The 55,016-nt window shown below is 57.9% G+C and carries 39 protein-coding genes; 16 read left to right on the forward strand and 23 right to left on the reverse strand.

Translation table 11 applies throughout. The annotated features are described in order from the left end of the window. The first annotated feature begins 1,462 nt into the window (after positions 1-1,462). Both VN622_05550 and VN622_05555 read left to right on the forward strand, forming a co-directional pair. Positions 1,463-2,020, forward strand: coding sequence for a class IV adenylate cyclase (locus tag VN622_05550; GenBank protein HWR35318.1), 558 nt, complete (start codon positions 1,463-1,465; stop codon positions 2,018-2,020). 40 nt (positions 2,021-2,060) lie between these two features. Continuing rightward, positions 2,061-3,683: a glycosyltransferase family 39 protein gene (locus VN622_05555; protein ID HWR35319.1), complete on the forward strand. Its 1,623-nt coding sequence runs from the start codon at positions 2,061-2,063 to the stop codon at positions 3,681-3,683. Between the two features lie 67 nt (positions 3,684-3,750). Here VN622_05555 and VN622_05560 read toward each other — a convergent pair whose 3' ends face one another. Both VN622_05560 and secA read right to left on the reverse strand, forming a co-directional pair. After that, the gene (locus VN622_05560; protein ID HWR35320.1) at positions 3,751-4,197 is read right to left on the reverse strand and encodes a hypothetical protein; all 447 of its coding nucleotides are present in this window, start codon (positions 4,195-4,197) and stop codon (positions 3,751-3,753) included. Between the two features lie 139 nt (positions 4,198-4,336). Beyond that, entirely contained in the window at positions 4,337-7,336 is a 3,000-nt protein-coding gene (secA, locus tag VN622_05565) for a preprotein translocase subunit SecA (GenBank protein HWR35321.1), read from the reverse strand. Between the two features lie 249 nt (positions 7,337-7,585). Between secA and VN622_05570 the strand changes: the two genes are divergently transcribed. Together VN622_05570 and cydB are read left to right on the forward strand one after the other, a co-directional pair. Next, on the forward strand, positions 7,586-8,956 hold the full coding sequence (locus VN622_05570; protein ID HWR35322.1) for a cytochrome ubiquinol oxidase subunit I: 1,371 nt from the start codon (positions 7,586-7,588) through the stop codon (positions 8,954-8,956). Between the two features lie 31 nt (positions 8,957-8,987). Then, entirely contained in the window at positions 8,988-10,034 is a 1,047-nt protein-coding gene (gene cydB / locus VN622_05575) for a cytochrome d ubiquinol oxidase subunit II (protein HWR35323.1), read from the forward strand. Positions 10,035-10,188: 154 nt separating this feature from the next. On the opposite strand, the gene VN622_05580 is transcribed toward cydB, so the two are convergent. Continuing rightward, positions 10,189-10,821 (reverse strand): DUF892 family protein, encoded by a 633-nt coding sequence (locus tag VN622_05580; GenBank protein HWR35324.1) that lies wholly within the window; start codon positions 10,819-10,821, stop codon positions 10,189-10,191. 216 nt (positions 10,822-11,037) lie between these two features. Between VN622_05580 and VN622_05585 the strand changes: the two genes are divergently transcribed. Then, a complete protein-coding gene (locus VN622_05585) occupies positions 11,038-13,833 on the forward strand; it encodes an AMP-binding protein (GenBank protein ID HWR35325.1) in 2,796 nt (931 codons plus the stop codon). A gap of 90 nt (positions 13,834-13,923) precedes the next feature. Here the strand turns inward: VN622_05585 and VN622_05590 are convergent, their stop codons facing one another. The 5 genes from VN622_05590 to ligD all read right to left on the reverse strand — a co-directional run bounded on the left by VN622_05590 (position 13,924) and on the right by ligD (position 18,559). Then, entirely contained in the window at positions 13,924-14,277 is a 354-nt protein-coding gene (locus VN622_05590; GenBank protein ID HWR35326.1) for a PilZ domain-containing protein, read from the reverse strand. Between the two features lie 87 nt (positions 14,278-14,364). Next, positions 14,365-15,288: a tyrosine recombinase gene (locus tag VN622_05595; protein ID HWR35327.1), complete on the reverse strand. Its 924-nt coding sequence runs from the start codon at positions 15,286-15,288 to the stop codon at positions 14,365-14,367. After that, the gene (locus VN622_05600; protein HWR35328.1) at positions 15,288-16,307 is read right to left on the reverse strand and encodes a tyrosine recombinase; all 1,020 of its coding nucleotides are present in this window, start codon (positions 16,305-16,307) and stop codon (positions 15,288-15,290) included. Before VN622_05600 ends, VN622_05595 begins: the two co-directional genes overlap by 1 nt. A 313-nt stretch (positions 16,308-16,620) precedes the next feature. Next, the gene (locus VN622_05605; protein ID HWR35329.1) at positions 16,621-17,343 is read right to left on the reverse strand and encodes a DUF72 domain-containing protein; all 723 of its coding nucleotides are present in this window, start codon (positions 17,341-17,343) and stop codon (positions 16,621-16,623) included. A 181-nt stretch (positions 17,344-17,524) separates the two neighbouring features. Further along, positions 17,525-18,559: a non-homologous end-joining DNA ligase gene (gene ligD, locus VN622_05610; protein HWR35330.1), complete on the reverse strand. Its 1,035-nt coding sequence runs from the start codon at positions 18,557-18,559 to the stop codon at positions 17,525-17,527. A 192-nt stretch (positions 18,560-18,751) separates the two neighbouring features. Between ligD and VN622_05615 the strand changes: the two genes are divergently transcribed. The 4 genes from VN622_05615 (at position 18,752) to VN622_05630 (ending at position 24,242) form a co-directional block, all read left to right on the forward strand. Next, a complete protein-coding gene (locus tag VN622_05615; GenBank protein HWR35331.1) occupies positions 18,752-19,597 on the forward strand; it encodes a nucleotidyltransferase in 846 nt (281 codons plus the stop codon). 23 nt (positions 19,598-19,620) lie between these two features. Further along, on the forward strand, positions 19,621-20,328 hold the full coding sequence (locus tag VN622_05620) for a metallophosphoesterase (GenBank protein HWR35332.1): 708 nt from the start codon (positions 19,621-19,623) through the stop codon (positions 20,326-20,328). 123 nt (positions 20,329-20,451) lie between these two features. Then, the gene (locus VN622_05625; GenBank protein ID HWR35333.1) at positions 20,452-21,978 is read left to right on the forward strand and encodes a pitrilysin family protein; all 1,527 of its coding nucleotides are present in this window, start codon (positions 20,452-20,454) and stop codon (positions 21,976-21,978) included. Beyond that, positions 21,978-24,242 carry a pitrilysin family protein gene (locus VN622_05630; protein HWR35334.1) on the forward strand — a complete coding sequence of 755 codons (2,265 nt, stop codon included), beginning with the start codon at positions 21,978-21,980 and terminating at the stop codon, positions 24,240-24,242. The genes VN622_05625 and VN622_05630 overlap by 1 nt, the downstream gene beginning before the upstream one ends. A gap of 112 nt (positions 24,243-24,354) precedes the next feature. Here VN622_05630 and VN622_05635 read toward each other — a convergent pair whose 3' ends face one another. Continuing rightward, positions 24,355-24,558 (reverse strand): hypothetical protein, encoded by a 204-nt coding sequence (locus VN622_05635; GenBank protein ID HWR35335.1) that lies wholly within the window; start codon positions 24,556-24,558, stop codon positions 24,355-24,357. A gap of 899 nt (positions 24,559-25,457) precedes the next feature. Here VN622_05635 and VN622_05640 point away from each other — a divergent pair. Continuing rightward, a complete protein-coding gene (locus VN622_05640) occupies positions 25,458-26,693 on the forward strand; it encodes a GGDEF domain-containing protein (protein HWR35336.1) in 1,236 nt (411 codons plus the stop codon). A 105-nt stretch (positions 26,694-26,798) separates the two neighbouring features. On the opposite strand, the gene VN622_05645 is transcribed toward VN622_05640, so the two are convergent. The 14 genes from VN622_05645 to VN622_05710 all read right to left on the reverse strand — a co-directional run bounded on the left by VN622_05645 (position 26,799) and on the right by VN622_05710 (position 47,676). Continuing rightward, entirely contained in the window at positions 26,799-27,410 is a 612-nt protein-coding gene (locus VN622_05645) for a UdgX family uracil-DNA binding protein (protein ID HWR35337.1), read from the reverse strand. Between the two features lie 201 nt (positions 27,411-27,611). After that, entirely contained in the window at positions 27,612-29,906 is a 2,295-nt protein-coding gene (locus VN622_05650) for a nitric-oxide reductase large subunit (GenBank protein HWR35338.1), read from the reverse strand. A gap of 40 nt (positions 29,907-29,946) precedes the next feature. Then, complete coding sequence (locus VN622_05655) at positions 29,947-31,284, reverse strand: NnrS family protein (protein ID HWR35339.1); 1,338 nt, start codon at positions 31,282-31,284, stop codon at positions 29,947-29,949. A gap of 49 nt (positions 31,285-31,333) precedes the next feature. Next, a complete protein-coding gene (gene ric, locus VN622_05660) occupies positions 31,334-32,119 on the reverse strand; it encodes an iron-sulfur cluster repair di-iron protein (protein HWR35340.1) in 786 nt (261 codons plus the stop codon). 302 nt (positions 32,120-32,421) lie between these two features. Further along, on the reverse strand, positions 32,422-33,132 hold the full coding sequence (locus VN622_05665; protein ID HWR35341.1) for a Crp/Fnr family transcriptional regulator: 711 nt from the start codon (positions 33,130-33,132) through the stop codon (positions 32,422-32,424). A 123-nt stretch (positions 33,133-33,255) separates the two neighbouring features. Continuing rightward, positions 33,256-34,488, reverse strand: a complete 1,233-nt coding sequence (locus VN622_05670; protein HWR35342.1) for a radical SAM protein — start codon at positions 34,486-34,488, stop codon at positions 33,256-33,258. A gap of 243 nt (positions 34,489-34,731) precedes the next feature. Then, entirely contained in the window at positions 34,732-36,264 is a 1,533-nt protein-coding gene (locus VN622_05675) for a NapC/NirT family cytochrome c (protein HWR35343.1), read from the reverse strand. Between the two features lie 205 nt (positions 36,265-36,469). Next, complete coding sequence (locus tag VN622_05680; GenBank protein HWR35344.1) at positions 36,470-38,371, reverse strand: cytochrome b/b6 domain-containing protein; 1,902 nt, start codon at positions 38,369-38,371, stop codon at positions 36,470-36,472. A 188-nt stretch (positions 38,372-38,559) separates the two neighbouring features. Further along, entirely contained in the window at positions 38,560-38,850 is a 291-nt protein-coding gene (locus VN622_05685; protein HWR35345.1) for a cytochrome c, read from the reverse strand. A gap of 387 nt (positions 38,851-39,237) precedes the next feature. Then, positions 39,238-41,736: a hypothetical protein gene (locus tag VN622_05690; protein HWR35346.1), complete on the reverse strand. Its 2,499-nt coding sequence runs from the start codon at positions 41,734-41,736 to the stop codon at positions 39,238-39,240. An 82-nt stretch (positions 41,737-41,818) separates the two neighbouring features. Next, positions 41,819-42,763, reverse strand: coding sequence for a DmsE family decaheme c-type cytochrome (locus VN622_05695; protein ID HWR35347.1), 945 nt, complete (start codon positions 42,761-42,763; stop codon positions 41,819-41,821). A 582-nt stretch (positions 42,764-43,345) separates the two neighbouring features. Further along, the gene (locus tag VN622_05700; protein HWR35348.1) at positions 43,346-43,783 is read right to left on the reverse strand and encodes a cyclic nucleotide-binding domain-containing protein; all 438 of its coding nucleotides are present in this window, start codon (positions 43,781-43,783) and stop codon (positions 43,346-43,348) included. Between the two features lie 402 nt (positions 43,784-44,185). Continuing rightward, positions 44,186-44,866 (reverse strand): Crp/Fnr family transcriptional regulator, encoded by a 681-nt coding sequence (locus VN622_05705; protein HWR35349.1) that lies wholly within the window; start codon positions 44,864-44,866, stop codon positions 44,186-44,188. A gap of 371 nt (positions 44,867-45,237) precedes the next feature. Beyond that, positions 45,238-47,676, reverse strand: a complete 2,439-nt coding sequence (locus VN622_05710) for an MASE1 domain-containing protein (GenBank protein ID HWR35350.1) — start codon at positions 47,674-47,676, stop codon at positions 45,238-45,240. Between the two features lie 213 nt (positions 47,677-47,889). Here VN622_05710 and VN622_05715 point away from each other — a divergent pair, with 213 nt between their 5' ends. The 6 genes from VN622_05715 to VN622_05740 all read left to right on the forward strand — a co-directional run. Beyond that, positions 47,890-48,246 carry a hypothetical protein gene (locus VN622_05715; GenBank protein ID HWR35351.1) on the forward strand — a complete coding sequence of 119 codons (357 nt, stop codon included), beginning with the start codon at positions 47,890-47,892 and terminating at the stop codon, positions 48,244-48,246. Positions 48,247-48,458: 212 nt separating this feature from the next. Continuing rightward, positions 48,459-50,693 carry an acyl-CoA dehydrogenase family protein gene (locus VN622_05720; protein HWR35352.1) on the forward strand — a complete coding sequence of 745 codons (2,235 nt, stop codon included), beginning with the start codon at positions 48,459-48,461 and terminating at the stop codon, positions 50,691-50,693. Between the two features lie 62 nt (positions 50,694-50,755). Continuing rightward, positions 50,756-52,618: a 4Fe-4S ferredoxin gene (locus VN622_05725; protein ID HWR35353.1), complete on the forward strand. Its 1,863-nt coding sequence runs from the start codon at positions 50,756-50,758 to the stop codon at positions 52,616-52,618. A gap of 92 nt (positions 52,619-52,710) precedes the next feature. Then, complete coding sequence (locus VN622_05730) at positions 52,711-53,523, forward strand: electron transfer flavoprotein subunit beta (protein ID HWR35354.1); 813 nt, start codon at positions 52,711-52,713, stop codon at positions 53,521-53,523. Between the two features lie 50 nt (positions 53,524-53,573). Beyond that, positions 53,574-54,623: an electron transfer flavoprotein subunit alpha gene (locus VN622_05735; GenBank protein ID HWR35355.1), complete on the forward strand. Its 1,050-nt coding sequence runs from the start codon at positions 53,574-53,576 to the stop codon at positions 54,621-54,623. A 91-nt stretch (positions 54,624-54,714) separates the two neighbouring features. Continuing rightward, on the forward strand, positions 54,715-55,016 hold a 302-nt coding region (locus VN622_05740), incomplete at its 3' end, for a hypothetical protein (GenBank protein ID HWR35356.1).

Below are 55,016 nucleotides of genomic sequence, written 5' to 3' on the forward strand. Positions count from 1 at the left end.
GCCCTGCCAAGCCGAGTATCCGCCTCGTTACAGACTGGCCAACAACTGCAGGTCAAAGCTTCTATTCGCCAGACTACCCTCAACGATTCTAGCTATTCAGTCGCAAGTGTGTCGTCGTTAGTTGAAAGCGGGGTTATCCGCTTGCAGGCGCGCTGAATTATCGTGTCGTGAATCAGGTCGGTGGCCCGACACAAGCCCTCTGTTGGCTTGTGTTGGGGCCGGTGGCCCACATCTCCGGGCTAAACTGCGTCGGTGCCCCACATCTCGGCGGTGTTCCGAGATGTGGGTCTTTTGAACTTTTTCCGGCGTTACGCAATCACTAAGGTCGGCGTCTTCGAAACGAATCACAATGGACGGCTGACAGACGCAGTGGCAGAATTCCTCATTCGCGGGAGATGTGATGAGATCCCAAAAAGACCCACATCTGCGAACACCGCGCAGATGTGGGGCACCGGCAGGAGGAGAGTTGAGATGTGGGCCACCAGCCGGCTCTACTTTTTTTTAGTTGGAGCGGCTGCGATTCGACATCAAGCAACACCTGTTGGGTCGCGATGAACAGCGACCGTGTTGTCACCGCGACATTTGGGCAGCAATAACAATGGAGGATGCTGGGATGGTTCGCATGTTATTTTTCGTACTCTCTTTGTTGGCTACCGTGGGCCAAGACCGCATGCTTGTTGGCCAAGAGCGCGTGTTGGACTTAACAGATGTGCCCAAAGCGACGAGGCGCTTTCCACCATCGGCACAAACAATTTCTGGCATCTATGGAAGACTCATCGGTGGCCCTCCACCTCGTGGCCCGTTGACGTTATCACTCCTGAGTGCCAACTTGGAGCCCAACAACGAAGTGGTATACGAGGTTAGATTTACCAATACAGGCTCGCAGCCTACCTGCATTCCCAACGACCCGCAGGTTTCTCACGTAGAACCTCTGACACCGGAACCATATTCATATGCCGGAGGGACACTCTCCCTTCATGTAAGGGATGCCAAGGGAGATAGAAGAGCGCTGGGGAGCATCAAGCTCGTCGACGACGCAAGCCACTCACATTGCGAGAAATTGGCACCCAACGAATCGTTCGTCGTTCGTGCGAAGACGACTGATACGCGTCCAATGCTCAGGGGGCTGCAGGCAACAGCGGATTGGTCTACGTTTTCTGCTCGTGTGTGGTTTGCAGACGGCAAGACTTACGAGGATAATTCGAGCCAGCAATCAGTTGAGTCCAATGCATTGCCAATCTGCGCCACAGATTGCAATGGCAGTAAACCCTGAGTAGCGAGCGTTGCAGCGGGCGGCGAGTTCCACTCCTGGACACAGCCGCCCTGTTGCTCCCACGACCAGCATCTTATGCCCACGCGAGTCTAGGCTCCAGGGAATTACATTAACGGACACAGCCTGGATGGTTGCACCGGCGCCGATGCCCTATACTCATGCGCTATGAGCGCGCCCCAGGAAGTGGAAGTGAAATTCTTGGTTGTGAACGCCACGTCGCTCGAGCAGCGACTGCGCGAAGCTGGTTTCTCTGAGAAAACGCCGCCCACGCACGAGATGAACACGCTCTACGACTTGCCCGATAAGTCGCTCCGCCATAAAGGTCACGTCCTCCGACTGCGCGAGTATGGCGATCGCTGGACGCTAACTCACAAAGCCAAGTCTCAGAACGCACGGCATAAGACGCGCATCGAGAACGAAACGGCCGTCTCCGATGGCCCGCAGATGGAGGCCATACTTCTTGCGCTGGGCTATGCTCCCAGCTTCCGTTATGAGAAGTTTCGCGCCGAGTGGACTGACGGTCATGGCGAAGTTGTGATCGATCGCACTCCCATCGGCGTCGTCGCCGAAATTGAAGGCGCTCCCGAATGGATCGATCGGACCGCGGCGTCTCTCGGCGTTACCGAAAGCGAATACATCACCAAGTCGTATGCAAACCTGTTTCTTGAGTGGCGCGCTCGCACCGGCAGTCATGCAACCGACATGACATTCGCCGAGTGTGGCGTCTCTCCGGCCAAACTAAGCTGAGTCGCGTTTCAACACCACGAACACAATTTACGAGGTACTCATGACGATGCGGGCCGGCACCTCTGAACTGAAATCCAGCGATCTCCGCAATGCGGCAACGAGCGGCAATGCGCAGACAACGAATGCAGCCACTCGCACCGGTATGGGCGTCGTCCTCGCCCTGGCCGCAGTCAAGTTGCTCGTTAGCCTTGCAGTGGTGAACAACTACGGCTACTTCCGCGACGAGCTTTACTATCTCGCTTGCAGCGAACACCCGTCGTGGGGATACGTTGACCAGCCGCCGCTCGTGGCTGCCATCACCTGGCTCATTCGCCACACGCTCGGAACCTCGCTGTTTGCACTCCGCCTGCTGCCGGCGCTGGCCGGAACCCTCACAGTAATACTAGCCGCGCTTCTCGCGCGAGAAATGCGCGGAGGACGCATCGCGCAGGGCATCGCCGCCCTCGGCACCCTGCTCTCCACCGTCTATCTCGGCATGGACCACTTGCTCACCATGAACAGCTTCGATGTGCCGCTGTGGATGGCCTGCGCATGGGTGGTCCTCCGTATCGCAAACACCGGCAACGAGCGCCTCTGGCTGCTCTTCGGTGCCATCTCCGGAGTCACGCTTCTCAACAAATACGGCATAGGTTTCTTCGGCGTTGGCATAATCGTCGGACTCCTGCTGACGCCGATGCGCCGCTCGCTTGCACGTCCGTGGATCTGGCTCGGAGGCGCCCTCGCCTGCCTGATTATCCTGCCCAACTTTCTCTGGCAAGCAAACCGCGGATTCCCCTTCCTGGAACTCATGGGCAACATCCGCCACTCCGGGCGCGATGTCGCACTCGGGCCGCTGGCGTTCATCGGGCAGCAGCTCCTGATGATGAATCCAATTGCCACGCCTGCGCTCGCCGCCGGTATCGCCTGGTTCTTCACCCGTCGAGGCAAGCCGTATCGTGTCCTCGGGTGGGCGTACATCGTCTTTTTGGCGGAGATGATGGTGCTGAAGGGTAAGAGCTACTATCTCGCGCCGGTTTATCCGGTGCTCTTTGCGGCCGGAGGCATCGCGCTCGAACGATGGTGCTCACCCGCCGAAGGCCAGCTGAGGCCGGCTCGCAGCTGGACCCTTGCCGCGTATCTTTGCGTATGGGTCATCGTTGGTGCCTTGATCGCGCCGATGTTCTTCCCCGTGCTGCCCGCCGAAACCTATATCCGCTATTCAAGGGCGCTCGGGCTAGAGCCGCCGAAATTCGAGAACCAACCCCAGGGGCGCCTGCCGCAACTCTATGCCGATATGTTTGGCTGGCCGGAGATGGTCGAAACCGTCGCGCGCTACTACAACTCTCTGACTCCAGACGAGCGCGCCCGCACCGCCATCTTCGCCGACAACTACGGACAGGCTGGCGCAATCGACTTCTTCGGCCCACGTTACGGCCTCCCAAAATCCATCGGCGGACACCAGAGCTACTGGTTCTGGGGACCACGAGGCTACACCGGCGAAAGCATCATCGTTCTCGGAGAAGACGATCCGCAGAGCCTCGAACGCAATTGCGCGTCTTTCTCCCAGGTCGCGGTCCTTGACCACCCCAACGCTCGTCCGGACGAAAATCTACCCATCTATCACTGTCGCGGCCTCAAGCAGCCCCTGTCAGACTTCTGGCCTTACACGAAACACTTCAGCTAAACAATCCTCTAAAACGAAAAGCGCCGGGCATATGCCTCGACGCTTTCAAATCCCGCTACCATGTCCGTTATGCTGCCTGCCGCTCCTTCATTGCCGACTTGTGTCCCACAATGACGTAGTACACCGCGCGATCGAAGAATTGCTCCAGCGAAATCACAAACTCCAGTTCGCTCAACAGTTCCAGCGCGTCATCTGCGAGGGCCTCGCCCTGCATGAAAGTCCACAAGTGTTCCTTCGAGATAATCATTGCCCAAACCAACTGCTCCAGTGGGACGCCTTGCTGACCGCGCCTTGCTCCCAGGCGCGTGAAGCGCTGGTGAACGTCCGATTCAGTCTTCGTGTCCAGCCAGTCCCCCAGGTGTTGAACCAGTTGGCGAACGTCGTGCTCCAGTTCCGTCGCCGGTATGGCGCGCAATGAATCTGTCCGCTCCGCAGCATGTAACTTATGCACGATCCCAATCGCCAGCGCATCAGAGTATTTCTCAATCAGTCGCGCGTATCTTAATCCGGGCATCGCTTCCTCCCATTTCAATGGATGCGAGATAGGTCTACGCCGCTGCAGTTAATCCCGTACACATCATCCGGACGAGCGCTACAACGAAAACGGCCTCCCGGTTAGGAAGGCCGCCTGTTGAACCACTGCTGTCGTCCGCTTATGCCCCGCAGCACTTCTTGTACTTCTTGCCGCTGCCGCATGGACACGGATCGTTTCTCCCGACCTTGTCTCCGCGAACGACTTGCTGCACCTGCTGCATGTCGCCGGAACCGGCCATGCGCGCCTGGTCCAGTTCACGACGCTTCTTGCGCTGGAACTCCTCTTCGATGTCGTCAATGGAAGTCTGCGCGCGCCTGCGTGCTGCTGCTGCGGCGTCGCCCGTGCCATCGCTGCTCGCCTTAGGAGACGATCCATCGCCGAAATCCATTTCCTGCGGCGCGGCCTGGTACTGGCGCTGTAAGCGAACTTCGTTGCCATCGGCATCCAGAACCTGCATAAGGTACAGGTAGCGCACCGTCTCTTCTTCGAAGCGCGCCATCATCTCCTCGAACATCTGGAACGACTCGCGCTTGTACTCCACCAGGGGATCGTGCTGGCCATAACCGCGCAGCCCGATACCCTCCTTCAGGTGGTCCATGTTGAGCAGGTGCTCTTTCCACAACTGGTCGAGCACACTCAACATGATGACGCGCTCGTGCTGTCGCATCGCCTCAGGGCCGATCAACCGCTCCTTCGCGTCATACCGCTCAACCAGCTTCTCAAAAACGGCATCGCCAAGTTCCTGCCGGTTCAGCTTTTCGGCTTCGACGCCTTCCGCCTGGATGTCCACGCCGAAGCGCGTGAACACTTCGTTCTTTAGCCCCGCGATATCCCAATCTTCCGGATGCCTGTCCTTGCTGGCGTACTTGTCCAGCAACGTGCCAAGAATGTCGCGCACGTAATCCTGCTGAATCAGTTCCTTCTGTTCGAGCCCTTCCAACAACTGGCGTCGCAGCCCGTAGACGGCCTCGCGCTGCTTGTTCATCACGTCGTCGTACTCGAGCAAATGCTTACGAGCTTCGAAGTTCTGCGCTTCGACAGCCTTCTGCGCCGCCTCGATTCTCCGGGTGATGAGCTTCGACTCGATCGGTACGCCCTCTTCCATGCCGAGCCGCTGTAACAGCGTGCTCACCCACTCCTTGGCGAAGATGCGCATCAAGTCGTCTTCCAGCGACAGATAGAAACGCGAAGCGCCAGGATCGCCCTGGCGACCAGCACGTCCACGCAGCTGATTGTCGATGCGCCGCGCTTCGTGCCGTTCCGTTCCAAGGATGAACAGGCCTCCGGCGTCGACGACATTCTTGTGCTCGCTGTCGGTGTCCGCCTTGTATTTATTCAGAATCTCTTGCCACTGCTGGGTAGCGACCTTGAATTCATTTCCCGAGTAGTACCAGTAGGTCGTCGTCGGATCGTCGGGACGCGCCTCGATCTCGCCTACGGCTTCCGCCACCGGCTGCGCCAGTCCAAGCTTCACGCACTCGCGCTTTGCCACGAATTCGGGATTGCCACCGAGCAGAATGTCCGTTCCGCGGCCCGCCATGTTGGTGGCGATCGTCACCTGCCCGAAGCGTCCGGCCTGTGCCACGATCTCCGCTTCACGCTCGTGCTGCTTCGCGTTGAGAACCTCGTGCTTCACGCCCTTCTTCTTCAGCAGATCGCTTAGGCGCTCAGACTTTTCAATCGACGTGGTGCCCACCAGCACAGGCTGGCCGTTCTCATGCAGTTCTGCAATGCTATCGGCCACGGCATTGAACTTCTCCCGCTCGGTCCTGTACACGGTGTCGGGGTTCTCGATGCGCAACAGCGGTTTGTTCGTGGGGATGACCAGCACTTCGAGCTTATAAATCTTGTAGAACTCGGCGGCTTCCGTCTCGGCCGTACCGGTCATGCCGGCCAGTTTCTTGTACATACGGAAATAGTTCTGGAAGGTGATTGTCGCCAGCGTCTGGTTCTCGCGCTCGATCTTGACGCCTTCTTTCGCTTCCACGGCCTGGTGCAGCCCATCGCTCCAGCGGCGACCCGGCATCAGGCGTCCCGTGAACTCATCGACGATCAGTACTTCCCCGTCTTTGACCACGTATTCAACGTCGCGACGATACAGCGCGTGCGCTTTGAGCGCGGTCTCAACGTGGTGCTTAAGATCCCAGTTCTCCGGGTCGGCGATGTTGCCTATGCCCAGCAAACCCTCAACTTTTTCCCAGCCTTTATCCGTCACCGTGATCGTCTTGTGCTTCTCGTCGATCACGAAGTCGTTCGTCAGGACCTTGTCGTCGCCTTGGGTGATCTCTTCGCCGCGTTCCAGCTTCGGGATAATCCGATTCACTCTGTAGTACTTGTCGGTCGACTCCTCGCTTGCTCCGGAGATGATGAGCGGAGTACGCGCTTCGTCAATCAGGATGGAGTCGACCTCGTCCACGATCGCGAAGTTATGCGGGCGCTGCACGCATTCGCGCAGATCGAACTTCATGTTGTCACGCAGGTAGTCGAAGCCGAACTCATTATTGGTTCCGTAGGTCACGTCCGCAGCATAGGCATCCCGGCGCTGGTCGTCGTCCAGTTCGTGGACGATCACACCGACAGTTAGGCCGAGGAACGTGTAGACCTTGCCCATCCACTCCGAGTCGCGTTTGGCCAGGTAGTCATTGACGGTAACGACGTGCACGCCGCGCCCGCTCAGAGCGTTCAGGTAAACGGGCAGCGTCGCCACCAGCGTCTTGCCTTCACCGGTTTTCATTTCGGAGATCTTGCCGGAGTGCAGCACCATGCCGCCGATCAACTGCACGTCGAAGTGCCGCATGTTCAGCACGCGGCGACCCGCCTCGCGGACCACTGCGAACGCTTCCTCCAATATCTCGTCCAGAACTTCGGCCAATATCTTGTTACGCTCCGCAGCTATCTGCTTGGCGCGGTCCGCGTTTCCGTCGGCATCGTCGGCTACCTGGGCCAACCTTTCCTGAATCCGTTTGCGGAACTCGTCAGTTTTTGCCCGTAGCTCGGCATCGCTCAGCTTGCTGATCTCGGGTTCCAGCGCACTGATGCGCGTCACCCGTGGCAACAGCTTCTTAATCTCACGCTCGTTTTGCGTGCCGAAAACCTTTGCCATCAATCCGTTAATCAAAATTGCTTCCTTATCTCGAGCCTCAGGCTTTTACATGGGCTCTCAGCAGCCTTTGGCGAGGCCTTCAATCATTATATTGGATGCCGCGGGAGAGCAGTGGTTCTACCCACACTCCTTAGAGGAAGGATTGAGGACCGCAACACACCCAACTTCGCCCTTCTTCGATTTTTTAAGGCTTCGCCAAAGCGGCGCCAAGGGATTGCATCCAACGCAAATGGAACCAACTGCCTGTTCGCCTTGGGGGTTCAGTTGGACAGCGCGCTCCTCGTACATCGCCTGCACTTCGCCTTCACCATAACTTTTCACTACCTCTTTCCTCAGCTCACCATGGGGCTTGCGCCGCTCATAGTGGTTCTGAAGAGCCTTGCGCTTCGCACCGGCAATGCGCACTACAACGATGCGGCACGTTTCTGGGCCAAAGTGTTCGGCATCAACTTCGTGCTTGGCGTCGTGACCGGCATACCTATGGAATTCCAGTTCGGCACGAACTGGGCGCACTTTTCAAGGCTTACCGGGGGCGTCATCGCGCAGCCAATCGTCATGGAAGGCGTCTTCTCGTTCTTCCTCGAATCTGCATTTCTTGGACTCTTCCTCTTCGGCGAGAAACGACTGAGTCCTCGCGGACACTGGTGGGCGGCCTTTGCCGTCTTCGTTGGCTCATGGCTTTCCGGGTTCTTCATCATCGCCGCCAACGCGTGGATGCAACATCCGGTCGCTTATCAGCGCATGGCTGACGGATCGTTCCAAGTCACCAGCTTCTGGGGCGTGCTCCTCAATCCCTGGGCACTCCTGCAATACGCGCATAACATGAGTGGCGCCGTCATAACAGGAGCTTTCGTTATGAGCGCCGTCGGCGCGTTCTATCTGCTGGAACACCGGCACCAGGAACACGCACGCATTTTCGTCCGCATTGGCGTAATTGCCGGCGTCATCTTCAGCATTCTGCAACTGTTCCCCACCGGCGATCTCCACGGCAAATACCTCGCGCGACACCAACCGGCCGCACTCGCCTCCATGGAAGCTCTCTGGGAAACACAGTCAGGCGCACCCATGGTATTTATTGGACAGCCTGACGTGCAGCGTCGCCGCATCGACAATCCAGTTCAGGTGAACAGGGCATTGAGCTTCCTTATCTATGGCACGTTCGGCGCGGAGGTTAAGGGACTCAACGCTTATCCAGAGGAAGACTGGCCGCAGAATATTCCACTGCTTTATTACAGCTATCACATCATGGCGGGCCTTGGGACGGTCTTCATCGCCGTCATGCTTGTCGCTGCCTTCCTCCTATGGCGACGCAGGCTCTTCGACTCGCGGTGGATGCTCTGGGTCCTGATGCTCTGCCTGCCTTTCCCATACATCGCGAATACCGCTGGATGGATGACATCTGAACTTGGACGCCAACCATGGCTCGTCTACGGACTGCTGCGCACCAGCGTTGGCTACTCGCAGACCGTCTCCGCCGGTAATGCCTGGTTCACTCTGCTCGGCTACATGGGGCTCTATACCGTGCTGGCAATATTTTTCGTTTTCCTAATTGGCCGGGTTATCGCCCAAGGACCGGAAGCCGCTTTACGAAATCGAAAGGGCGCGCCCGTAACCGCGCCGGAAGTGTCTCACTGATACAGGTTGCACTGAACCAAACGGAGCACAAATGGAGACCACGTGGTTTGCTCTCGTCGCGCTCATGCTGACCGCCTACGTCGTGCTTGACGGTTTCGATATAGGCGCCGGCATTCTCCATCTCTACGTTGCCAGGACGGACGCTGAACGACGGCTCGTGCTCCGCACCATCGGCCCGGTGTGGGACGGTAATGAAGTGTGGCTGCTCGCCGCTGGAGGCACCCTCTACTTCGCCTTCCCCCTGCTGTACGCCTCCAGTTTCAGCGGCTTCTATCTTCCGCTCACGATCGTTCTCTGGTTGCTCGTCCTGCGTGCCATCGGTATCGAGTTCCGCATGCACCTGGATATGGCAGTGTGGAGAAGTCTCTTCGACGGGCTGTTTGCATTCTCGAGCATCCTGCTCGCCATCTTCTTCGGCGCTGCGCTCGGAAACGTTGTTCGAGGAGTTCCGCTCGGCGCGAACGGCTATTTCTTTGAGCCACTCTGGACGAATTGGCGGGTCGGTCCTGAGCCCGGCATTCTCGACTGGTACACGGTTCTGACCGGCGTCGTCGCACTCGTCAGCTTGAGCATCCATGGTGCGCACTATGTCGCGCTCAAAACCGAGGGAGCCGTATCGCGGCGTTGCATGCGCGTCGCACGGCTTTTATGGCCCGCGCTCGTCGGCATCACGATCATCAGCCTAATCGCTACCGTCTACATCCACCCCACGGTGCTTTCAAATTACAGACAGCACCCGGCCAGTCTTCTCATTCCCCTGCTGGTCATAGCCGCACTGGCGTGGATGCCGCTTGCGCTTCGGCGAGGAGACCTCAAGGCCGCTTTCCTCGCAACATCCGTTTATCTCGTCGCCATGCTCGTCGGCGCGGCCGTGGCACTCTATCCAACCCTCCTGCCAGCGAGCACAAACCCTGCGCACACGCTCACCATCTACAACACAGCGACGGGCCACTATTCACTTCGACTCGGGCTAATTTGGTGGAGTTTTGGCATGCTGATCGCCATCGGATATTTTGTCTTCGTGTATCGCATGTTTCGCGGCAAGGTGGCAATCGAAGGTGACGATCACGGCTACTGAACGCACCTAATTCAGATGCCGGATTCTTGCACATTATGCGGGTGCAGCAAATTTTCAGTTCTCCGCCGCAAGCTAATGATCCCTAAAGACTTCAACGCCGCTGACAATTAAAGAGGGGGCCGCGGCCCCCTGCTCGCTTGCATTGCATAAAATTCTAAGCGGCTCTCCGGCCTTGAGAACGCGACCGGCCGGCAGTCTTCTGGCTCTTACGGCCACGAGCCGCGCCGGTGTCCGTCATCTCTTCGCCTTCCATCCCCATCTCGTCCATCGTCTCCTCGCTTACGCCCTCTCCCTCTTCTTCTTCCATCCCCAACTTTTCGGGCTTCACCTTGTTCGCGAACGTTTCCATCTTCTTCGCCATCTGTTGTTCTTCTTTCAAACTCTGGCCGAGCAGTCTTACAACTTTCTTGTGGTCCATCATCGTGCCCATTCGAATCAGCGATTCATACGCGCTGATCTCATACCGCTCGCCCTTGATGGATGCGGTTATGTCGAAAACATTTAGGATGTCATCCGACGGATCCTCTTCCTTGAAGTTCTGGTGTTCTTCGACCAGTCCCTTCACGCCGGCACATTCGGCCTCCTCCGGCTCCTCGCTCAATTCTTCGAAACACTGCTCCAGCCGCTCGATCTGCTTCTCGGTCTGCGCACGATGCGTTTCGAATTGCTTCTTCATATCCGGTCGGGATACCTCTTCGGCAAACTCACCGGTGATCTCAAGAAACTTGCGTTCGGCGTCAAGCATATCGCTCAGTTCATGCAAGAAAAGCTCATGAGCTGTCTGCATATCGTTTCCTCCGCAGGCTCAGATGCACTAAAAATGCACAGGTGTGCCAATCCAACTCTCGGTTCGTGCGCCCGTAGCTACCCACTGGTTTCAACGAGCGAACTGCGATCCTCAGTACCCGGTTACCCGCCTCTCCCAGAGTTCCCCAGTAACGAACCTTCCTTTCAATTTCCGATTTTCTGTTGGGCATCAGTGCCTGTATATTCCTTAGCACCTATGTTCTACAGCCGTTTCGTCGAATCTGTCGGGCGCTGGCCTGACGTTATTGCCGTGGAAATCCAACGACAGCAGGGCTCCGAGTCTGTCCAAGGTTCAAGTGTTTTCAGCTCGCAAGGCACGGATGAGGCTTTCACCTACGCACAATTGCGCACCATGGCCGAGTCCATCGCACGCTGGCTACTTGAGAACGGCATCTCCGGTGGCGCACGTTGCGCCATTCTGGCCGGCAATAGTCCTCGCTGGGTAGCCGCTTATCTCGGGATTGTCGCCTCCGGCAACACCGCAGTTCCTTTAGACACGGCTTTTCGGCCCGACCAAGTAGCACGTCTTCTGGAAGACAGCGGCGCAACACTGCTCTTCGCCGACTCGCGCCACCTCGCGCTGGCAAGGGCATCTGTTGCCGCCAGCAAGGTCCGCCTTGCGCTCATAGAGCCCGAGCACCCCGGCACCAGTGGCTTGCCTACGCTCGACCTCATGTTCGCGGAAGGCCCAGGCTCGTTCACGCCTCCTCAGGTCGCGCCGGACGATATCGCGTGCATTCTTTACACGTCGGGTACCACGAGCGACCCCAAGGGTGTCATCCTCACGCACGCCAACCTTGCCGGAGAGATCGAGTCCGTAAGACGTTATCTGCACCTCGGTCCCAGCGACGCCCTCCTTGGCGTGCTCCCGCTTTTCCACGCCCTCGCCCAGATGGCGAACATCATGCTTCCGTTCGCCAATGGCGCGCGGGTCGTTTTCCTCGACTCGCTCAATACGGCCGAGCTCTTGCGTGCGCTTCAGGAACGCGGTATCACCATCTTCTGTTGCGTCCCGCAGTTCTTCTATCTGATCCACGAGCGCATCTTTACTAAGGCTCGCGAGCGCGGACGCTTCGCCTGGAACGCATTTCAAGTGATGCTGAAGCTTTCGCGCATAGCTCGCGCCTTGCACGTTAACTTAGGGAAAACTCTGTTCCGCCCGGTACATGCCCTGCTTGGCCCCAAGATGCGCTACTTCGTCACTGGCGGATCCCGTTTCGATCCTGCCATCGGACGCGACCTCTACAATCTGGGGTTTGAAGTTCTGCAGGCTTATGGTCTGACCGAAACCTCTGGCGGCGCATTCGCAACTCCGCCCGATGACAACGTCATGGGTTCCATTGGACGCCCTCTGCCGGGCAACGAAGCCCGCATCGCCGATCCGAAACCAGCGGAAGAGGCCACCCACGGGTACCTCGTCGGCGAGATCGCCATCCGCGGTCCCATCGTGATGAAGGGCTACTACAACCGTCCCGATGCCACAGCAGAGGTTCTTCGCGACGGCTGGCTCCACACCGGCGATCTCGCCTACGCCGACAAGGACGGCAACTACTTCATCACGGGACGTGCCAAGGAAGTCATCGTCCTCAGCAATGGCAAGAACATCTATCCCGAGGAGATCGAAAACTACTACCTGAAGTCTCCCTGGATCAAAGAAATCTGCGTGGTGGGCATCGAGAGCAGGCCCGGCGAGCCGATGTCCGAGCGCCTTCACGGCGTTGTCGTTCCCAACTTCGACCTCCTACGCCAGAAGAAGATCGTCAACACACGCGAAGTCATTCGCTACGACATAGAAGGCATTTCTTCCCACCTCGCGCCAACGAAGCGCATTCTTAGCTACGAAATCTGGCAGGACGATCTTCCGCGCACTACAACGCGTAAGCTCAAACGTTTCGAGATCGAGCGGCGCGTGAGGGAAAACCAGGCACGCCCCGCCGACACCTCCGAACTTTCGCTCGCCCGCCAGCTCACCGACGAGGAGCGCGAGTGGCTTGCGCTTCCGGACGTGCGGCGTTCCATCGAGATTATCCGCAACTCCAGTAAGAACAAGACTACCGCGCTTCATCCCAGCGACAATCTCGAACTCGATCTCGGACTGGATTCCATGGAAAGAGTCGAACTCCTCGTCTCGTTGGAACATCACCTCGGCGCGAATGTTGACGACTCGCTCGCGAGCGAGGTGTACACGGTCCGGGAACTTGTGGACGCTGTACGCCAGAGCGCCGGCAGCGTCACCGGCCAGGGCGTCGGATGGGAGACGCTGCTCCAGACCGAAGTAACCGATCCCGAAGTTCTCGCCATCAGCAAGCCGCGCCCCATCATCACCGCTTTCTGGTATATTTTCGGGCGTTTCGTATCGCTCTTCGTGCGCGACGTTTTCCGATTGCGCGTTGAGGGTACTGAGAAGATTCCGGCGAATGCGCCGTTCATCATCAGCCCAAATCACCAGAGCTTCCTGGACGCCGCTATCCTGACTGCCGTGCTACCCTGGCACGCTTTCCGCGAAGTTTTCTATGTTGGCACGAGCGAAATCTTCGGTTCCGGCATCTGGCGTCAGTTCGCCCGTTTCCTTCGTCTCATCCCCGTCGATCCCGATGCCAATCTCGTTCCCGCAATGCGCGCCGGAGCCTACGGTCTGCGCAAAGGCAGGGTTCTGATGCTCTTCCCGGAAGGTGAGCGCAGCATTGACGGTCCACCGAAGCCGTTCAAGAAAGGCGCAGCTATCCTCGCGTATCACTTGAATGTTCCAGTGGTTCCCGTTGCACTAGAAGGGTTTTACGAGGCTTGGCCAAGAGGCAAGCAGTTCCAGCGCTTCACCGATTTGAAGATTAGGTTCGGCGATCCCATTTATCCCGATCCGAACGAAGCGCCCGAACTGGCATACGACCGGCTCACGACGGAACTCCATGATCGAGTGGATGGAATGTGGGAGGAACTGCGAAACGAATCAGAGGCGACACACGACCCGGCTGCAACCCCGGCACCTCGCTAAGTTTCGACGGGGCGAATTCGAACGGGTGTGCTGCCTTCATTCTCTGTAATGAGCTTCAGGTGAGACGATTGACCACATCGGCCGGCCGTTTTAGACCATCATGTCTTCGTGAGCCAGCCAGAAGCCTATCTGGAATTTGATTTCGTCCGAGATATTCGTGAACTGTACGCCGGCATGGCCTGCACCATCTGACCAAATTACCCGGCCCTCGCACCGTATTGCATTATCAATGTGCGGCAGCACGAACGTTACCTCAACGATCGCGCCTTGCTCAAGACCTGCTTCGGTGGTAATCGCTGCCCCTGCCTGGCTCAAATCTATCAAAGCAACTTGCTCGTTCAAGCCGCCAACGCTGACGGTGGCATGCGAATGCAGCCGCCCTCGTGGCGACAATCGCCGTTCACCATTTCGCTGGTTGGGTCGAATCGAGAACGCACCCTGCATATTGTGCAAAATGTTACTGTTTTCGCCCCAATTGACGCAAGATACCAGGTTGATTCTCCGGTGACTCCCGCCTGCACTGCTGGACCGCTACTTTGCTCTAGGGTGGGTATTGTCATACACCTGCATCACTTTGACGACCGATACCTGGGTGTAACGCTGCGTCGTCGAAAGCCGCTCGTGGCCAAGCAATTCCTGGATCGAGCGCAGGTCCGCCCCCTCCTCCAGCATGTGCGTTCCAAAAGCATGACGCAATGTATGTGGATGCACATCCGGCGAAAGCCCCTTCGCTACGGCAATTCGTTTCACGATGCGTCCCACGCTTCGCGTCGTCAGCCGCGCTCCGCGCGTATTGATCAGCAGGGCCGGGGTGGTTCGCTTGCGCTTCGCCAGAATCTGCTGTCGCACCGCCATGTAGCTTCGAAGCGCGGCATTGGCCGCCTCGCCGAAAGGAACAAAGCGTTCCTTCTTCCCTTTGCCTCGAACCAGGATCGCCTCGTTGCTCCATGAGATGTGGTCCACGTCGATTCCCACCAACTCGGAGTTCCGAATTCCGCACCCATATAGCAGTTCGAAAATCGCCTTGTCGCGCTCCGGAACCGCCGCCTCTTCCGGCATTCCGCCATTCAGTAAGGCATTCATCTCCTCGATTGTCGGAACCCTCGGCAGCTTTTTAGGCAATCGTGGCGTTGCTACCAGCGCTGCGGGGTTCTGTTCGACGACACCCTCACGCGCCCGCCACTTGTACATGGATCGAAGCGCCGCCAGCGCTCGCGCCGCCGATGTCTTGCTCAACCCGCGATCGTACAGATGCCCCAGGAAGCTCCGTACCAGCACATGATCAACATCGCGCCAATTCGCCTTGGGACCGATGAATTCCGAGAATTGCTCCAGGTCCGTCGCATAAGCCTTCACCGTGTGCGCGGATGCATTTTGCTCCTTGAGCGCCCGCACAAACTGCGCGATGCCCTTCTGCACCTGCCCCATCGGCTTATTCGTTTTCGACGCTGTCATCAATCCTCTTCCTTCTCTGGTCGCGCACCCGTCGCCGGTCGTTGTCGCGCCGACGCCCCGGCGCCATGAGTGCCTTCAGCTTTCGCCGCATCCGGTGTCCGCCCACGTCCGCGCGGATGGAACTTTCTATGCACCTTCTTCAATCCATCCAGCGCGAGATGGGTGTAGATCTGAGTGGTCGAGATATCCGCGTGCCCCAGGATGGTCTGCACCGTTCGAAGGTCTGCGCCGTTCTCCACCATATGCGTAGCCGCACTATGACGAAGCATGTGCGGACTTGCGTGCTGTCCCGCCGCGACCGACGCCCTATCTACCAACTGCCAAACTCTCTGCCGCGATAGTCGCCTGCCGCCACGCGCCACGAAAACCAGCGGGGACATGCGTCCGTTCGCCAGCACCGGGCGGGCACTCCGCAGATACTCAGCAATCGAATCCGTCGCCGAGCGCCCCAGAGGAACGATCCTTTCCTTGTCGCCCTTGCCCCGCACCAGCGCGTGCCCAAGTTCCAGCTTCAAGTCCTCGATCTTCACATCAACAATTTCAGAAACCCGCAGCGCCCCCGCATACAGCATTTCCAGGATGGCGCGATCCCTCAGCGCGCGCGCTTGCGACTCCTTCGAGTCGCGCTCCGCCTTCGGAGCGGTCATCATCTGCTCGATCTGTGGCGGCGCAACCGACTTTGGCAGCACCTTCCACTGCCTCGGAGTATCGATATTCAGGGTGGGATCGAGCACGATCATGCGGTCAAGCAGCAGATATTTGTAAAAGTGACGCAGAGCAGAAAGCTTGCGCGCCACCGTCCGCCCCTCCAGTTGATCGGCGAACAGCGCGTCAAGAAAGTCGCGCACGTCCTGACGCTTCGCTGCCAGCATCGAGCGCTTTCGTCCGGCGAGAAACTCAGCCCAGCGCGCCAGGTCACACGTGTAAGCCTCCAGCGTCAAACGCGCCAAGCCCTTTTCGATCTTTAGATAATCGACGAAGCCCGCAAGCACCCGTCCATTTTCGGCAACAACTCCCATGCCGATTACTATGCGAGTTATCGGACTCTAAAGCAATGCCAACCTGGATTCCACTTCAGTGAAGTTGACGTCCGTCGCCGTCTCCCTGAGCGATGCCGCGAAGTCAGAGGACTCCTACGACCAAAGCTTGGAAGTTCAGTAGGGATCCTTCGACTCGGGCCCAACGCCCTCGCTCCGGAAGACAATCAGGTTCAAGGTGAATCAGAAGGAGCACTAGAGTCTGCGCGGCCCGCCTGCAATGTCGGTATCTGAAGTCCGAAGTCTGACGTCTGAGGTCTGGGGCTGACGTCTGAGATCTGACGTCTGAAGTTGGTCACGCCATCTTCTCTCGCACGCCTTCCAGCAGTTCCACAGCGTACAGAGGGCTTTCCGGCGTTTCTTCGTGCTTGAAGAAAGCGAAGACCTCGGTGCCGTCAGCTGCGAGCCGATGCAGGCGCTCACTCAACACTCGCCGTTCTGCCGTCGAGTATTCTTCCTTGCGGAACCTGTAGTACGCGAAATCCGCGGTCTGCTGTTCCGGGGTGGTGAGCTTCTTCGTTTCCGCCACGCACAATGCCACATTGTACTTCCGCAAGGCGTCAAAGATTTCATCGCTGAACCAGGACTCGTGGCGAAACTCGAAGGCGGCGCGCAGACTGCGCGGCAGCATTGTCAGGAACTCCTGCAGCAACTTGGCATCGCTCTTCAACTGAGGCGGCAACTGGAACAGGACAGGCCCCAATCGCCCTGCCTGCGCCAGCGGAGAAATGGACGAGAGAAACCGCTGCAAAGGCTCTTCTGCACCGCGCAGCTTCTTGAAGTGCGTAATCACCTGGTTTGCCTTCAGCGCAAACCGGAAATGCTTCGGCGTCTGCTTCAACCAGTTCGCAATGGTTTTCTCCGTGAGTAAATGACGGAAGGTGTAATTCACTTCCACGGCCGTGAGGCGGCTCGCGTAGTGTTCCAGAAATTTCGTCTGCGGCAGCTTCTCCGGATAAAACACGGGCTGCCAGATCTTGTACGCCCAACCGGAAGTTCCAACATAGAGATTCGCCACCGAAAACAAAGCTTCCCTCCAATACTGCCGGGCCGCTTCCAATCACAAAGCAGCGCAGCAAGCAGTCAATACTAAGCCACCCGCCGGAAGTCTAGCATCTCACCCTCTGCGATCTGGAGTCTTGCGGCTGAGTCCGAAGTACGAGGTCTTAAAGTCTGACATCCGCCGTCTGAGGTCTGCCTTACGCTCCTTTCCTTTTCTTTGCCATGACCCGCTCGCGCTCTTTTGCCGAGGTCGATCTCTTGACTTCACTTGTCCGCGACCGGGCGACGGTCGCCGGTCTGCCTTCCAATTCGGCCAGCGTCTCCGTCGAAGGCAGCTTCTGCTTCAGCTTCAGAACCGGTTCATACAGGTCGCCGAACTTTTCTGCGCGCACCAGCACCTTGTCATACGTAAACACCAGCAGCTCCGGATCTCCCTTCCTGAAACACTTCTCAACTTCTTCCCACTGCAACGGCGTTGAGACCGTAGGTTTCTCCTTCGCGCGCATCGAGTACACGCAGACCGTCGTCTTGTAATCGTCGTTCTGCGACCAGTCCACGAAAATTTTGCCTACGCGCAGAGCTTTCTTCATGTCGCTCACGACCAGCGCTGGATGTTGCCGCTCCAGCAGTCGGGCCACCTCGTGTGCAAACGGCTTGGTCTGGTTGTAAGTCACTGGCGTATTCAGCGGCACGTACACCTGCAACCCCTTCGACCCCGACGTTTTGGGAAAACTTTCCAGGCCCATCCGTCCGAAAACCTCCCTCACCCACAAACCCACCTCGCAACACTGCACGATGTTTGCCGGAGGGCCTGGGTCCAGATCGAAAACGATGAAGCATGGACGAATGGGATCGCTGGCTAAGGACAGCGACGTATGCATCTCGATATCGGCCAGGTTTGCCGCCCAGACCAGGGTTGGCAAATCCTGCGCCAGGCAGTAGTTCATCCACTTATTGTTTCCGGGACTCCAGATGGGCGCCACCTGTACCCATTCCGGACGATGCTTCGGGCAGTTCTTCTCATAGAAAAACATTCCGTTCACGCCATTTGGATACCTCTTCAGTGTCAGCGCGCGCTCCCGCAGATGTGGCAAGAGTACTGGAGCAATCCGCACGTAGTAGTCGATCAACTGCCCTTTGGTAAAGCCGGCCTCGGGATACATGACCTTGTCCAGGTTTGAAATCGTGACCTGTTTTCCTTGTATGTCGACTGTCGTTTCAGCTCTCGCCACGATTCGCTCCTCAGTAACCCACCAGCAACGATTTGCGCAGCCGTTTCAGTTGCGCCTCGCTGGCAGCCAAAGCTGGCCAAACACCTTCTCGGATGCCGGTATGTGCCAACCTGCTTCTCCAGTCCATCAACATCACAAATCAGCAACACACGTCGGTCGCGCTGGTGTCGTCCTCATCACCGCAACATATTGGTGTCATTCCACATCAAAGCCATGGTGCCAAACAGCGGACAGAAACCTCTGCCGGTCAGTAGCTCAATTGCTCCGGACTTTCCGGAAAAGCAGCGTCGTTTGTTCACGGAGGTACTCATGCTGATGAATGACCAGCGGGTGCCGTACGTCGTTTCCGGTGCATTTGCGCTGCAACAGCACACCGGAATCTGGCGCGACACGAAGGACCTGGACCTATTCCTCGCGGCGGAGGATGTTCCGGCGGCGCTCCGCCATCTGCAGGATGCCGGTTTTGAGACAGAGGTTTGCGATCCAGTGTGGCTTGCCAAGGCGCACCGCAACGATTTCTACGTGGATCTGATTACCGGCATGAGCAACGCAATCATTACCGTCGATCGCTCGTGGATCGAGCGAGGCTCACCAGCCGAGATTGTCGGCATTCCCTCGCGCGTTCTCGCCGCCGAAGAACTCATCGCATCCAAACTCTTTGTCACTTTCCGCGAACGATTTGACGGTGCCGACGTTGTTCACGTGATACATGGCACTGGCGGCAAACTCGATTGGGGTCGGATACTCACGCTTGTCGGCGAACATTGGCAAGTCCTGCTTTGGGCCATGATGCTCTTTCAATACACCTATCCTGCGCACACGCATTTCATTCCGCGACGGATATGGGACGACCTGTTGGCCCGGCTGTACCACGAACTCGACCATCCCGATCCTAGGGCGCAGTTCCGCGGAAGCCTGATTGATGAGAATATGTTTGCCATCGACGTCAACGAGTGGGGCTTCGAGAATTTAATCGAGAAGCGTCGCGACGCTCGCGAATTCAAAATCTGCAAACCGGCTAAAGAATCAGCCGCTTGAAGCTGTGACACGAGACCGCGACTATGAGGATCGCCGCCACCGCCGACCTGCACTTCACACCACAGAGTTACGACCGTATCCGCGAGCAGATGGGACGCATTCGCGACGAAGCTGACCTGCTCGTCTTAGGCGGCGACCTCACCAACTTCGGCCGCCCGCCGGAGATGGAGTCGTTGCTCAACGCTCTCGTGCGCCTGCGTGTCCCCATCGTCGCTGTGCTAGGCAATCACGATTACGAGAGCAACCAGCAAGAGGTACTCATGGAAATGATGACGGCCGAGGGCATCAAAGTCCTCGACGGCACCGCCTATGAGCGCGACGGCGTTGGCTTTGCCGGGACCAAGGGTTTTCTTGGAGGCTTCGGACGAGGCGTACTGACCGCCTTCGGCGAACCGGAAGTGAAGGCGTTCGTTCAGGCAGGCGTTGACGAGGCTCTCAAACTCGAGCGAGCGCTAGCGCAGATACGCGCCGAGAAGCGCGTGATCGTCCTGCATTACTCGCCCATTGCCGAGACCGTTCGTGGCGAGCCCGCAGAAATATTTCCGTATCTTGGCAGCTCGCGGCTGGCAGAGGTGGTCGATCGCCACGGTGCCAACCTCGTAGTACACGGACACGCCCACCACGGCACCAGTGCCGGTAAAACCACGGGCGGAGTCCCCGTCCACAACGTTGCCATCTCCCTGCTCCAGCAGCAGAACCCACCTGTCCCGTACCGCGTCTTCGAAATTTAGCTGCACGGGTTCGAACCGTGCAGTCGACCATGGACATCGCGGGCGTTTGACTTCCCCATCCGCCCCCAAGTAACTTCGTTATGCTCGGCAATACGCCGAATCTGTACGCACTGCGGAGGTTCGATGAAACGCCTTAAAACCAGCTTTTTCCTTCCGCTGCTTCTGCTCGCCGTACTCGCCGCTCCGCTTGTCGCACAGGACTTAGCATCGTTCGAAAAGCGCATCACCGTGCGAGAACTTCCGAACGGCCTCACCGTAATTATTTGCCGACGCCCGGAAGCGCCAGTTTTTTCTTTCAGTACGTTCGTCGATGCCGGGTCTGTTCAGGATCCCCGCGGCAAGACCGGCCTGGCTCACATGATGGAGCACATGGCGTTCAAGGGCACCGACAAGATCGGCACCACCAACTACACGGCAGAGAAGGCCGCCCTCGATCAGGTCGAAGCTGCTTATGCCGCTTACAACCGCGAGCGGCTGAAGCGGGTGGGTCGCGATGACAAGAAGGTCGCCGCGCTTGAGAAAGCATGGAAAGACGCCACGTCACGAGCCGACAAGTACGTCATCAAGAACCAGTTTGGGGAAATCGTCGAGCGTGAAGGCGGCGTCGGACTGAATGCCGGCACTGGATACGACGAGACTGAATACCTCTACTCGATGCCGGTGAACCGCACAGAACTCTGGGCGTACCTGGAATCCGAGCGCTTCCTGCATCCCACGATGCGCGAGTTTTACAAGGAGCGTGACGTCGTCATCGAAGAGCGCCGGATGCGGACAGATAGTCAGCCGATTGGCCGCCTCGTCGAGCAGTTCCTTGGTGCCGCGTTCAGCGCCAGCGCCTATCACAGGCCCACCGTCGGGTATATGAGCGATCTCAACGAGTTCTCTGCGACCGACGCGATTAACTTCTTCAAGACGTACTACGTGCCCAGCAACATGGTGGTTTCGGTCACCGGCGATGTCGATCCCGCCAAGATCATGCCCGTGATCGAACGCTACTTCGGGCGCATCCCCTCCGGCGCCAAGCCGACTGAATATTTCACTAACGAGCCGCCGCAGAATTCCGAGCGCCAGGTGATTCTTCGCGATCCGTCGCAGCCCTTTTACATAGAGGGCTACCATCGCCCCGACTACCGCGATCCTGATGACGCCGTTTACGATGCCATCACCGATCTCATGTCCAGCGGACGCACCTCGCGCCTCTATCGCTCGCTCGTGCGCGACAAGAAGATTGCTGCCTTTGCCGCCGGATTCTCAGGATTTCCCGGAACCAAGTATCCGCACCTGTTCGCTTTCTACGCAGTTCCCACGCCCGGCCACACGCCCAAGGAGATGGCGGACGGCATCCGCGCAGAAATCGAACGCCTCAAAACACAGGACGTCACTGACGACGAACTCAAGATGGTGAAGACACGCGCCAAGGCATCGCTCATTCGTTCGCTGGACAGCAACTCCGGCCTCGCCTCCAACCTCGCCACCATGCAAGCACGATACGGGGATTGGCGCGAACTCTTCCGGCAGGTCGATCGCATCGACCGCGTCACGAAGGAAGACATACGCCGCGTAGCCAAAAAGACCTTCGTAGAGAACAACCGTACAGTCGGCTTGATTGAAACCGCCGCTCCTGCCGCCTCCAATAAAGGAGGAAAGTAATGATGACAACTCAACGAAATCTGCTGACCATCAACGTTGTTTTTGGACTCCTGCTCTCGTCGGTGTCTCTCTTTGCGCAGACCGCAACTGCGCCGAAGGCTCCGCAGAACAACCCGACCGCCGCTCCTTCGCCGACCAGTGTGCCGCCTGCCACCAAGCCAACCATCAACGCGCCTGTCCCCAAGTCTTGGAAACAGATTCGCATTCCAGCACTGCCTGACTGGAAGCCGCGTCAGCCCAATCGCATAGAGCTCTCCAATGGCATGGTCGTATTCCTACAGGAGGACCACGAACTGCCTCTCATCGAAGGCTCGATGCGGATTCGTGGCGGCTCGCGGGTTGAGCCAGCAGCCAAGATCGGGCTTGTAGATACGTTCGGCGAAGTTTGGCGCACCGGCGGCACTGCCAGCAAGACTGGCGATCAGCTCGATGACTTTCTGGAGGCGCGAGCTGCGAAACTGGAAACAAATGGCGGTATTGACAGCACCACCATCGGCTTCTCCTGCCTTAAGCAGGATTTCAACGACGTCTTCGGACTGTTTGTAGAACTCCTTCGCGAACCGGCGTTCCGCGAAGACAAGATCGCTCTTGCCAAGGACCAGCTCAATACCGGGATTTCGCGGCGTAACGACGACAGCGGCTCCATCGCCGTTCGCGAGTCCACGCGCCTCGCGTACGGCAAGGACAATCCTTACGCGCGAATTCCCGAATACTTCACCGTTGCAGCCATTAATCGCCAAGACCTCGTCAATTGGCACAAGCAGTACGTTCACCCCAACAACATCATCATCGGCATCTCTGGCGACTTCGACGCCAAGCAAATGGAATTGCGCCTGCGCCAAGCGTTCGAGTCTTGGCCGAAAGGCCCGGAAGCTCCGAAGGTCAACATCGCCATAGAAGCCGCGAAGCCCGGCCTCTACGTCGTCAACAAAGAGGACGTTAACCAGAGTGAGATCCAAATGGTCGCGCCCGGCATAGTGCGCAGCAATCCCGACTACTTTGCCGTTAGCGTTATGAATGAAATCTTCGGCGGCGGGTTCTCGTCTCGTCTGTTCACTAACCTGCGCACGAAGAAAGGACTCGCGTACTCGGTCGGCGGCGGCGTTGGCTCAGGTTGGGATCATCCTGGCATATTCCGCCTGGCAATGGGTACGAAGAGCGCGAGCACTGTGGAAGCGATCCAGGGCCTCTGGGCTGAGGCAGAAGACATAGTCAAGAATCCGCCTACCGAGGTCGAACTGAAGCGTGGCAAGGACTCCATTCTGAACGGGTTCGTCTTCAACTTCGATTCGCCCGCGAAGGTAATGCTTGAGAAGATGCGCTATGAGTTCTATGGCTATCCTCTCGATTTCCTTGAGCGCTACCGCGCGGAGGTCGAGAAGGTCACTGTTGCGGATGTCGCTCGCGTGGCGAAGAAATATGTGCACCGCGACCAACTGGCAGTTCTCGTCGTAGGCAATGCCGGCGAGTTCGACAAACAACTCGCGGCACTTGGGCCGGTGACTCCCGTGGATATCACAATTCCAACAGGGGAAGCTCCCGCTAGCGGAGCAGGAGCAGCCGAACCCAGGGCGGCTGTCTCGAACCCTGGAGGCAAGCAGCTTATCGCCAAGGTCATTCAGTTCCTCGGCGGGGACGCCAAGTTGCAGTCCGTCAAGACTCTCGGACAGCGCGGCACTTCGCTACGCAAAACTCCGCAAGGCGAGTTGCCACTCGGCATCACCGGAACGGTGATCTATCCAGACCGCACGGCTGTCATCTACAGCATTGGCGGTCAGGAAATCCGCAACGTTGTCACCCCTGCTCTGGCGTTCGCCGCGATGCCGGACGGCGTTCGAGACATGCCGGACTCGATGAAAGAGGACAGCCTCAAGAGCCTCCGCCGCGACATCATCAACGTCGCGCAACACGCAGATGACCCGAAGTACCTCTTCGCCGCCAACGGCACCGAGAACCTTGACGGGAAGCAAGCCGCCATTTTCGACATCAATGCCGACGGTGCCGAAGCGCGCTGGTACATAGACCCCAATACCGGCGAGGTCCTTCGCAGCCTCTCAACAGTCATGGGACAAACCGGACCCGCCGAGCGAGAGGTGGACTACTCCGCATGGAAAGACTTTGGCGGCGTCAAGATGTTCACGGTGCGCACTCTGAAGGAAAACGGCCAGCAAATCGCCAGCGACACCATAGAGGAGTGGACGATTAACCCGCAGGTAGATCCCAAACTTTTCGACAAACCAGCACCGGCCAAACAAGCTCAATAGTCCCCGAGGCTTTATAAGCCCGTGCTGTTCCTGAAAGCAGTTGCCAAGCAATAAGAAACAGGGGCCTAAGCCCCTGTTTACTTGTTCCAAGTATCGCCCCGGCAATCGAGAACTAAGCTTCACTCTCCGGTTCGTCATCGCCGAATATCTCGTCGAACGATGAACGCGTCGCAATCTCAACGGAACTGACGATATCGCCGCTCTTCTTGCCTTCTGCCTTCTGCTTCTTACGTTCCAACTTCTCGCGCTGCTTTTCCTGACGCGAGCGTTCCTTTTGCCGTTTGTTAAAGGTCGCGCGACCTGCACCACCAGCCATAAAAATACCCCCGAAATTGTTTTTGTTCAGCCGGTTGGACTCGCGTGAGAGTGGCTGGGCCTTACGCTCACGCGCATCTCCGGTTATTTAGCGGCGGGCGCGGTCGAAGCGCTTTCCGTTTTCGTACTGCCTTGCGCTTTCGCCTTTACAACCAACTCGCGAAGCCGCTCGCGGAGAGCAATTCTCTTTTTACGTAAACGGTTGAATCTCGCTTTATCGCCAATGTTTCCAGACATACACGCTCCTGTCAGCACAAACCGCCGTACAACACCGGGTCCAGACTGGGATTCCCCTCAGTGCCCGCATAAGTTCAGAGGAGTTCTAAATGACGTGTTTGGCGTGCGTTTGCGCGCCGTCAGTCAGAAGAAAGTCGCGCAGGCGAAAGGTCGACCTTTGCGGTGCTTCTCAGCGGTCAAGTGGTGTGCTAAGTATACCGCATTCGATGCCATTCTGGACTCAACAGCGTATTGCAGCACGACGTTTCGTTTCTGACCGAAGACCGACTCTGCCGGCGGCGTAGTCGAAGGATCCCTACAGTGACGCCAAGTTCGACAGCAACTAACGAATGAAAGCCGCCCGCCCTAATTGACAGTCTGAAGGGCTGACGTTACCTTATCCCACAGCGAAGAAACGGCGAATGTAAGTTACTCCGCTTACATTCTTCTCCCCTATGTCCGCAGCAAACGCACACGACTATCTATTTCGTCTGCCACAAGCGAATGACGAAGCCGCAGCGTTCAGTTCACCCGCGCAGACGCTCGACCTATTGAGCAAGCTACCGTTTTACGGGCGAACGGAGCACCTGGACGCTGAACCTGCGTGTCGTCTGAACCACGGTAGTCAGTATCGGCATGTGCCCTAGACGGCGATAATGGCAAGCACCTCACCATGGAGTTTGCGTGGATTCTGGCGTAAAGAGTGCGTTGCGGAGCTTCTTCGTCCCAGGCGGAGCCTTGCTCGCCGGCATCGTCGGACTGCTGCATGCCCGCGTACTCATCATCGCCAGCGCGCAGGTAGCCGACTTCTATTGGTACGTGGCATTCGCGGCAGGAGCGCTGCTTGCCTGGCGGTTCCAGTCTGTTCGCGCGTTGTTCCTGCTGATCGTGTTTGCGCTTGCAACGCTTGCGCCGGCCGTGCTTACCGGTAACGTGGTGCTCAGTGCGGTAGCCATCCTGCTCCCGCTCGACCTGATCTTGTTCTCGCTCCCACAGGAGCATGGATTTTCTGTCGCGGACTTTGCGATTGGGTTCGCCTTCCTGTTCTTGCAGTTTGTGGCAATTGCCCTGCTCGCGCGTCCTGAACTGAGCAACGCCTCCAAGGTGCTCGATCATTCGTTCAGCACTGCGCCATGGATGCATCAAGGGATTCCGCAAGTGGCATTGCTCGGCTTTGCGATCGCACTTCTAACTTTCCTCGTACGTTACTTGCTGCATCGTAGCCCGATCGAAACCGGATGCTTTTGGGCAACTGCATCTGCGTTCGCGGGAGTTCGCGCCGGAAGCAGCACTATGCGCACGTTCTACATGGCAACTGCCGCAGTGTTGATCGGCGTGGCGCTTGTTGAGCACTCCTATCGCATGGCCTTCCAGGACGAGTTAACCGGCTTGCCGGCAAGACGCGCTTTCAACGAGGCGGTTCGCAAGCTGCGCGCCGACTATGCTGTCGCGATGGTGGACATAGACTTCTTCAAGAAATTTAACGACGAGTTCGGGCACGATACGGGCGATCAGGTATTACGCATGGTCGCATCCCGAATCGCTCGTGTCGGCGGAAGCGGACAAGCCTATCGTTTCGGTGGTGAAGAATTCTGTGTGCTGTTTGCAGGCACATCGATTCAACAAGCATTCGCATTAATGGATACAGTTCGGCAGGAGATTGCCGATAGCAGATTCGTCGTTCGCGGGCCTGATCGTGATATCCGCTCCAGCGAACACCGGAGTGCGAAGGAACGACGAGGTATGCGAGACGTCCAGGTCACCGTCAGCGTCGGAGTTGCCACCCCAACCGCCCGCACCTTCCACGTCGATGAAATTATCGTGCTGGCTGACGAAGCGCTCTACGCGGCCAAGCGCAATGGACGGAATCGCGTCCAGAGTTCAACCGCCTCCAAGCCCACTCCCACTCTTTCCCGTTAACAGTTTGCGCGCAGTTCACGCCTCGCCGATTCCGTGACAAATGATGAGGAAGTACCGGCGGTTATGCCGCCCGTGATTTCTCACTGAGAGCGCGACGGATTTGCTTCAGGTCATCAATGAAATGTGCCATCTCAGTTCGACGAGCCTCGTCATCGATGCGCGCAGAATCGACGTCGGATGAACCGTGGCCATCATCAATAGCCCGGCTCCCAAGCGTATGATTTGGCCGCGATGCTGCGTTACCTTGAATGTCCGACCAAGCAGCGCTTGCGCAGCGGTCGCACCAAGGCACACGATGACCCTGGGGCGAACGACGACAATTTCTGAGTCGAGCCAAGAACGACAGGCAGCGATCTCAAATGAGTTGGGCTTTTTATGGATACGGCGCTTGCCGCGCGGTTCCCACTTGAAGTGCTTGACCGCATTTGTGACGTACACCTGTTTGCGATCGATTCCGGCGGCAACGAGGGCGCGATCGAGCAGCGCACCAGCAGGTCCCACGAAGGGCTTTCCCGTGAGATCTTCCTTGTCGCCTGGCTGCTCACCGACAAACATAACCTTCGCGCGGTGCGCACCGTCTCCAAAAACCGTCTGCGTTCCGCGCAGCCAAAGATCGCAGCCGCGACATGCCTTTGAAGCCGTTTGCAGCGCGGGTAAGGTGAGTTCATCCGGTAAGAAGTCTGCTGCGGAAATGTCCTGCTCAAAGCGCTTCGGCATCTCTTAGAGGATGCCGCTATCGCGCCTTCGGGTTATCGCTTCTCTTCTTAACTCATGACAAGGTTTGCAAACAAGGCCGCGTCATCCTGAGGTTGCGTTGCTTTGGCGCAACCGAAGGATCTGCTTCGTTTCAGCAACAGCACAGAGCAGATCCTTCGCTTCGCTCAAAATGACTCTTCTCTTCCAGGTCGTTGCAGACGCCTACTGCTTGGACGCGCCCGCATACTCGCGTTCGCGAACACGTACCTCGCCTTCCTTCACAATGCCCCTGGGATCGAACGACTTGCCCGTGATCAGTCCAAGCACGAACCAGCCCAGGATGACTGCGCCGATGGCGAATGCGGTGTCGCCGAACATGCGCATCCAGCGCAGCTTGTTCATGAGGCCGGATTGCAGGAACTCAGCCGAACGCGCGTACCAGGTGCCGAACTCGACAGAAGCCCACGCCTGCATAAGTCCGATAGGCAGCATGCTGAGTAGGACCATGGCAAGCAGTCCGCCGTTGATGAGCCAGAAGGCCATGGCGAGCGGCTTGTCTTTCCATGCCATGCCGGGACGCAGCGCCCGCAAGCAGAACAGCATGAGCCCGAGGCCGAGCATGCCGTATACGCCAAACAGCGCGGTGTGTCCGTGGACCGGCGTGGTGTTGAGGCCCTGCATGTAGTAAAGCGCGATTGGCGGATTGATGAAGAAGCCGAAGAGGCCTGCGCCAACAAGGTTCCAGAACGCAACGGCAACGAAGAAGTAGATGGGCCACTTATAGGCCGAGACCCAACGCGCCTTCTCTGTGCCGCGCGAGAGGCGAATGTTCTCCCAGGCCTCAAAGCCGACGAGGACGAGTGGCACGACTTCCAGCGCGCTGAAGACAGCACCGAGTGCGAGGACCGAAGTCGGCATGCCGGTGAAGTACAGGTGATGGAAGGTACCGATTATCCCTCCGCTCAGGAATATAACGGTCGAAAAGAGAACGGCGCGAGTCGCTGTGCGGACCGAGAGCAGGCTGAGTCGCGAGAACAGGAACGCGATCACAACTGTGGCAAAGACTTCAAAGAAGCCTTCTACCCACAGGTGAACCACCCACCAGCGCCAGTACTCGGCGGTCACGATGTGGCTGCGCTGGCCGTACATAAGGCCTGCGCCATAGAAAAGCGGAATCGCAACGCTCGACGTAAGGAACAGCGCAAGCAGGTTGCGGTCCTGACCACGACGCATGAGCGCCGGCTTCATCGCGCGCCAAACGAGCCAGAGCCAGAAGATGAGTCCGCCGAAAAGCGCGATCTGCCACACGCGGCCAAGGTCAACATACTCGTATCCCTGCGAACCGAACCAGAACCAGAGCTTGCCAAGCTTCTGCTGTATGCCCAACCACTCGCCCACGAGCGAGCCGACGACAACGAGCAGGACTGCGCCGAACAGAATGTTGACTCCGAGGCGCTGACCTTTAGGCTCGTGGCCGCTAACGGCAGGAGCGATGAAGAGGCCGGTCGCAAGCCATGAGGTCGCGATCCAGAAGATGCCGATCTGCAAGTGCCACGTGCGTGCGATGGAGTACGGCAGCCAGCGATCGAGCGGAATTCCGTAGAAGCCTGAGCCTTCGACCCCATAGTGCGCAACGATTGCGCCCAATGCAACCTGCACCACCCAAAGCGCCGCTACCACGAAGAAGTACTTCACGGTTGCGCGCTGCGATGGCGTTGGACTCAGACCGAGAAGCGGGTCCCTGGCCGGAAGGTCATGGGGCTTCGTATCGTGATCACGCGACGCGAAGTACCAGACCATACCTCCAATGCCGCCGAGCAACAGCACAAAGCTGATCACGCTCCAAACGACGGACGAGCCCGTGGGGCGATTGCCAACGAGTTCTTCATGCGGCCAGTTCTGCGTGTAACTGATGTTTTGGCCGGGCCGATTGGTGGAGGCGGTCCATGCTGTCCACCAGAAGAATGAGGTCATCTCCTGCTGCTTTGTTGCATCGGTGAGCGCGGCACGCGGGATGGCGTATTCGTTGCGCCCATTTCCAAAAACGTCGCCGTAATAAGTAGACAGATATTTGTAGGCCTCTACGCGGACAGGATCTATCGTGATTACGTCCCTCGTCGCGTCATAGGTGTTGGTGCGCATCGTGTTCTCAAGACGCGCCTGCAAAGAAGCCTTCTGCTCAAGTGGAAGGGCGTCGTACCCGGTGACACCCTGCTGCTGAGCCCAACGGTCCAGGATGAATACTGCTTCGCGATGAAGATAGTCGGCCGTCCAATCGGGCGCGACGTAAGCGCCGTGTCCGAAGATGGACCCTATCTCCTGTCCACCAATCGATTGCCAGACGTTCTGGCCATTCATGATGGTTTCGCCGGAGAAGACGACGTGGCCATCGGTTGAAACAACCTGGGACGGGATGGGCGGCTTGGACTGAATGCCTTTGTACCCAACCACGCCGAGAACTGCGAAGGAGGCTATGAGAACGATTCCCAAGGCTATCCAGAGTTTGCGGTATTCCAAGTTGAAGCTCCTTTTGAACAAGCTTTTCTGCAATGCGCTTCTATTCAGTCATAAGGTGCGCCGGGCGTCGTACGAATGTGAGGAGCAGGTTGACTGCAAACAGAGTGACGCCGGTTAACTCAATCACGGCCGATACCGGTAGTACCTTCCAGGCCCACTGCGCGAGGTCTTGATAGGCAAGAACCTCAGAAGAGACACGAAGAATGCAACCAAGCGTAAGTACAGAAAGCCCCAAGAACATGAGCCTGGGGCTGAATAGCAGGCGCATGCCGCTAAAAGCGGGTAACACACGCTGACCAATGCTGAACACCATGATGGATAGAAATCCCACCGTGAGCGCGTGACGCGAAGCGCCCCATATTCCTGAAGCGTTGCGAGTTTGAGCAGCCCAGATGCCAAGCGCGGCGGCCACGAGCAGCCACACGTAAGCACTGCGCACAAACAAGGGAAAACTGCTGTGAACTCCCTTGACCTTGGGTGGGTACAGCGAGGGCTCGTACAGCCGCAACGATACGCCAGCCAGCACTGCGGCGATAAACAGCAGAACCGTTGCAAGCCCAAAGACGCCGAACAGCGCGAGAACCACGCCTGCAATGTTGAGGGCAACGGCACCGGAAAGCAGCCGCATGTTCAACGGTCGGAGCCCAAGGAAAACTGGCAGCCACTTAGCACTAAATCCCCAAACGAACGAGACCAGAAATCCCCACGCACATAGAACGAGAAAGCGCTGATCGAACTCGTACGGGAACGCAGGGTCAGCCCCGCGCAGCGCAAGGTAGATGCTTGCGCCAAAGTTCATGACGAGCGTTGCCAGAAATCCGATAGCGCCGACGACCACGATCCATATCCAAGGATCCAGGCGTTTCTTTCCGGCGTCGTCTGGCTTCGGTTCGTGAGTGGAGACAGCGCGGAAAAAAATCAGAAACGCAGCAAGCTCCATGGCCGCCGAGATGGGCAGCGCCGCGCGCCACTGCCACTGATAAACGTTGGTGAACCAGCGGATTGCGACACCGGTAACCCAGAGCGCGGCACACGTCCATCCGCGGCTCAGCGCGAAGCGCGTGCGCACTGTTGGGATGGAGTAGAAGCCTATGCCGAGAATGAAGCTGCCCACCCAGCCGAATATCTGAGCATGTCCATGCGCCTGTATCCACGCTGGCGAGATTGCTTCTGCGGCGTGGCGACTGCTGATCGAGATGAGATTCCAGACGCCAAGAAACGTCCCCGGAAGCAGCATGAAGACGAGACCCGAGACGATATAGAAAACGAGAAGGCGAGAGAGTGCCTGTTCGCGCAACTTGCTACGCGCGAAAATCTCCTCGGCGCTCTCCTGCCCTGCCGGTCTTCGGCTCTCGATGTTGATGAGTCGGTCGCTCATGGCTATTTCCAGTTACACCAGTGAACTGACTTCAGCGTTGCATAATCGACTACTTTTCGACCGGGCAGCTGTGCCCACACCCTGAAACCGCACCTGCATAGCGAACGTCTTCGATGGAAATAGCGCGCGGGAACAGGATGTTGTTTTCAAGGTGAATGTGCTGGTGCAGGTCAGCCTCAAAATCGGCAAGCCCCTCGTACAGAGCGTGGAAACTCATGCAGCCATCTGCGGGGACGGTGTAGTCGGAGGTGAGCTGGCGCATCCGTCGAAGGGCGTCACCGGCGCTATCGTGCTCAGACATCATCATGCGGACGGGGTTCTGCACGGAACCGAAACTCGGCGGCGGTGCTGGCTCTTTCGCGACGGCGGCTTCTTCCATGCGAACGATGTATGGGAAGAGAACCTCTTCTTCCTTCATGAGGTGCATGGTGAGTTCCTGCGAGAGCGCGGCGAAGACGGGTTGCACTTGGGGGACTTCCGGATGATTGGGGCCATGCTTTGCCGCGACCTTTCCGAGCAGGTGTTCGAGGCGCGGCAGTTCATCGCGTACATAGTTGTGGTGTCTGGTCACGATGTGCGCGATAAGATCGGCAAGTGGCATGGTTCTGTAGTCGGACTGGCCCTCGCTGAGATGCTCGCGCTCGCTCTCGGCGCGAGAGAGAGTGTCCAGAACGGTTTCCACTGGCAGCTTGGCCGCGGAGCAAACTTCGACGAGCGTCTTGCCGCCGCCGCAGCAGTAATCGATTCCGAATTTTTCAAAGACGCGGATTGCGCTCGGCAGTTCCACCGCGAATTCCCGGACAGTCTTGTTGGCGTCGAGTGTCATTTGAGTCATCTCCATTGCTCCTTGAAATTGGCTCCCCGATACCGAAGCACCGGGGACGCCATATCAGGAGGTATGCCTCGCGGGCTGCCTCTCCCCGGACAAAGCCGGAACAGACAGGAACCGCTCGTTGCATGAACTCTAGGGGAGGCGAGAGACTCGCTCTATGACCAAAGTCACGGGAGAAGCATTAATGTCAGAAATGGGTCGTGAGGCGATGGAACGGGTAAGCCTGCAGCACGGAAACACACGAGCAGCAAGCACCGGCCAAATTCTTCGCTTCGCTCAGGACAAGCCTCGCCGCCCATAGTGGACTACTCGCTGGTTTCTAATTCAGCTGTAAGCCTTTTCAGATCAGCGATAACGACGCTGCGACCGTCCATACGAATGATCCCTTCGCTTTGAAAACGGCTGAGATTGCGAGAGACGAGCTCCCGCACGGTTCCGATTTGAGCCGCAAGTTCCTGGTTGTTTGCGGGAAGCGTGATCTCGATCCCATCTTTGCCAGGCTTCCCTTCCACCTTGGCCAGGCGCACGATCAGCGCGGCGAGTCGATGCCGGACTGTGGTGAACGAAAGCTCCTCAATAATGCCGACAAGACGGCGAAGACGGGCGCCAACAACGCGCAGCACTTTCAGCGCGACCTGCGGATGCTGAAGACAGAGTGCCTGGAAATCCTGTTTGCTCACGAACAAAAGCGTGCTTTCACTGAGCGACTCCGCGGATGCGGGGTACGGGCCGCCGTCGAAAACGGGCAATTCGGCAATCGAGCTACCCGGGCCGTCAATCGAGAGGACCTGCTCGCGTCCTCCGGCAGAACTCTTAAAGATTCGCACATTCCCACTCTGCACGACGTAGAGTCCGGCGCATGGGTCGCCTTCGGCGAAGATGAGTTCGTTCGAACCGTATTGGCGCTCAATGGCGCGCTCGGCAATGAAGGCAAATTCGGAGTCAGTCAGGCTCGAAAATACCGCGACCTGGCGCAGGGTGCTGTTCTTAGTGGGCGAGGTTTTGAGGTCGGTCATTGCCGGAACATTGTATAGCAGCGTGTATAGCGGCGTGTTGGCGAGGGTGAGGATTGTTACGCGCTGAGGTGTCGAGACGGGAATTGCGAGGGCCGCGTGGACTTTGCGCGGCCCCGCAAGATGCTATCCCTTGGCGTCGGCCATTGCCTTGGGTTCATAAACACAGAACGGTTCGGACGCCATGTAATCGCCCGTTGCGGCAAAGGCGCGTGCGCGGCAGCCCATGCAGACATGGCGGAATTCGCAGCATCCGCACTTGCCCTTGAGCCCGTCGTCGTCACGTAGAGTCGCGAAGACTTCGGAGTTCGTCCAGATGTCCGCAAATGACTGCTTGCGAAGATCACCCGCCAGTGCCGGAAGGTATCCGCAGGGATAGACTTCACCTTGATGCGAGATGAAACAAACGCCCGTTCCTGCGAGGCAGCCCTTGGTCACGGCGTTCATGCCGTCGGCACCGGGATGTCCGCCCGGGTGTCCGTGGTGACCGGCGGTCGCAGGCTGACCGGGGATGAAGGATATTCCAGTCGAACCGGGCATCGTCATCTCGACCGGGCCAATGGAAGTCGGCATGGACTGGGCGGCTTGCGCGCCGTAGCCGGTCGCTTTGCGATCCTCCGCACGACGCTGGCGAACTACGCGGAAGTAATGCGGCGCGCACGTGGCCTTGAGCTCGATGCCGCCTTCCTGTGCCTTGTCGTAGAACCAGTTAAGAATCCTTTCGTATTCTTCCGGCGGAACCATCTGCTCGTTCGCGATATCGACGCCGCAACCAACAGGCACGAGCAGGAAGGTATGCAGCGCGTCGGCGCCCAAGCCGCGCACCATATCGAGAACAGCAGGTAGCTGGCTTGCGTTGTGGCGCGCAATTGTCATGTTGATCTGCACGGACATGCCGAGCTCTTTGAGATTGCGGAAGCCGTAAATTGCTGCTTCGAACGCACCGGGGATTCCGCGAAATGCATCGTGCGTCTCGGCGTTGGAGCCGTCCAACGAAATGGAAACCCGCTGCACGCCGGCATCGACCACCTTGCGAGCAATTTCCTTCGTTACGAGCGTACCGTTTGTGGCGAGCGCAACGCGCAGCCCGCGATCGGTGCCGTAGCGCGCGAGTTGGAAAATGTCCGGCCGATAAAGCGGTTCGCCACCGCTGAGGACGAGAATGGGATTCCCGAATTCCGAGATTTCCGTAATGATGTCGAGCGCCTTGGAGGTGGGGAGATCGGAAGGCGACGCCAACTCGGTTGCGGTAGCACGACAATGAATGCAACGCAGGTTACAACCCTTGGTAACTTCCCAAAAAATGAGGCGTGGCTTGTGCTCTTTTGACTTGGCCGGTGCCTGTCCAGTCGGGGTCATTCGGTCTCCTCTATACTGCCGAGCGAAGCGTTTGCGGCGGCAAACAGCAAACACCGATACTCGACTACAGAAATCAAGATAGAAGCTGCATGACCCAGGGAGCCATGATAGTTATCACTCGTACGTGTGACGTTCGTCACTCTGCCCTCGCTCCGACATAGAAAGGGCACGGCAATAAGCCATGCCCTTGAAGAAGGTATCAGGAGTATGCGTGCAGGGCGGCAACGCCCCCAGTATCAGTGCTTACGGACCTACCCCACCGTTGTGGCAATCGGTGCAACTGATTGCGCTCATGTCGCCAAGGTCGATCGGGTGCTTGAACTCCACTCCGCTAGCGGATCCCATCGTTGGCACGCCTCCTTCTTCCTGCGCCAACAAAGTATGACAGACGTTGCAATCCTTCGTGATCGTCTTGCCCTCTTTGCTTACGTGGTTTCCATCGTGGCACCGGAAACAACCCTGGAAGTAAAAGTGGCCTACGTTGTCAGGATGCGTACGCCAGTCAACCTTCATCTCAGGGAAGATGCTGGTGCGGAAGATGCGCTGAAGCTCTGAAACTGCGCCGTTGATCTCCGCCCGCTTGGAGGCATAAACGTCGGGATACTTCTGCTGGTAGAACTTCGGAATTTCCGTGGCAATAGCCTGGACGGCAGCGTCCGTGGACTTGTACTCGGCGGCGAGCAAGGCAACGCCCTGCTGCTTGGCGTAGGGCAGCGACGGATCGATGCGGTGCGCCGTGAGTGCATGGTCGACCGAGCGGTCCGGCGGCATGTAGATGTGCGTCGGCCGGTTGTGGCAGTCCACGCAATCCATGCGACGCTGGCTCATCTTCGCGATCTGGTCGGGCGCGGCATCCTTGGCGTAGAACTCGGTGACATTGCCCTTCTGATCCTGCATTTTCACGTATGGAATGTTCTGACGCTTGGGGTCGGAGGCATAGGTGATAATGTTGGCGATGTTCATGTGCCAGTGAATTCCGCCAGCTTGCCCGGAATCCGGATCGCCCCCACCTGTCTTGAGCAGCAACCGAAGCTGGCGAGGAGTGTTCTTTTCATCGCTGCTGAAATGGTTGATCACCTTCAACTGCGCGCCAAAGAATTTCTTGGGCCAGTGGCACTGCTCACACGTTTCCGATACTGGTCGCAGGTTTTCGATCGGTGTCTCGATGGGGCGCGGAAAAGTATTGAGTGCGGTCTTGAAGACCTGTCTCGTTCCCGACAGTTTGGAACGCACGTACCATCCGGCGCCGGTTCCTACGTGGCAATCGACGCAACGTACCCGCGCATGCGGCGATGCCTGGTGCGCCGTGAACTCTGGGTGCATTACGCTGTGGCAGAGCTGGCCGCAGAACTGGGTGGAATCCGTGTATTCATAGGCGCGGTAGCTTCCAACTGCACTTAGTACGACAAAAAGCACAACAAAGCTGATGAAGAAAGCAACTGTGCTGCGTTGCTTAGGGTTGTTGAGGTCGAGGCGGGGAAAGCGCGGGAGACTCGGTTCTCTTAGGCGACGGCGCCTGCGCTCCAGCCATATGCCGAGAGGTACAAGCAATAGTCCCAGTATCAGGAAACCGGGCATGATCATGTACGCAAGAATCCCGATGTAGGGGCTGGGGCTCTTTGACGTAATGTCGATGAGAAACAGAAAAACGATGTTGGCGAGAGCAACGACTGCGAGCGCCAAGCCGATAAGACTCGTGTAATTCCGAACAAGCGACTTTAGCGACAAATCCTCCGGCGAACTTTGGGGGACTTCGCTGCCGTTGTCGTCAGCCATGCATTTCTCTCCTGTAAGCACACAGTCAGCCCTTACCGGATGGCTATAACTGCGTGTAAGTAGTTTCCTAAGCCTTCACTCCAGATTTTGCAAGTGCTATCAAAGTACTAAGTGCTTGCAGTCGAAGAGAGCAGCAGGCCAAGAATGCCGACCTGCTGCTCAATTCTGCTTCATCGAAATTCGCCATCAGCAGGCGAGAATGAATCTAGTTGCGGACATTCTCGCTATCTTCTTTGTTTTGCTCATCTTTCTTCTCTGCATCGTCAACGTGCTCGGCTGCTGGCTGCTCTTCCTGTTGACCAGAGGCATACTGCATCAGCGTCTCATCGTCGAGCGGGTGCTCCTCGCGATAGTGATCGAGCGACATTTTGCCGTCGAGCCAGGCCCAATTCATCGGATACACATCCGGATCGAAGATGATCTGGTAGAAGTGCCACACGAGGATGGACAAGGTTGCAAGGATTGCCTCGTAAAAGTGAATAGCGGTCGCGACATCCAGAGTCCAACGCGGAACCAGGTTGCCGACGCGGACTTTGAACCACAACATCAGTCCGGTTACCGCCATGACGATGGTCCCCCACACCAACGCCCAGTACTCCACCTTTTCGGCATAACCGAAGCGCGCGAACTGCGGACGCTTGTCGCTGATGCCGAGGTAATAGAAGAAGGCGTCGCGAGCGTCGAGCACGTCCTTCCATGTGGGGAGGAAGTCCCGGACGAGGCTGCGGCCTTCCTTCACGGCGAACATGTAAAAGACGTGATAGAGACCGGCAACGATAAGTACGACGCCGGCTACGCGATGGATGACGCTACGCACCGTTTCATTGCCGAACGCCAAGCCCAGCCAGGAAGTCGGGTATTTCAGCGCGAAGCCGGTGAGCACCAGAGTAATGAAACTGGTGAGCAGGGCCAGGTGCTGCATGCGTTGATTTCGCGTCATGCGGACGACAACGCGCGGACCACCCGCGAAGTGAACGTGTCCATTCCGCCGGTCGCGAAGTTTGCGACGGAGAATGATGAGGTTGTGCAACAGCATCCCGCCTATCGTGCCGACGATCATCAGCAGGTAGAACTGGCGGACTAAGCGAACCGCAACGGAGCCGATGTCGGCTGCCTGCGGCGCATCGACGTGAACCTTGCCTTTGGCAAAGTTTTCGTTTGCACCCGGGTGGCACTCACCGCAAGTCTTAACCAGGTTAGCCTTGTTGATCTTGGATCGCGGATCGCTGGACGGCAGGATGTTATGAACGCCGTGACAACTGGCGCAGTTGGCTGCAACTGCCGATCCCATTTGCGTGGCCATCCCGTGATAACTCGCCATGTAGGTGCTGGCGCGACGTCCGGGAACGCCAAACTCCTCCGACATCTTGACGCTTTCGTGACACTGCGCGCAGGTAGTGCGGGCCAGGTTCTGAGCGGCGACTGAAGAAGTGGGATCGATGTGGCGCTTGATGAGGTGGATGCCGTGACAATCCGTGCAGACGGGCGCGTGCAGGTTTCCCTTGGTGATCGCCTGTCCGTGGATGCTGGTCATGAATTCCGTTTTCTGCGCCTCGTGGCACTTGGCACAGGTGAGCGGAACATTCGTCTTGAAGATGCTCGACTGCGGATCGCCCGCGGTGCGAATTTCGTGCGAGCCGTGGCAGTCCGTACAGACGGCAGCCTTCTCGCTTCCGGCGGCGACGGCCTGGCCATGCACGCTCTCCTGGTACGACATGACGGGCTTGGGGCTCAGGCCCGTGGCCTCCGCCACTAGGCGATTGTTGTGACAGGTGGCGCAGGTAGCCGGAATGTTCTTGTGGTTCGTCTTGGAATTCGCATCACTGGAGGGCAGAATCTCGTGCGCCCCGCCGTGGCAATCGACACAGCGAGCAGCCTGGTTTTCGCCGCCCTTGATTGCTTTAGCGTGGAATCCATTGTCATAAGCCTTCTGCTGATCGGCGTGGCACGTTGCGCAACTGGGCTTGGCAAGACCGGACCCGTGGGGGATCTCTTTGACATCGGTATGGCAATCGGTACAACCGAACATCATGCCGTGAATGGAGTTTTTGAAAACATCCTCCTTCACCTGCAAGCTGACCTGCTTACCATTGCGTTCGACCGACAAAGAATCACTATGACAGGCCAGGCAATCCGCGCTCGTCAACGTCGACGCCCGCGGAGCTTTTTTGGCCTGCGCTAACCCGGCCGATACGGCCAGGCAAATCAATATAAATATTAGTGCGAATCGTTTCACCGGTCCCTCACGGTCACCGGCAGCCGAATGTTCGGCTGCGCGAGAGTTGCCAGCGCTTCCTACTTAAGAGTTTTCATGTAAGCAGCAACAGCCTTGATCTCTTCGGGGCTCAGTTTGCTTGCATAAGCGGGCATCTTGCCTTTTCCCTTGGCTGTGGCTTCGGCAAGCTGGGCTTCGGTCTGCTTCTGAACCTCGGCCGAATTGAGAGCGCGCATGTTCGGGTTGGACTTGCTGCCGTCTGCGCCGTGGCACATGGCGCACTTGGATTTGTAGATTGCGGCACCGTCGGCGGCGAATATCGCCGAACCGGCAGCCATGGCGAACACCAGCAGGATCACAGTCTTTTTCATTGTCAGTTCCCCTTATTCGTAGAGGTTGTCTCAGTCGCCTGCCTTCGGCAAGAGGAATCGTTTACTGCGCATGAAAAATCCAGCGCTGGCGCTCCTCTTTCCTGAAGGTTTCTATTTTTCGCATCCACATGCCCGTCGACGCAGTGAGAACGCTCACGAGCGGGTGTGACCTGAGTCACACGCCGGTGTTGTCGCAGCGCCAGATACACGGCCACGTGAGCACCATCACCAGGCTGCGTCCGCAAGTGGCGGCGCTGGGTGGCTATGCGCGGCACGGTGGTTCTCCCGGAGGAACGCTAGTCTGGTTAGGCAGAACGCAAAAAGCGGGGCGACCAGGTCGCCCCGCTTGCAGTCCGCCACGCGCCGAATCGCTCCAGTGGATGACGGTTAAAATTCGTACCGCATCGAAACCGTGCCGGTGTTCGCACGGAAATCACGCGCCACGCTTGGGCCGGGTAACGACTTCTCGTTGTAGCCGAAGTGGTTCCAGGCGGCCTTCGCCGTCAATCCCTTCCAGACCTCAAAGGCCACGGAAGCCGAAGGCTTGTGCCAATTGATGCCGAGCGGGCCAAGGGGTTGGCGGTAGTTCGGAGCGTTTACAAATGCGACGGCCGGAAGCAGTCCGCCAGGCAGTACCACGTTGCCGTTGATGTCGATTGGCAAACGCAGCAGTGCGCCGGAGTCGGCGCGGAACCAGTCGTTGTCTCCGCTGTCGCTGGTCAGGTCATAACCGACAGTGACCGCGAGACGCCTGACCGGCTTCAACATGATGTTGAAGAAACCGGAGTTGGTATTGTTCCGATATCGCACATTCGCAGGAACGCTTCCGGTGCTGACAGCAAGTCCGCCCGGACTCAGGCACTGCGCGGAGGGGCCGCCCTCGATAGCCACGGGGGTTGCAACGCCGCCGACACGACCAGTGCTCAATGGAACACACGTGCCCGTCGTGGAGAGCACGTCGAAGAAGGTATAACCAAGATCCACGGCAATCCAGTCCTTTGGATTGATCGTGAACGCCAGGTTATAGCTACGGGCGTGGTCCTTGTGCCTTGGGACGGCGACGGTTGCCGGCCATAGGTTTTCGGGAGCGCCATTCCGCGACTCGAGCAGGTTCACAGAACCGCTGACCGAACCCCAGTTGGCTACGCGATACGTGCTGCGGACCTTGAACTTTTGAAGATTCCGCGGTGTGATGCGCGTGAACGCGTTGTCTGCCGTGTAGACTTCCAGGTCAGCGTTGACGCGCCATCCGTCGTAAGGCATCGCATGGAAACCGAACAGCAGCGAGTGCTGCGTCAGGTCCTCGGTAGCAATTTCGTCCGTCGCAGATGGAACAACGCCGAGCGGACGCGTGGTTACGGCCGGGTTGACCGGAAAAAACGTGCCGACTCCAAAGTCGAAGTTCTTCGCTTTCAGATACCGGTTCCCATAGCGGTAGCCAAGATGCGCGGCAAAGCGTTTTCCGGGCTCCCACTCGATGGAACTGGTGTTGAAAATGTCAGCCTCGCCCAGGTAGCGGATGAATGTGTCGGTTGCGAAGTCAGCACCGGAACTGTTGACGTGCGCCGGCAATCCAACGGTCGGAATGCCGAGACATGTAGCAGCGCCTCCCGGTGATCCGGGAGGAGTGAAGATGTTGGCGCCGACAGCTACGTTGGCGAAGCAGGCGGTATCGCTGCTCGCCCAACTGCCGGGGATGCGCCAGTTCAACCAGCGGAACTGGTTGGTGAGGCTCCAGTGGTCATTGATGTGGAAGGTCAGTCCAAGATCGGCGTGGGTTTCGATACGCTCGGTGTTAGCCGGACCGGTGAAGTTAAATGCAACTTCATTGGTACGCGTTATAAGCGTGCGCCCGAACTCGTTGTAGCTGGGCATGTCGAGGTCGGAAGAGCTGTAGCTACCCTGCGCCGTGATGTCGAGCTTCTTCCAGTAGCTGGACTGGATCGAGAGCTGCGACGTCGGAGTATCGGTGCGGGTGAAGCTAGCGCGATTGTACTGGCGATAGATGTTGCAAGCCGGATTGACGGTACCGGGAGCGACTACCGCCGGTAGAGCAAGGGTGCCGCAAGGCTGTCCGTAAAACGGATCGTAGACCAGGCCCAGGTCCACCGGAGCGCTCGCGCCTGCAACCAGCGGGTCAAAAGACACGAAGTTCAGGAATGGACTGTTACTCAAGGAGGTATCGACCTTGTTGTGCTCAAAAAACTGGTCGAAGCTGATAGTGGTCCGCGGCATCAATTTCACATCCACGCCGAACTGGTAGCGATCGGAGCGGTTGCGGTAATCCTGCTCCAACTTGATTTCGGTTCCCTCATGGAAGCTGGTGTTCGAGGGCCCTTCAACCACATTGCGCGAGTAGCCGAGGCGTACACGCACGACCGACTGCGGTGCAAGAGTAAGGTTGAAGTCACCCATGTTGCGGCGCGTGTCCATGAAGTGGGGTGAGATGTTGTTCGGTACAACGGTGTTCGGAGGGTTCAGCGGATTGGCGAGCAGGTTGTAGTCGAAGTAGTTTTGATCACGGCGGAACATTCCCGTGAAGTCATACCACTTGTTTTTCGAAATGCGCAGGCGCGTTACGCCGGCAGGATCGCCGCCGTAACCGAAGCTGCTCGTGTACAGATTGTCCATGAGCGTGCCGGTATGGTCCAGCGAGCGCATGCTAAGGGTGTACTCCAGTAGACGCGGGCCCGATTGCAGATTGACCAGTGTGTTGTAGACCGAGCCGTTGCCATTGATATCGGTAAAACGACCACCGAATTCAACGGCCTGCTGGATGTTGTAATTGCCGCTAACCTTCCCCTCCGCCTCTTGGGCCTGTGCACGAACAATCCAAGGAGCGAGCAGCAACAGAACAACAGCACAAATCACAAAGTTGCGAGTCATGTGGCCACTCCCGTACGGTGCCCTCTTTGAAAAGGGGCGCCGTGGCATTGTGTTTCTGTGATGAGCCATGGTTTCCCCCTTCCTACTTAAAGAACACATCACTCGTGTTCGATCCGTGAATCGCCGAGTGGCAGAGCGTGCAAGCCTGGCTTCTTGTGTTCTGCGGATGCGGCCCCGGCGGAATGCCCGTGTGGCACTCCAGGCAGAGCGAATTCATGCGCGAACGAGTCAGAAGTCGCGGGTTGACGGAGCCATGAGGCGTGTGGCAAACAGTGCAGCCTTCAGTTTTGACCGGCTCGTGTTCGAATACGAATGGGCCCTTTTTGTCGCTGTGGCACTTGAAACAGGCTTGTGACTGGTCAGCCTGCGTACGCAGTTGCTTGCTGACGCTTCCGCCATGCACGTTGTGACAGTCGGAGCAATTCACCAGGCCTTCATTGACGCGATGCCTGAATGGCTTGATAAATTCCGACTTCTGCTCACCGTGGCACGAGTAGCAGAGTTCCGGTTGCTTTTGCACCATCAGGTACTGCCGCTCCCTGGCGTGGTGCGGGGAGTGGCAGGAGGTGCAGGTAACTCCATTTTTGTTGTGGACTGAACGCTGGAATGTCATCTGCTCGAGATTCGACTCATGACATGTCAAGCAGCGATCCGTGACTTCCTGGGGCGAAGCTTCTGTAAATGTGAATATCTTGCTTTTATCTCCACCGGCTTCAACGTGGGCGGCACCGGGGCCGTGGCAGGATTCGCATCCATGCGCGTCTTCGCCGCGACCTTTCAGTGTAGTGCGGTAATGAGGGGTGGCGTCGATGGTTCTGAACTGGTCTTCGTGGCATCCTTTGCAGGTGTCAGCTCCGACGAATTGGCCAGCAGCGGCACCGGCAAGAGCTGACTTCGGTTGATCTTTCGTCTGGGTTGCATTGTTCTTGTCCCGCTTGGCGGCCATCAACTGTACCGCTCCAAGCAGTAATAACAGCGCAGCGAACACCCAAACCGAGTACCGTTGGAGAGTTCGTGGGTCTTTCATCCTCGCTCCTCGACAAGCACCTAATCAGATGGAAGCTGTTTTGACAGTCGACTCATTGTCAAGCCGCACATTGCGACGCAATTGTCACTCCGGTTAATCGCGGAGTCCTGTGATAAGCGTCACAAAATCTCAATTAAGTGAAAAACTTTATGTCCAGAGTGATACGCCTGACCGAATCGGGAACGCATCACTGGGATGAATCCCTCCTTTACTTCCGTGTGCGTGAGAGCTCTCGACAATGCCGACCCTTTGCGCGGGAGCGCAAAAACTGAGTCATGTTACTCGCGCCGGACACCGGTGGTCTTGTGCAAAATTGAAAAAAAATTACCTAATCCTACACGTAAGTGCTGGGTGCGACACCTCTCGTTGTTCTGAGATGCGCGGCACCGGTTCTGCTACGACCAATCTTTTCCGGCGAAGTCAGAGTTGCACAGGAGAGATTCGAAGCTTCGTGCGGGATGGACAAACTAAGGGTTGCGCCAGCACAGCGCCAACCCTCGGCGACCGCCTGGCGCACGCGTGCGGATGGTTCGGAGACGTGCGAGGCCTGCCGAAGGAAGTCAGTCGCTTGCGCCCAAAGAATCAGGCGTGGGCGACAACGCGTACGGCGCGGGGACGACGGGTCCGTGTGAGCCCGATCGAGCGGACGCGTTCGTAGGCAGCGTGCAGGTCCTGGCTGAGCATCTGGACGACCATCATGCAAGCTTCGCGATGGTCGCGCAGGAACCTGACAAGGTCCTTGCGCCTGACAAAGACAACCTGAGATGCGTCCAGCAGTTCGACGGTGACTTCGTAAGGTGTGCCAGCCATGGCCGCGCCAAGACCAAGCACTTCCCCCGGACCTGCGATACGGAGCATGAGACGCTTTCCGTTTTCGGAACAGATCGAGAGCTTTGCGCGACCGTCGCACAGCACAAAAATGCCCTTGGCCGGACGTCCTTCGGCGAACAAGACGCTACCCTTGGGGTGAGTTGTGAGCGATTTGATACCGTCGAAGGCTTGCAGTGCATCCGCAGGCATATCGCAAAAAAGCCGGTCGGGACGGAAATCGCAGTTAAAGCAGCTTCGCTGGGTTACGCTCTCCATGGCTATTGTCATTTTTCGTGGAAAGGGGCGTAAGTGCTGTGATAGCTGTCACTTCTCTCCGTGACTCACAGCACACGCAACGTCAATGAATGCTTCCGAGACTCAGTGGGGATGCAGGTTTCGCGATGATTGATAAGGCGGAGACACGACCGGATGTGATACGAAACCGTGGCACTAAACAGTGTGACACAAAGACTCCAAAAAGATAAATGCGACGCCAGAGTAGGCTACCTTTCGCCCCTCCGGCGCCGCCGGTAAGATCAAGATAATAATTGCCCTGCCCGTCGCCGCGTTTCAAACGGCAACAGTATGATTGGCTGCCCAAAGGAACCTGGCTTACGATGTGGCCAGAGCCTTCAAAGCCGCCTTGTTGCGAATTAATAGTGTCGAACCCTTTGCCTGTACAATCTGCCGCTTTTTCAGTTCCGCGAACAACCGCGTCACTGTCTCACGCGAGGTCCCGATCATTTGGGCGATCTCTTCGTGGGTCAGCGCCAACTTCACTCGAGGCTCCTGCTTGGCAGCTTCGCCGTTGCGCACGCTCCACTCCAACAGGAGTTTGGCAAGCTTTTCGGCGGCCGAGTGCGAAAGACCGAGGGAACGGATCTCGCGGCACGCGGTGTTGTACTTATTGCTCAACTGCTCGGCGACCCGGAAACAGGCATCGCTGTGATCGCGGAGGAAGCGAAGAAAATCTTCGCGTTTAACGAAATTGATCTGGCACGGATCGATGGTCTCGGCGGTCAGTTCGTAAGGCTTGCCGGAGACGGAGGCGCTGAGACCGAGAACCTCGCCGGCTTCGGCGATTTTCAGGATCAGCGTCTTGCCATCGGTGGAGCAGATCGACAGTTTTACGCGGCCCTTGCAGAGAACAAAAATCCCGCGAGGAGCCTGTCCTTCGACGAACAGAACAGCACCTTTCGGATAAGCGGTCGCGTACTTGATGGTTTCGAATGATTGCAGGGCTGCTGTTGGCAGATCACAGAATATGTGGTCGGCGCGCATTTTGCAGCCCAAGCAACTTTCGATTATGTCTAGCCCGTATGGTGAAAGCACCACAACCCCCTGTGACAATCTAGGATACACCCGCAGGCAAGCTAAATCACGCCTCAACCTATGTTTACGCCTGTTCCATGCTGTTTTCACTCCTTTCACCGCGGGCGCAAAAACCTTAGCGTTTGTGCGGCTGGGCACAAAACCATGTGACAAGTGACGTTTAGAACTCGCGGGAAGCCGCATAGAATCTACGTGCGGCGCAGTCCGGCAGAAATGGAAGCACAACCCTGTGCCCCGGGCGCCGGTCGCACCCGATGCGAGTCGCCGAACGGCAAGTACGCACGTCACGATGAAGCGTGACGAATGACTGTCTAAAAGATATTTGAGTTGGTTCAACTGCGAGCCGCGCTGAAGGCAGCGTCGCGCTCACCGCTGCTGGATAGATTGCAGGGAAGAAAAATCGTGAAGCAACTGCCGCTTTGTCCCGGGCGCGTGCTGCTGCGAACACGCGTGAAGCCGTCGTTCTTGATTACGAGGCCATGCGTGATCCACAGACCGAGTCCAGTTCCCTTGTCTCCCTTGGTGGTGAAGAAGGGCTCAAATATCTCGCGGATGTGGCGTCGCGATATTCCAGCGCCACAATCAGCAATCGAAATGCGAACGCCGGTGACACTGCGATTTTTCCAATCGCGTGCTTCGCGAACATGGATGATGATGCGTCCCCGCGGAGGGCTGGCTTCGACGGCATTAACGATGAGGTTGGAAAAGATCTGACGCAGTTCGCCGGGCATGGTACGGATCAGACCCTCACTGTCATACCGGCGCTCCACCGTGACTTGTGCCTGGCTGATTTTGCGCGAATAGAGATCGAGCACGTTGTCCAGGACTTCGCTGGTCTTCAGAATAAGCGGCGAGGAGGATTCGCGGTAGAACATGAGCGTCTGCCGCGTGATGTGAGTGACGCGGGACAATTCGGCTTCCGCCATGTTGACGTAGTGACGCGCCTCGTCTGAGAGCTTTGCATCGCAGTTCAGCAGGTAAAGAAGATTGGCGACGGCAGCCAGAGGGTTATTGATTTCGTGCGCAATGGAGGCGGCGAGGCGGCCAGTGGCGGCCAGCTTCTCGGTTCGCCTCAATATCTCTTCTTTATTCTTCTGGTCGTCGATATCGGTGCAGGTACCAAACCACTTCACGACCTTGCCATCACTGTCGCGCAATGGCAGCGCGCGAACGAGGTGCCAACGGTATTCGCCATCGGAGTCACGGCGCATTCGATGTTCAATATCGAAGACCTGGCCAGTTTGCAATGACCGCGCCCAGCGGCGATTGCGTCCTTCGAGGTCTTCGGGATGCACCACGCTCAGCCAGTTTGAGCCTGCGCTCTGTTCGAGCGAAAGGCCTGTGTAGTCCTGCCAGCGGCGGTTGATGTAATCAACCGATCCGTCCGGCTGCGCCGTCCACACGAGTTGGGGAATGGCTTCGGCCAGGATACGCAGTTGCGCTTCGCGCTGTTGGAGTTCGTGCTCGCTGCGCTTACGCTCGGTTATATCGAGGCTGACGCCAATAGCACGACAAGCCTGTCCCGAAGCCGAGGGCAGGAACATGCCCTTGGTCATAATCCAGATGAGTTCGCCATCCCGGTTGGGTATCCTGTACTCGGTGTGGTACTCGCCACACTGCTCACGCGCCTCGGCGATGGCACCGATGACATTGTCACGGTCCTCAGGATGGATGCGTTCATGCCACATCGTCGCGTTCAGAAAACCCAGGCCTGAAAGCGACGGCACTTCTTCAATCCACACGAGTGTTCCAGTTTGCAGATCCCAGTCCCAGGCGCCGAGATTGGCGGCACGATTCGTGGCACGCAGACGCGATTCGCTGCGGCGCAACTCCTGGTCAACGGCGCTACGTTCCCAGCTGACGGCGGCCATGACTAGCGCCGTAAATACCATGACGGCGAGCGAGGTCTGTAGCAACGTGATGTTCTGCGCCTGCACGTCGGGCGTGAAATTCTTGATGTGATAGATGTTGGAGGCAATGGCGATCGCTGACGCGCAGAAGGACGAGAGAACAGCGCCGAGTTGTTCAAAACGGAAAGCGGCCCAGACCACGCAGGCGAAAATCATATAACTGACGGGGCGCATCAAGGCCAGACTGGAACTAAACACAATGAAAGAACTCGCGATCAGCAGTACGGTTACTAACGCAAGTTCAGGGATGCGGCGGCGGAAGATTCTGAAGTCGGGCCTGGAGCCGAGCACCATGATGGTAGAAGCAACGACGATGACACCCAGAACGTCACCCAGCCACCAGAATATCCACGCTTCGTAGAATCCACTCCAAGGCAGCAGGCCGCCGGTGCAGAGTGTCAACACGCCAATCGTGGCACCGATGATAGTGGCGAAGCACCCGGCCAGGAGCGTAAGCGAAAGCACGTCTGCTACGCGCTGCAGCGATGGACGGAAACCGCGAACTTTCGACAGAAGCGTCGCGGCTGCAAGCGCCTCGGCGGTCGTGCCCAGGGCAACGAAAAAGCTGAGGTGCGGCGGTACTCGATTAAGAAGCGAAATGCAGAACGCGGCAACTGCAACAGCCGGCCACATTCGACGCCCGAGCAGGACCAAAGCTGCGACTGCGATACCGAGCGGAGGCCAGATCGCCGAAACGTACCCGACTGAAGTGCCCAATTTAAGGAACAAGAGGCCGGCGACAAAAGTCGCCGCTGCTACGACTATCCCGGAAAGGACACTACGCAGTGAGAAGCGCGACTCGAGAGGCACACGCTCGGTCGAGTGCTGCTCACTGCACGACACGTTCCCGTGTTCTAGCATTCGACCCCACAATTCCAGGCAAATGTTGAGCTGCGAAGCATCTAAATCTTCTTACAATGGAGGGAGAGAACAAGCGCTCAACGCAATGTGATACAGATCTAACCAATTTGGAACTGAATTCTAGCAATGCGGCAACTATAAACACAATCGGCTTTTAAATTCAGCAACTTGGAATGACTCAATCGAGAGAAATTCGTGTAGCATCTACTCAGAATGAGTGAATACAGGACAGTTCTGATTGTCAGTTACCAGCCGCAAACAGTGGACTCTCATGCCCAGGCGCTTGGGGAAGCTGGCTACGAAGTTCAACGCGCCCAAACGATGTCGGCTGCGCTCGGCGCCGTTGGTCCGGGCAAAATAGAAGCGATGGTGCTTGGCCCGGATATTCCGGCTGGCGACCGTCGCCGTATTGAAGGAGAAGCGAGACGCCGAAATGAGCGGATTCGCATCGTTCTAATGTATGAAGGCGAGCGCGAGCGTGACGTATTCGCCAGCGCGATTCTTGACGTAAGCGAGCCGACCACAAAACTGGTAGAAACCATCGGCTCCATCCTCTCTGAGCAGAAGTAAAACCTTTTCACAATGTGATTGTGGCTATAGGGTTCAAGCAATGGACGGGATGTCGCCGAGGCCCGCCTGGCACCGCTTTGCGCGCTCTCTGCGAGAAGCTGCGCGGTCGCTCCGCGACGGAGCCGTCACTTGCTCTTATGACCTGAATCACAGACCCCTTGGCCATCTCAAACTGACAATAAAAGGCTACGGAACGAAAGGACCCAAGCCCCATGGCCACCAGCGCCGCAAAACCCGAGACAGAGACTCTACGTACATTACCCGGCGACGACGTTCGCCAAATCCTCTGGCGCTTCGCCGACCGTTACGATCTGCAGATGCTGGTGCAATCGTCGCGTTCCGTGGCGCGTGGCATCGTGGCGCACCTGGTTGCCGAAGGCGCACGCAACACGCATGAATGGACAGAACGCAAGAACGAGTTGTTGAAGGCCTATGACGACGCTGGCATCACAGCGGCGTTCATGGAGCCGGAAGAGGGCGGATTCATCTCCGGCCCCAAGAACCTGGCGCTCTCGCTGATCGCACATGAACTCGCATGGGTTGACGCCGGCGCGGCAACTGGTTCGCTGGCGGGATGCCTGGCCCTGTCGCCGATCCATGAACGCGGCACGCCGGAACAGCGCCAGAAGTACATGAGCCTTGCGGCTCCGGCACAGCCTGGCGAAGATCGCAAACCGTGGCGCGGCGCCTTCTGCCTGACCGAGCCGATTCCCTACGTCGGCGTGGACACAGGCATGCTGAACGGCAAGGTTCGCGTCGCCGAGTGGAACGAAGGCGAAGAGCCGATGCTTCAGGTCGAGAAGCGCGGCCGGTTCATCACGAACATGGGATTCGCGAACTTTGCGACGGCAGCGGTCGATACGGCGGATGAGCGCATCAAGAGCAGTTGCATCATCATTCTCGAAGAAGGTGATGAGGGCGTCTTCGATCGCGGCACACCGACGCGGAAGATGGTTCACCAACTGTCTTCGACGTCAGACCCAATCTTCAGCCTGAAAGTTCCGGCCAGCCGCATCGTCGGCGGATACACGCTGAAGGATGGCGTCATTGTTCCGACTTACACCCATAGCGAAGTGATCGAAGCGGTATTCAAGCGCACGCGCGTGACGGTTGCCGTGATGACTTCGGCGAAATTGCTGTCGGCAATCGAGCCGGTGATTCGCTACCAGCGTGGACGCTTCCGCGGTGCGGAGCAGGCGACGCCGGGAACGCTGCGGTACGAGCTTGGATTGCAGCAGCGCGAGGACGTTCTGCATCGTTTGCTGGATGTGTGGGCGATGGGCGAAGCAAGCGCCGCACTCGCGTTTGCCGCAGCAAGATGCTTCGATGTGGTCGATCCCCTGGAAAAAGAGAAGACGCGCATCCTCGCCGAGCAGGGGATTAAGGGCGGCAAATCGGAGTTGAAGTTCTTCCGCAGCGTCACCAAGGAAGCACTTGAGTTCCTGGACTTGTGCGCCAAGCCGGAAGACTGCCGCAACAACGTACGGCTGCTTGAACTCCATGAGAACAAGCTTGTGCAGTATGCGATTCTCGATTCCGTGGCGAGCGTGCTCTGCCCGGCCGCAAAACTCTGGAACACCGGCAAGGGTTCCGTGCTGATGCGCGAAGCAGTGAGCTTGATGGGCGGTTACGGCATCACCGAAGACTGCCCGGGCTTCCTTGGTCACAAGTGGATGGATTCGCAACTAGAAGCGACCTACGAAGGGCCCGAAGCCGTGCAGCGGCGCAACCTGACCGTCACGATGACGAACGAGTTATTCTTAAAGCAGTTCCGGAACTGGATTATCGAGATGCGCGCCATCGCCGCCCACAAGCCCGGGACGGGTGCATGCACGCTGGCAACGGCGATGCAGTTGTGGATGTGGACCTACAACCATACGCAAAACGGCACCGACGCGAATGGAAACAAGCTGTACCACGGCACTCGACAGGCAGTGACGTTCGCGCTGGCGGACGCGCTGTGCTGGCTGCTGGCCTCGCGGCAACAGATCCTCGATGCGCAGGAACTGGAAGCGAAGGGGCCGGACAATCCAGTAGTCGCCGAGGGCCTCGCAGGCACACTCCAATTCATGACGGACCTGTGCCACATACAGGCGGCGAAAGCTGCCGGCGAGGTTGCCCGCATCTGCGCCGAGTTGGTGTACGGATACAACCGCCATCCGGCATGGGATGAAGATGGTTATAAGGGCTGTTACCAGGAACAGGAACTGGAAATGTTGGAAGGTGTAATACCGGGGTTCTCGGCGTGCGCGACTGACGTGATCGGAGTCGATGGAACGCATCCGCATAAGGAGGGTCCATGCCCATCGTGCCGCGGACTGAGCGGATTCCAGCGGATACGTAACAAGCTCGACGGCTGCCTGACGGGAGTGATGCTTGCGAAGGATCGTGCGGCGGAGTCGTTGCAGACGGTGATGATTCCGGAAGCTCTCGATTATCCGATGTAGGCCCATTGTCCTCGTCGAAAGCTTGAGTCCTTATTGCAGCACCAGCAGCCGTGGAGATAACGATGCGCGCTGAAGAGCAACAGCCCGAAGTAGAACGGCAGAGCATGGAAGTCGATATCGCGTGCGTCGGATTCGGCCCGGCGATGGGCGGATTTCTTTCGTCGTTGGCGGCCAAACTGGTGAACGAAGACGGCACGCCGCTCGCCGAGAGCAAAGCAATGCCGGGCATGCCGCTCCAGGTGATCTGCTACGAGCGCGCGGACGACGTTGCTTTTGGCGTCTCCGGCGTGGTGACGAAGGCCCGCGGAATCCGCGAAAGCTTCCCCGAGTTGGACGCGTCTCAGATTCCAATGGCTGCGCCGGTCACGAGCGAGAAGGTGCTGTACATGCTCGATCCCGTGGGCGCGAGCCGCCGTTCGGCCACGCTGCGATTAGCTGACAAACTTATAAGAACGTTCAAGACCGTACTGCCGGTCGAGCACGGCGCTCTTGAACTGCCGTATACACCGTCTTTCCTGAACAAGCATGGTGGAATGCTGCTCTCGATCGGACAGTTCAATCAGTGGGTAGGCAGTCAACTGATGACGTCGGGCTCGGTGCAGATATGGCCGGGCATGCCGGTGGCAAAGCCGCTGATCAAAAACCACCATGTTGTAGGCGTTCGCTTGGTCGATCAGGGCGTGGACAAATCGGGCAGTCCGGAAGCCAGTTTTATGGCTGGCATGGACATCAAGGCCGCGCTGACCGTGATCGGGGATGGACCAGTCGGCGCCGTGGGACGCGACATCGATGCGCATTTCGGCATGCCCGCTGGACACCACACGCGCGACTGGGCAGTTGGAACCAAGATGGTGATCGATCTGCCGGAGCACGTGGACCTTGCGCCGGGAACGGTCTTCCACACCTTCGGTTATCCAGAGCCTGAAATCTTCGGCTTCATGTACGTGCATCCAGACCGCGTGGCTTCGATCGGGATCTTCGTGCCATCATGGTTCGATAATCCTGTACGCACGTCCTACCGCTATTTACAGCACTACATGATGCACCCGTACTTCTGGCGCTATCTCGAGGGCGGCACCTTGCGCTCGTGGGGCGCGAAGTCGCTGCAAGAATCCGGCAAGCGAGGCGAGCCGCGCCTGGTGGGCCACGGGTTTGCGCGCATTGGCGAAGGCTCCGGCAGCACGAACGTACTGACCGGGAGCGGCGTTGACGAGGCATGGACGACAGGCACGCTGCTCGCCGAGGGCGTAGTGGAATTGCTGAAAGACGGCAAGCCGTTCTCGCGCGAAAACCTGGAGAAGGCTTACGTCGAGCGGCGACGGAAGAGCTGGGTTGAGAAGGAAGGGCGCGTAGCAGAACATGCGCGCGATGGCTTCCAGCGAGGCGTGGTCAGTGGCCTGATCGGCATGGCGCTGGCAGGCATGACGGGCGGGAAAGTGACGCTTGACGCCGAACCGAAGCTGCCGCACGAGCGCATCAAGTCGGCAGAACGCTACTTCGCGGGCAAGCTGACCGCCGGCGAAATCGACGAGATTAAGCGGGACTGCACCGCACGCAACGCTTCCCTGCACGACGCGTTGATGGACCGGTGCGGGTGGCCGGCGATCCCATACGACGGCAAGCTGCTAATCACGCATCAGGACGCGCTGCTGGTTGGCGGCAAGGTGCAGGCGCCGGCGGGATACGCCGATCACGTGGTCATCGTCCAGCCTGAAGTCTGCAAAACGTGCGGCTCCAAAACGTGCATAGAAATCTGCTCGGGTGAGGCGATCACTCCTGGCGAAGAGGGCGTGCCGGGCTTCGATCGCGAAAAGTGCGTCTACTGCGGCGCGTGCCTGTGGAACTGCTCGCAGGAGATCGAACGCGGCAAAACGAATATCGAGTTCAAGGCGGGTGCTGGAGGATTGCACTCGGCGCAGAACTAGGAAGACATCGACGTCAGGCGGCGGACGTCAGCTGAAATCAGAAGCTGAAAACAAGGGTCATCCGGAAACGAGAGACCAGGAAAACGAGAGACATGAGCACACCTTTTCAAATCGTAGTATGCGGCGGCATTGTGCCGGATCCGCTTCAGACGCTGGAGCCGATTTCAGGTCCGGCCGGCCCTTCCCTGAAGAACGAAATGATGTTGCCTGCGGTGCTCGATCCATGGGCCGGACACGCGCTGTATGAAGCCGCGAATCTGGCGAAGGCCGTTCCGGGTAGCAAAGTGTACCTGGTAAGCCTGGGTCCGAAGGCGAAGTTGCAGCAGGTCATGATGACCGTGGCCCAGAAGGTGGCGTTCGAACTGGTTGCGGTAGATGGACCTGCAAGCGGCTTTACGGACGCGCACGAAGCGGCAATGGCGCTGGCCGAAGCGATCAAAACAATTCCAGGCCTCGACAAAAGCAAGCTGCTGATCTTCGGCGGCTGGGAGTCGGCGAGCCGAGGTGCGGGCGCTACGCTGCAGATCATTGGCGAGATGCTTGGCGTCACGGATCAGTTCCAGGGCGTTGACCGGATCCAGGTGCGCGAAGACGACTCGTTTGAAATCCTCGAGCGCATAGAAGGCGGACGCCACCAGGTTTCCACCTGTGCGGGAGCGCCTGCCGTGCTTGGATGGGCGACGGGGTACCTGGCGGAGCCGCGCAACGATCCGCAAGTCGGGATGGCCAACATGAGAACCATCATGCCAGCGCTGCAAAAGGCGAAGGCGGCCAAGGTGGGTGCCGAGGGTCTGAAGTTCGCGAAAGTCGAATTGCCAAAGCAGCAGCGGCAGACGCGCATTGTGAAAGATATGGCGGCCGACGAGATCGCGAAAGAGATCGCCGAGTGGATCGGCAAAAACTAACCAGAGCGTACGGCAGCTCAACATAAGAGATCAACGAGAAGGACACGACATTGGAAACGATTCTCTTCCTGGCACACACAGAAGCTGACGGCACGTTGCCGAAGGTAGCGCTAGAGGCGTTGGGCGCGGCACAGGAACTTGCCGCCTCGATTGCCGGATCACCACTGGTGGTTGGACTGTTTGGCGGCGAAGTGAAGTTGGCCGCGGACGCAATCGCCGAATGCGGCGCGCAGCAGATCCTGGCCGTAGCTGGCGCGGAGTATGCGCAATCACGTTATTCGACAGATGCGGCCGCCGTGGAGATGCTCTGTCGCGCTTCGAAGGCGACCATCGTCATCGCTCCCGCGACTTCGCGTTGCGCGCGCGTGATCTCCGGCGTCTCCCACCGCATAAATGGACGCGTGGACACTCACGTCAACAGCATCACAGTGACGAATGACACACCGGCCGCAACACGCTGGTTCTACCGTCAGCGCATGGTCGCCGACCTGGAGCGCACGCAGCGCCCGTGGCTTATGCTAATCGACTCCGGTTGCCACGCTGCTTACGAAGGCGCACCGGGAATGGCGAACGTGGAGAACGTCCAGATCGTGCTGGGCGAAGTTCACAAGCGCACGAACGTCACCGGGATTCAAGCGCCGAAGTCCGATGAGCAGACGATTCGTCCGGACGCGGATCTGCTGTTTGTGGCGGGCGCAGGCTGGACGAAGAAGCAGAAGGATGGTCAGGCGCACCCGAAGGAAGCCGAAACCCATATTCTCGGATTCCTGAAGCTGACGCAGGCTTCGCTGGGAAGCAGCAAATCGCTCGTAGACCTGAGCGGCGAAGGTCAGGACGTATTGCAGTTCATGAGCCACCTGAACCAGGTGGGACAGACGGGTTCCACGCCACGCCATGCGAAGGGACTCTCGACCTGCTGCCACGGCGAAGAACCACACGTAGTCGGCTGGCGCTTCATCAACGAGCGGCGCGCTATCAACCTGGACGCAAATTGCGGATGGGCACGGGGCAAGGCGGACGTCGTCTATGTTGCCGACGCGTTTGAAGTCTTGACGAAGTTGAATGCGCTGCTGGCGGAGAAGAAGTTAGTCACCGCCTGAATCACTCGAAATCGTAAGCAGAGGCCCTCTTTACAAGCTCTGCCATAGTGCGTACGCAGCACCCGCAGTGTCTTTGTATTGAGGAGCTTGCATGGAATCTCCAAACACGGTGACGCCAGAACAGAGCGTGGTTCCTTTTGCGCCCCACGCTCTGGAAGAAACACGCAGGACCCTGACTCCACACGAGGCAGCGGCACCGAAAGAACTCACCCTTCGCGACTACTGGCACGTTTTGTTGCGCCGCAAGGGAGCCATTGGCGCATTTCTGCTCGTAGTGATGATGGTCGTAACGCTCATCACATTGCGCACGCCGTCGCGCTATGTTTCAACCGGCCGCATCTCCGTCAGCCGTGAAAATCCTGATGTTGCTGGATTCAAGAACGGCGTTTCGTC

It is taken from the genome of Clostridia bacterium (assembly GCA_035561135.1).
GTDB lineage: Bacteria > Acidobacteriota > Terriglobia > Terriglobales > Acidobacteriaceae > DATMYA01.

Bases quoted from the DNA above. Each gene is read 5' to 3' on its own strand.
- VN622_05555 (HWR35319.1), top strand. From the start codon at position 2,061: ATGACGATGCGGGCCGGCACCTCTGAACTGAAATCCAGCGATCTCCGC.
- VN622_05560 (HWR35320.1), bottom strand. From the start codon at position 4,197: ATGCCCGGATTAAGATACGCGCGACTGATTGAGAAATACTCTGATGCG.
- cydB (HWR35323.1), top strand. From the start codon at position 8,988: ATGGAGACCACGTGGTTTGCTCTCGTCGCGCTCATGCTGACCGCCTAC.
- VN622_05580 (HWR35324.1), bottom strand. From the start codon at position 10,821: ATGCAGACAGCTCATGAGCTTTTCTTGCATGAACTGAGCGATATGCTT.
- VN622_05585 (HWR35325.1), top strand. From the start codon at position 11,038: ATGTTCTACAGCCGTTTCGTCGAATCTGTCGGGCGCTGGCCTGACGTT.
- VN622_05590 (HWR35326.1), bottom strand. From the start codon at position 14,277: ATGCAGGGTGCGTTCTCGATTCGACCCAACCAGCGAAATGGTGAACGG.
- VN622_05595 (HWR35327.1), bottom strand. From the start codon at position 15,288: ATGACAGCGTCGAAAACGAATAAGCCGATGGGGCAGGTGCAGAAGGGC.
- VN622_05600 (HWR35328.1), bottom strand. From the start codon at position 16,307: ATGGGAGTTGTTGCCGAAAATGGACGGGTGCTTGCGGGCTTCGTCGAT.
- VN622_05620 (HWR35332.1), top strand. From the start codon at position 19,621: ATGAGGATCGCCGCCACCGCCGACCTGCACTTCACACCACAGAGTTAC.
- VN622_05625 (HWR35333.1), top strand. From the start codon at position 20,452: ATGAAACGCCTTAAAACCAGCTTTTTCCTTCCGCTGCTTCTGCTCGCC.
- VN622_05630 (HWR35334.1), top strand. From the start codon at position 21,978: ATGATGACAACTCAACGAAATCTGCTGACCATCAACGTTGTTTTTGGA.
- VN622_05635 (HWR35335.1), bottom strand. From the start codon at position 24,558: ATGGCTGGTGGTGCAGGTCGCGCGACCTTTAACAAACGGCAAAAGGAA.
- VN622_05645 (HWR35337.1), bottom strand. From the start codon at position 27,410: ATGCCGAAGCGCTTTGAGCAGGACATTTCCGCAGCAGACTTCTTACCG.
- VN622_05655 (HWR35339.1), bottom strand. From the start codon at position 31,284: ATGAGCGACCGACTCATCAACATCGAGAGCCGAAGACCGGCAGGGCAG.
- ric (HWR35340.1), bottom strand. From the start codon at position 32,119: ATGACTCAAATGACACTCGACGCCAACAAGACTGTCCGGGAATTCGCG.
- VN622_05665 (HWR35341.1), bottom strand. From the start codon at position 33,132: ATGACCGACCTCAAAACCTCGCCCACTAAGAACAGCACCCTGCGCCAG.
- VN622_05670 (HWR35342.1), bottom strand. From the start codon at position 34,488: ATGACCCCGACTGGACAGGCACCGGCCAAGTCAAAAGAGCACAAGCCA.
- VN622_05675 (HWR35343.1), bottom strand. From the start codon at position 36,264: ATGGCTGACGACAACGGCAGCGAAGTCCCCCAAAGTTCGCCGGAGGAT.
- VN622_05685 (HWR35345.1), bottom strand. From the start codon at position 38,850: ATGAAAAAGACTGTGATCCTGCTGGTGTTCGCCATGGCTGCCGGTTCG.
- VN622_05690 (HWR35346.1), bottom strand. From the start codon at position 41,736: ATGACTCGCAACTTTGTGATTTGTGCTGTTGTTCTGTTGCTGCTCGCT.
- VN622_05695 (HWR35347.1), bottom strand. From the start codon at position 42,763: ATGAAAGACCCACGAACTCTCCAACGGTACTCGGTTTGGGTGTTCGCT.
- VN622_05700 (HWR35348.1), bottom strand. From the start codon at position 43,783: ATGCCTGCGGATGCACTGCAAGCCTTCGACGGTATCAAATCGCTCACA.
- VN622_05710 (HWR35350.1), bottom strand. From the start codon at position 47,676: ATGCTAGAACACGGGAACGTGTCGTGCAGTGAGCAGCACTCGACCGAG.
- VN622_05715 (HWR35351.1), top strand. From the start codon at position 47,890: ATGAGTGAATACAGGACAGTTCTGATTGTCAGTTACCAGCCGCAAACA.
- VN622_05720 (HWR35352.1), top strand. From the start codon at position 48,459: ATGGCCACCAGCGCCGCAAAACCCGAGACAGAGACTCTACGTACATTA.
- VN622_05725 (HWR35353.1), top strand. From the start codon at position 50,756: ATGCGCGCTGAAGAGCAACAGCCCGAAGTAGAACGGCAGAGCATGGAA.
- VN622_05730 (HWR35354.1), top strand. From the start codon at position 52,711: ATGAGCACACCTTTTCAAATCGTAGTATGCGGCGGCATTGTGCCGGAT.